Source organism: uncultured Nostoc sp. (assembly GCF_964247315.1).
Lineage (GTDB): Bacteria > Cyanobacteriota > Cyanobacteriia > Cyanobacteriales > Nostocaceae > Nostoc.
Genome location: NZ_CAXTTT010000041.1, coordinates 1 through 56,525 on the forward strand (window position 1 = coordinate 1; position 56,525 = coordinate 56,525).

21 protein-coding genes and 3 pseudogenes are annotated in these 56,525 nt (G+C 41.5%); 15 read left to right on the forward strand and 9 right to left on the reverse strand.

Annotated features, from left to right (window positions below; translation table 11 throughout):
* Nucleotides 1–533: 533 nt before the first annotated feature.
* From ACFE93_RS14205 to ACFE93_RS14220, 4 genes are all read left to right on the forward strand, one after another.
* Nucleotides 534–1,826, forward strand: a complete 1,293-nt coding sequence (locus ACFE93_RS14205) for an ATP-binding protein (RefSeq protein ID WP_375473899.1) — start codon at nucleotides 534–536, stop codon at nucleotides 1,824–1,826.
* Nucleotides 1,816–3,645 (forward strand): tetratricopeptide repeat protein, encoded by a 1,830-nt coding sequence (locus tag ACFE93_RS14210; protein ID WP_375473900.1) that lies wholly within the window; start codon nucleotides 1,816–1,818, stop codon nucleotides 3,643–3,645. The genes ACFE93_RS14205 and ACFE93_RS14210 overlap by 11 nt, the downstream gene beginning before the upstream one ends.
* 91 nt (nucleotides 3,646–3,736) lie before the next feature.
* On the forward strand, nucleotides 3,737–4,153 hold the full coding sequence (locus ACFE93_RS14215) for a XisH family protein (protein WP_375473901.1): 417 nt from the start codon (nucleotides 3,737–3,739) through the stop codon (nucleotides 4,151–4,153).
* On the forward strand, nucleotides 4,141–4,476 hold the full coding sequence (locus ACFE93_RS14220; protein ID WP_375473902.1) for a XisI protein: 336 nt from the start codon (nucleotides 4,141–4,143) through the stop codon (nucleotides 4,474–4,476). The genes ACFE93_RS14215 and ACFE93_RS14220 overlap by 13 nt, the downstream gene beginning before the upstream one ends.
* A gap of 225 nt (nucleotides 4,477–4,701) precedes the next feature.
* Here the strand turns inward: ACFE93_RS14220 and ACFE93_RS14225 are convergent, their stop codons facing one another.
* A complete protein-coding gene (locus tag ACFE93_RS14225) occupies nucleotides 4,702–5,808 on the reverse strand; it encodes a PstS family phosphate ABC transporter substrate-binding protein (RefSeq protein WP_375473903.1) in 1,107 nt (368 codons plus the stop codon).
* A gap of 149 nt (nucleotides 5,809–5,957) precedes the next feature.
* Nucleotides 5,958–7,217 (reverse strand): protein kinase, encoded by a 1,260-nt coding sequence (locus tag ACFE93_RS14230; protein WP_375473904.1) that lies wholly within the window; start codon nucleotides 7,215–7,217, stop codon nucleotides 5,958–5,960.
* A 5-nt stretch (nucleotides 7,218–7,222) separates the two neighbouring features.
* Between ACFE93_RS14230 and ACFE93_RS14235 the strand changes: the two genes are divergently transcribed.
* Nucleotides 7,223–7,357 carry a hypothetical protein gene (locus ACFE93_RS14235; RefSeq protein WP_375473905.1) on the forward strand — a complete coding sequence of 45 codons (135 nt, stop codon included), beginning with the start codon at nucleotides 7,223–7,225 and terminating at the stop codon, nucleotides 7,355–7,357.
* A gap of 1,107 nt (nucleotides 7,358–8,464) precedes the next feature.
* On the opposite strand, the gene ACFE93_RS14240 is transcribed toward ACFE93_RS14235, so the two are convergent.
* From ACFE93_RS14240 to ACFE93_RS14255, 4 genes and pseudogenes are all read right to left on the reverse strand, one after another.
* Nucleotides 8,465–9,091, reverse strand: coding sequence for a heme-copper oxidase subunit III (locus ACFE93_RS14240; RefSeq protein WP_375473918.1), 627 nt, complete (start codon nucleotides 9,089–9,091; stop codon nucleotides 8,465–8,467).
* A gap of 98 nt (nucleotides 9,092–9,189) precedes the next feature.
* On the reverse strand, nucleotides 9,190–10,923 hold the full coding sequence (ctaD, locus tag ACFE93_RS14245) for a cytochrome c oxidase subunit I (RefSeq protein ID WP_375473906.1): 1,734 nt from the start codon (nucleotides 10,921–10,923) through the stop codon (nucleotides 9,190–9,192).
* Nucleotides 10,924–11,025: 102 nt separating this feature from the next.
* Nucleotides 11,026–12,114 carry a cytochrome c oxidase subunit II gene (locus ACFE93_RS14250; RefSeq protein WP_375473907.1) on the reverse strand — a complete coding sequence of 363 codons (1,089 nt, stop codon included), beginning with the start codon at nucleotides 12,112–12,114 and terminating at the stop codon, nucleotides 11,026–11,028.
* Nucleotides 12,115–12,555: 441 nt separating this feature from the next.
* Nucleotides 12,556–13,050 (reverse strand): annotated as a pseudogene (locus ACFE93_RS14255) (TonB-dependent siderophore receptor); the annotation flags it as partial.
* Nucleotides 13,051–13,454: 404 nt separating this feature from the next.
* Here ACFE93_RS14255 and ACFE93_RS14260 point away from each other — a divergent pair.
* The 6 genes and pseudogenes from ACFE93_RS14260 to ACFE93_RS14285 all read left to right on the forward strand — a co-directional run.
* Complete coding sequence (locus ACFE93_RS14260; RefSeq protein WP_375473908.1) at nucleotides 13,455–14,390, forward strand: heme A synthase; 936 nt, start codon at nucleotides 13,455–13,457, stop codon at nucleotides 14,388–14,390.
* A gap of 238 nt (nucleotides 14,391–14,628) precedes the next feature.
* Complete coding sequence (locus ACFE93_RS14265) at nucleotides 14,629–15,582, forward strand: heme o synthase (RefSeq protein WP_375473909.1); 954 nt, start codon at nucleotides 14,629–14,631, stop codon at nucleotides 15,580–15,582.
* Between the two features lie 376 nt (nucleotides 15,583–15,958).
* Entirely contained in the window at nucleotides 15,959–16,618 is a 660-nt protein-coding gene (locus tag ACFE93_RS14270) for a hypothetical protein (protein WP_375473910.1), read from the forward strand.
* Between the two features lie 312 nt (nucleotides 16,619–16,930).
* A pseudogene (locus ACFE93_RS14275) lies at nucleotides 16,931–18,403 on the forward strand (IS66 family transposase).
* The gene (locus tag ACFE93_RS14280; RefSeq protein ID WP_375473911.1) at nucleotides 18,367–18,966 is read left to right on the forward strand and encodes a hypothetical protein; all 600 of its coding nucleotides are present in this window, start codon (nucleotides 18,367–18,369) and stop codon (nucleotides 18,964–18,966) included. The pseudogene ACFE93_RS14275 and the gene ACFE93_RS14280 overlap by 37 nt, the downstream one beginning before the upstream one ends.
* Before the next feature lie 270 nt (nucleotides 18,967–19,236).
* Nucleotides 19,237–20,491, forward strand: a pseudogene (locus ACFE93_RS14285) (IS701 family transposase); the annotation flags it as partial.
* Nucleotides 20,492–20,767: 276 nt separating this feature from the next.
* Here ACFE93_RS14285 and ACFE93_RS14290 read toward each other — a convergent pair.
* The 3 genes from ACFE93_RS14290 to ACFE93_RS14300 form a co-directional block, all read right to left on the reverse strand.
* Nucleotides 20,768–26,857, reverse strand: a complete 6,090-nt coding sequence (locus ACFE93_RS14290; protein WP_375473912.1) for a DUF4347 domain-containing protein — start codon at nucleotides 26,855–26,857, stop codon at nucleotides 20,768–20,770.
* A gap of 797 nt (nucleotides 26,858–27,654) precedes the next feature.
* Entirely contained in the window at nucleotides 27,655–50,550 is a 22,896-nt protein-coding gene (locus ACFE93_RS14295; protein ID WP_375473913.1) for a DUF4347 domain-containing protein, read from the reverse strand.
* Between the two features lie 433 nt (nucleotides 50,551–50,983).
* Nucleotides 50,984–51,256: a hypothetical protein gene (locus ACFE93_RS14300; protein WP_375473914.1), complete on the reverse strand. Its 273-nt coding sequence runs from the start codon at nucleotides 51,254–51,256 to the stop codon at nucleotides 50,984–50,986.
* 760 nt (nucleotides 51,257–52,016) lie between these two features.
* Between ACFE93_RS14300 and ACFE93_RS14305 the strand changes: the two genes are divergently transcribed.
* The 4 genes from ACFE93_RS14305 (at nucleotide 52,017) to ACFE93_RS14320 (ending at nucleotide 56,297) form a co-directional block, all read left to right on the forward strand.
* Complete coding sequence (locus ACFE93_RS14305) at nucleotides 52,017–53,162, forward strand: PepSY-associated TM helix domain-containing protein (RefSeq protein WP_375473915.1); 1,146 nt, start codon at nucleotides 52,017–52,019, stop codon at nucleotides 53,160–53,162.
* 207 nt (nucleotides 53,163–53,369) lie between these two features.
* The gene (locus ACFE93_RS14310) at nucleotides 53,370–54,029 is read left to right on the forward strand and encodes a hypothetical protein (protein WP_375473919.1); all 660 of its coding nucleotides are present in this window, start codon (nucleotides 53,370–53,372) and stop codon (nucleotides 54,027–54,029) included.
* Between the two features lie 501 nt (nucleotides 54,030–54,530).
* Nucleotides 54,531–54,995: a hypothetical protein gene (locus ACFE93_RS14315; protein ID WP_375473916.1), complete on the forward strand. Its 465-nt coding sequence runs from the start codon at nucleotides 54,531–54,533 to the stop codon at nucleotides 54,993–54,995.
* A 426-nt stretch (nucleotides 54,996–55,421) separates the two neighbouring features.
* On the forward strand, nucleotides 55,422–56,297 hold the full coding sequence (locus ACFE93_RS14320) for an MBL fold metallo-hydrolase (protein ID WP_375473917.1): 876 nt from the start codon (nucleotides 55,422–55,424) through the stop codon (nucleotides 56,295–56,297).
* Nucleotides 56,298–56,525: the final 228 nt, after the last annotated feature.

The following is a 56,525-nucleotide window of genomic DNA, read 5'->3' on the forward strand; positions in this document are numbered from 1 at the left end:
TAACCCTCCCCGTATGTATTGGGGAGGGAACAAGATTTCTTATTTCCCCCCTTTATAAGGGGGGATTAAGGGGGGTAATTTGACTCCCGCCTTGCGATACTAAGTATATTTGCAAAAATGAGATACCCGCCTAGTAAACCAATACTAACAACAGCTACCATCGCATCGGCTAGAGGGGAATGAGACAAAGCACACTAAAAATTTATTTTTATAACTGAAAATTTTATTTTATTTATGTGTTAAGTAGCTTTTAGGATGTTATCTGTATAATCTATCATTCAGTCTGAATTATCCAATGTATAATCTATCATTCAGTTTTATTGATTATTGACCTCTGTTACTTATTGATAGGTTGAAATTTGGGGATTAAGGCATCTCTTTTTAAGACATAACATACCACTCACTTAGTAGTTATTTATTAACGTAATTTTAGAAGTTATGTAGACATACTCTATCCTAGACATTACCTTAACTTGTGCTTCAAAAATCATGAGCCATTATATGAATAGTTAGCACGTTAACAGCACTATCCAATGTCTCAAGACTTATTAAACTCCTTTCAAGAAGCATACAGTAATCTCGAACTGTTTCCGTTGATGGAACGGAGCGAAATGGAAAGATTTCGAGTCGAATATGGTGATGATTTGATTGCAGACCTGAACCAATTAGTGGAAGATAGTCCTAATGGAGATGGCAAAATTGTCTTTACAGGACATCGGGGATGTGGTAAGTCTACTTTGTTAGCTGAATTTAGCCGACAAATTCAAGATAAATATTTTGTAGTTCTGTTTTCTATTGCCGACAAAATTGAAATGTCGGCTGTTAATCATATTAATATACTGTTTGCGATCGCAGTTAATTTAATGACCGAGGCAGAAGCACGCAAAGTTGATATTCCGCAATCCACTAAAGAAGCTCTTTATAAGTGGTTTGCTACCCGCACTCGCACTGAAGAATCAAATTTGCAAACAGAAGCTAGTATAGGTTTTGACCTGTTAAAATTGATTAGTTCTAAATTAAAAGCTGATGCTAGCGTTCGGGATGAAATTAAGCAAGAATTTGAACGTAAGTTATCAGATTTAGTTGCCAGAATTAATGAAATTGCTGCTCTCATTCAAGCTGCAACTAAACAAAACGTTTTAGTAATTATTGATGATTTAGATAAACTTGACTTAGGCAGAGTTAACGAAATTTATCGAGATAATATTAAAGCTCTTTGTCAACCTAATTTTCAAATTATTTACACCATCCCGATCGCAGTCCTTCGAGAAACATTTATTAGCACAATAATTGCCACTGAAACTAATGATCAAGTTGTGGCAATGCCTGTCTTAAAAATATTTGATAAAGGTAAAAATCGCTTCCCTAACGCTGAACCTCGCCCGGAAGCAACAAAGATTCTCGGTGAAGTGTTAGAAAAGCGGATTCCCAGTGAATTAATTACGGCAGAAACGGCTGAAAAGATTGTGATTTCTAGTGGTGGCGTATTGCGAGAGTTAATTCGGATTTCTAAAGAATGCTGCCGTATATGTTTGCGAACGATCCGGCGAAATCCTTCAGCCAAAGTGATCATTGATGATAAAATTCTTCTGCAAGCAATCAATAAAATTCGCAATGATTTTTCCATCCGTTTAGGAAAGGTTGATATCGATATTTTGCAGAGTGTGTATGAACAATTTATGCCCAATGACCCCAAACAAGCAGAGTTTTTAGATTTGTTACATGGGCTGTATGTTCTAGAATATCGCACTGAGGAAACTTGGTACGATGTTCATCCAATTATTATCGAAAGCTTGAAAAGACAGGGAGCCATTAATGTTAAATGAAAAACTATTAGATGACGAAGGAGAAAACCAAGATGCCTATGATGATTTAATTGTTTCTATTGAAGCTCAAAAGCGGGGATTAAATTTACTAATTGCAGTTTGCGATGATGCTAGCTTTCGCGATCAGATTATTGCTCAATATGAAGCTGAACTACAATCCGCCTTCGGTGCATATCGAGTAACTTTAGCACGTCAAGAACCAAGCCTGAAAGCTGCTCTTAACCAACTGATACAACAAGAAGAATATCTCCGCCAGCAAAATCCGGCGATAATCACTGTAACGGGTGCTGAACAATTGTATTTTCTCAGATTGGGAAATGAGCAATCAGAACAGGAGAAGTTTTTTGGTTACTTACAGTGGACAAGGGAAGGATTGCGCGAATTTCCATTTGCGATCGTACTTTGGGTAACTAACCAAATTTTAGTCAACTTAATTAAAAAAGCTCCTGATTTTTGGAGTTGGCGCAATGGTGTATTTCGGTTTGAATCTAAAAAGACAAATGCTATTCCTGGTAAGGAACTAGAACATATAAGCTTTGTTTTTAGAGACACAGAATTAGCCAGCACAGATACTAATGAAAATAACCCCTTTTTCTTACCCATTCAAGATTTACAAAGGTTAATCGAGAAAGTAGAACAAGAACGGGGAACTAAAGATCCTACCTTGGCTACTTTATATTCAAGGTTGGGCGATATATACCACAGCAGATTAAATCGGGGTGAATCTCAAAATTATCAAGAAGAACAAGAATTAGCAATTAAATATTGGTGTCAGGCGAGTGAGCTACAAAATGAATTAGGTTTGCAGATAGACTTAGCCACTAGCCTCAACAATTTAGCAGGAATATACCGTGCAACGGGACGCTACAGTGAAGCTGAACCTTTATATAAACAAGCTTTAGAATTAACGAAACGCTTGTTAGGAGAAAACCATCCGGCTTTTGCCACTAGCCTGAATAATTTGGCAGGACTCTACAAATCTACTGGACAATATAGTAAAGCAGAACTCTTATATCAAGAAGCTTTAGAACTGAGGAAGCGTTTGTGGGGAGAACACCATGCCGATGTCGCTGCCAGTCTGAACAATTTGGCATTACTATATGATGAACAAGGACGTTATGACGAAGCAGAACCTCTATATTTGCAATCATTAGAACTCGAAAAACGTCTGGTTGGTGAAAATCATCTTTCTTTCGCTCTGATACTGAATAATTTAGCGCTACTTTATTATCATCAAGGACGCTACAGTGAAGCTGAACCGTTATCGCAACAAGCAATAGAACTAGATAAGCAATTTTTGGGAGAAGAAAATCCTGATGTTGCAACAGATTTGCACAATTTAGGTTTAATATACCGCGCTCAAGGACGTTACAGTGAAGCGGAATCTTTGTTTTTGGAATCATTGGAACTCAAGCAGCGTGTATTACAAAAAGCGCATCCGCTTTTAGCAGATACTATCTATGCTTTGGGTTATATGTACAGAGAACAGGAGCGTTACAATGAAGCGGAACCCTTATGTATAAAAGCCTTAGAACTTGATAAGCACCTATTGGGAGAAAATCATCCCAATGTTGCCGAAAGTCTCAATAATCTGGCAGAAATTTATCGTGAAACTGGACGTTACAGTGAAGCAGAACCGCATTATTTGCAAGCTTTAGATATTTGCGAACGAGTCTGGGGTGTTGAGCATCTTCGTTGTGTGGCTGTGCGTCAAAATTTAGAGAAACTTGCCGCAGCAATGCAGAATAATGGAGAGTGCGATGTCTTGTCTACGACACGCTGCGCGAACGACAACCCCTTCGGGGAACGCAATGTATAAAGCAAAAATCTAATTTTAGGTTAAGCTAAACGCTAAAACATCATAAAAATGGCATATTTTCATTTTGAGACTCTAATGTAGAGATAGCAAAATGGCTAAAGATGTTTTCCATCAACAGGTAAAAAAAGCATTAATCAAAGATGGGTGGATAATTACTCATGACCCTTTTACAATTCGTGTTAGTGAAGCGATTAAGCTACAAATAGATTTAGCGGCTGAAAATGCCATTGCCGCAGAACGGAATACAGAAAAAATAGCTGTTGAAATCAAGAGTTTTATTGCAGATTCAGATATCAGGGAATTTCATACTGCACTCGGACAATATTTGAATTACTGCCAAGCTCTAGAAGAACAAGAAGCAGACAGAGTGCTTTATTTAGCCGTTCCGATCGAAACATATCAAGACTTTTTCCAACTTTCTTTTGTCCAGCGTACCCTTCATCGTTACCAAGTTAAGTTGATAATTTATGACCCAAAACGTGAGGAAATTCGGCTATGGATAAAATAGAACACTATCGACAATTTATCAAACAAATTTTGAGCGAACATCAACAAATCACGTCTAATACCGATACTGTCAAATCACAATCAATTTTAGACAACGAAAACGACCATTATCAACTAGCTTACGTTGGCTGGCAAGGAGATAAGCGGGTGTTTGGCCCGGTTATGCATTTTGATATTCAAGATGGAAAAATATGGATACAGTATAACGGTACAGAAGAGTCTGTTGCTGAACGATTGGTTGAGTTAGGTGTACCCCCTTCTGATATTGTTATTGGGTTCCATTCTCCTTTTAAGCGCCAGTTTACCTGTTATGCTGTCGAGTGAACTTCAACTCAAGCTAGGACTTACGCAAAAAACCTCTCTAATTGTTATTCCTCTGCGTTCTCTGTGGTTTGATTTTGCGTAACCTGTGCGTAAGTCCTATGAAGCGATCAATACATGGATATTGAACAAGTAGTAAATGGATAGAAAAGCGATCGCTCCAAATCCCCGACTTCTTAAACAAGTCGGGGATCGGTAGGAAGCTTGCTCAATTGTCCTTCAAATTTACTAGTGAACTCTAACAAAACCAGCTTGCTCAATTGCCTTTTGCCCTTGGTCAGTTAATAAAAGATTGGCATAAGCATTTCCAATCTGCTGTTCTGGACCTTTATTCTGCTTAATAATCACAGATAAATTAGCAATCATCGGATAGCTGCCATTTTTGATCGCCTGAGTATTTAGCTGGTTGCGCCGACCCGGACACTGTTCAGGCGAAACCATCGGCTCTCGATACGGGGGAATTAGCTGACCAGAAGTCTGACCCAATGGCAAAGCCTTCACGCTACATTGAAAAACTACCGAACGGGCAGAAGCGTAATACACACCACCAGGGGTTTTACTGAGTTGGCGCACTGCATCTGTAGCAGAGTAGACATACTGCACATTCGAGCCAAGTGCTTGTCTTTTTAAGTCGCTGTTATTAGAGAATATTACTGTATCTGCATCCTCTGGTCGTTGGGAAAAAGCCGTGATGGGTAGATTTGGCCCACCGACTTGATTCCAATTAGTAATTTTCCCCAAATAAATTTGCTGCAATTGGTCAACAGTTAAACCAGGCACATTCAGTGATGGATTGACTACCACTGCTATCCCATCTTTACCCACCTGACGTTCCTCAAGGGTGAAGCCTCGCTCTTTTGCCGTAGCTTTTTCTTCATCTGTAAGGGGACGGGAGGACTGAGCAAAGTCTATTTTCCCATCAAGCAACATCCGAATGCCGGAGCTAGAACCAGGACTACCATTAACAGGGTTTACATAGCGTAATTGTAGTTCCGGGCGATCGCTCTGGATCTGAGAATCTACCAATTGCCGGATTGATGCCCAAGCTGTACTACCTCCGTAATTGAATGAGGCAGGGGGAACATCAGCAACTGTCTGAAAAGTTGATCCATTATTATTAGAGACATTATTAGAGACATTATTAGAGACGCTCTTGACATTTTGAGCAGAAGAAGGGTTAACGCTGTTGCGGGACGACAATAAATTTGGCTTCAATAACCACCAAAGTAATCCGCCAATAACCATAAGTGTGAGAACTTTACCAATAATCAAACCTCTGAGAAACAGGGCGATTTCGCTGTTAATTAAAGCTTTTCTTTGATTTGTATTGTCCATATTTTTAAATATTGTTTCATTGTATTTATCTTACAGGAATATCTAAGTATTTATCCTACAGTAATCTTAAAATATTTAGATTAAAAATAAATCTGTAATAGCTAGTTAATAAGCAGTTTTATGATTGTTGCTAGATGATTAACTCTTTCTCATTGAGATGAAATTTGCTCTTTGGTAGTTTCTGCAATGGTGCAATTGCTTTGACAGATTCTTCTGTTTGGTGTTGATTTAGCTAGTAGACTATTTGTATTAATTAACGGTAACTCCACAAATTTTTCTAGAAAACTCTTTAATGGAGTGGGTTGGTTTGGAAGCGATGACCCTGTATTAATAAAGCTGTAGATTAAAACTATTACTATCAAGCTAGTGGTAGCACCAAGACCGATGCCTAGCAGCAAAATAAAGTTTTTATAAGTTAGCAAATCGGTATCATCAGCCTTGTGGTTGATGTCAGCACATTGTGAAGACTCTGACAACGCTACATCATTAAGGGCTTGCAAAGCTTCTGTGGCAGACTGATAACGCTGGCTGTAGCGATCGCGAACCATTGTATCTAAAATATTTGCCAGACTATCACTTACCTGTGCCTTATCGCGCCAGATAACTTCTCCAGTACTGGGATCTTCTGGTAGTTGCTCAGGTATTAAACCTGTTAAAGCTTGAATGCCAATCATCCCTACAGCATAAATATCGCTGCAAAGTTTTGGCTTTCCCTTAGCCTGTTCGCTTGGCATATAGCCAGGGGTTCCAACAGCAATTGTTAAGCCTGCTCCCAAAGCACCAATTTTCTTAATACTCCCAAAATCAATTAGCACAATCTTCCGATCTGAGGACCGTCGCATTAAGTTTTGAGGTTTTATATCTCGGTGAATAATATCGTGTTGGTGGACGAAAGCCAGTACTTCTAGGATGTCTTTTAATAAATTTAAAACTGTATTCTCGTTAAGAGGCTGACCTGGGACAATTTCTTGAGTCAAGGCATGACCGTCAATATATTCCTGAACTAAATAGAAATCCCCATCTTCATCAAAATGGGCAAACAGTCTCGGAATTTGATCGTGGTCGTTGCCTAGTTGGTATAAAACTTCCGCTTCCCGAGCGAATAGCTTTTTAGCAATGGGTAGAACAGCAGGGCTGGAATCTTTCGGATGGAAATGTTTGACGACACAATGGGGTTGTCCTGGTAAATCCAAGTCAATGGCCAAGTAGGTATCACCAGAACCTCCACTTCCTAAGTGTTTAATAATCTCAAAGCGATTCCGAAGTGTTTTTCTATTGAAAGGGTATTGATTTCTGTTACGTATAGCACCCCCTAATAAGTAAGTATTATCAGATTCTCCGCTTCCCATCACTTTGACAGTTTCAAAGCGACTTCGGAGTGTTTTTCTGACTAGAGGGTTCTGGCTCATGTGGCGTGTACTACTATATTAATTTACTGACCATTCAGAGCTTGGGTGATGTTATGAATAACTGCTTGCTGGTAGATTTACTGATATTTGCGGCAGTTAGCCATCGGGCGATCTATGCTTTAGATGAGTTGGATGCTTAGTTGCTTGATTGCTTTATTTAATACCTTTATAGGTATCTTAATACAAAATTAATTCATGAAATACTTTTGTAATTTTATCACTTAAGTAAATTTAACACTAGTCTACAGTATTTAAACTGTGGGCAGAAAAAAATATTCAGGAATCAGGATATTTACTTATTTATTTTAACCGTTAAGTCTGATTACTGACAAAACCTTGAACAGTAAAATTTAAAGGCAAAAGGCACAAATACCCTGACAGTATTCGCCACAATTTTTTTTACCAGATTTTAGTCATTACCAACTGCGATCGGGTTGTCAGCTCAATGTAAGTTCGACGAAAAAATAAAAAAAGAGCGGATAAGTTTTTGAGGTAGATACCGAGTGATGGTTTTTGAGGTAAATTAGGTGTAACTTTTCAATCACTCACACATTTCACGATCTCGATCTACTCATAATTCTGGTAAATCTGTAATGCGTATTCGCTTCTCTGAAATACCACAATTAATATCTGATACCAATTGTTAAAAAAGAATCCATCCCTACCCTTAGCAAAACGAGAGTGCAGGTTGGGTTATCTGTCGTAAACATTTTTTGAATTGGTACAAGCTACTTAAATGAGAAAGCAAAATGGCGAATTACAATGCTTGCAATCTCTCGAATAACTTTAAGTTTGCAGTTTTCTGAGTAGAAGAAATATTAGGACTGCATTTCCTTAAATTAAATCCGCATAAATTTGCGAACTTTCTTTATTTGTTGGTTTACTTAGTCCTTAAGATATCAATTTACAGTATATTAACTGCTTATTCAATACTTTCTCCAAAACATCCTACTTTTCCCACTTTTCCCACCTTTTACTTTACTTGCATATATATCATTTGCAACAACTCAGTTGCATCTAGCAAAAGTAATAGTGAGAATAGTTTAAACTTGCTTTTATATATTTTTTTATTTAACTTTTTTAGGCAAACGATAAATATACGTTATCCATGACCCTTGTAAAGAGGTAGCACTGCTACGTCTCTACAATCTTTTTCACTGATATTTTTATTCTGTTAATTAAAAAAGCCCCCACTAAGGGGGCTTATCAAGTTGTCCGCGTGGATTAAACAACTAGTTAATTAATACTCACAGTAGATACAGTAATCCGAACAAAATAATCCAAATCACGTCAACGAAGTGCCAGTAGATTTCGGCGGCTTCAATACCAAAGTGCTTTTCGTTACTATAGTGACCCGGAACGCGCGATCGCCACAATACGGCAACAATCGCCAAAACGCCGATGGTAACGTGCAATCCGTGGAAACCAGTCAAAACGTAAAATGCACTAGCAAATAAATTGGTAGTTAAACCAAATTCTAAATGGGTATATTCATATACTTGACCCACCAAGAAGATAGCACCCATTGCAGCCGTAATTGCTAACCAAATCTGGGCACCCCGCGCATCGTTCTTTTTGATCGCAGTATCGGCATTGTGCATGACAAAACTACTAGAAATTAGATTGATGGTGTTGACTCCAGGTAGCAATAGTTCTAACTCTGGGGTACCTGCTGGGGGCCATGCAGGTAAAGTAGCACGGAAAGCCAAATAGGCTCCGAACAACCCCATAAAAATCATCCCTTCAGCAATCAGGAAGACAATTAGCCCAAACAGGCGATGGTCTGGATGTTCTTCGTGATGACTAACGGACGCTTCTGCCGCGTGGTGATGATTCAGTTCGGTTTTAGCTGGGTCAATAGTTTGACTTTGCATGAATTTTAATAAGTGGGGAATTGGGCATTGGGCATTGGGCATGGGGCATGGGGCATTGGGAAGAGAATTAAACCAGTCCCTAGCCCCCAGTCCCCAGTTTATTTCCGGTCTTCAGGATTGGCAGCAACTGCTGGGTCGGGTTCTGCTCTTAACACCGAGTTCGGGCCGCCAGACAAGACGGGATTGGGGTCAGATAAGGGTACACCTTGATTAGCATTTTCCAAACCGTAGTCGTAGGGACCTGTAGCTAATACTGGGAGTTCATCAAAATTCTCGATCGCAGGTGGTGAAGTAGTCATCCACTCTAAGGTCAACGCTCTCCAGGGATTATTACCAGCTTTCTCGCCGTATAACCAACTCCAAATCGCATTGATAATGAAGGGGAATGTCGAAACTGCTAGTATATAAGCGCCATAAGTGCAGATTTCGTTGATAAAGGTAAATTTGGGGTCATATTGGGCGACGCGGCGGTTCATGCCCATTAATCCCAGTTTGTGCATGGGTAAGAAGGTCATGTTTAGACCCACTATTGTTAAGGCAAAGTGAACCTTACCCCAAAATTCGTTTAGCATCCGTCCCGTCATTTTCGGGAACCAATGGTAAATCGCCGCATAAATGCCGAGAACACTACCACCAAACAGGACGTAGTGCAAGTGTGCCACTACAAAATAAGTGTCGTGAACGTGAATATCAAAGGGCACTGCTGCCAACATCACACCACTGATCCCGCCAATCACAAAGGTGCCAACAAAACCCATTGCGAACAGCATGGCACTGTTAAGCCGGATTTTCCCACCCCACATGGTTGCTAACCAACTGAATATTTTAATTCCCGTGGGTACGGCAATGATCATGGTGGTGATCATAAAGAACATCCGCAACCAACCGGGGATACCGCTGGTAAACATGTGGTGTGCCCAAACAATTAGCCCCAGAAAGCTAATGGCAAGAGAAGAATAAGCGATCGCTTTATAGCCAAAAATCGGCTTGCGGGAATGCACCGGGATAATTTCTGAAATTGCCCCAAAGAAAGGCAAAATCATGATGTAAACCGCAGGGTGGGAGTAAAACCAGAACATGTGCTGATACACAACTGGGTCGCCACCCCCAGTTGGATTAAAAAATGTCGTTCCTGCCAATAAGTCAAAAGCCAGCAGAATCAGACCTGCTGCTAACACTGGTGTAGATACCAGAGTCAGTGCCGAGGTAGCAAACATCGCCCAGCAGAACAAGGGCATTTGATGAACTCCCATACCGGGGATACGCATCCTGAGCAATGTGACGAGAAAATTGATTGCTCCTAGAATCGATGACGTACCTAGTAGGAGAACGCTCATAATCCAAATTCCCTCACCTACTTGACCTGTTACCAAGCTCAGGGGAGGGTAGGAAGTCCAACCTGCATCCGGTGCATCGCCTACCAATAAACTAGCGATCAACAATAAACCCGCAGGGGGAATCATCCAAAAGGCAACAGCATTTAAGCGCGGAAATGCCATATCCTTTGCCCCAATCATCAAGGGGATCAAGAAGTTAGCAAAACCTGCTCCAGCTGGCACGATCCACAAGAAAATCATGATTGTGGCGTGCAGCGTAAATAAGCTGTTGTAGACTTCAGGGGTGACAAAATCGACTTCTGGGGTTCGCAGTTCTGTACGAACCAAGTCAGCCATCACGCCACCAATGCAGTAGAAAATGAACGTAGTGACTAGGTATTGAATCCCAATCACCTTATGGTCGGTGTTGAAGCCAAAGTAGTCTTGCCATTTTCTCCCTGGTTCCTCAAGAAGGGCAGGGATATTGGCAGTTTCTTGCAACTGAGCTTGGGTCATTTGTCATTTGTCCTTTGTCATTTGTCCTTTGTCACTTGTCCTTTGTCACTTGTCCTTTGTATGAGTACTAATGACCAGTGACTAATGACTAATGACCAATGACTATTTGTGAACTTGATGGAGGATTTCTGGCTGAATTCCCATATCCTTGGTGTAAGGGGCGAGAAATTCATTTGGGGATAAATCAGCAGGGTTGACAGCAACAGCTTGATTTAGCGTTTCTTTGCTGGCAACTAGCTGCTCTTGCTGCCATTTATCAAAGGCTTCTTCTGTCTCAACTACTACTGGCGCTCTCATTGCACCGTGGTAGGGGCCACAAAGTTCAGCACAGATTAGGGTATAATCGCCTGCTTTTTTGGGGGTGAAGCGAATCTCGCTTTGCCTACCGGGGATCGCATCTTGTTTCAGCCGGAACTCTGGCACCCAGAAGGCGTGAATGACATCGTTGGCTGTCATATTGATTTGTATTTCTCGCCCAATGGGTACGTGCATTTCACCTGTAGTTATACCAGTTTCAGGATAGGTGAAAATCCAGGCATATTGTAGACCAGTAACGTTGACCTGTAATTCTGCTGGTTTACCTGCTTTATCAGGAGTTCCCCCAATTGTTGGAGCAACACTACCAACACCAGGGGCATTCCGCAGTTGGGGAATTTGGTCAGCATTACGGACTTCTGCCGTAGCTGGGTCTTGCATTGCCTGATCAGATTTTTCTTGATTGAGGTTGGGTTCGGTGCTGGGAGGAGTATCGCTTAAAGTTGCGGCCATTGCACTTCCATGACCTGGCATTTTCATCGACTCCTGATTCATCGGTGCTTCATGGATAGCATGGGGATCGAAGCCACCGATTTCGTTGTAGACATCAAAGCTGTAAACAGAAATACCAATAACGATAATTGCTGGGATCGCCGTCCAGAGAATCTCTAAAGGTACATTGCCCTCAACTGGTGGGCCGTCTTCATTGTCACCTGCACGCTGACGATATTTAAATGCAGAGTAAATTAAAACACCTTCTACGAGCAAAAATATACCTGTAGAAACGATCATCATCGCGTTGAACAAACCATCCACCAAGACGGCTTCATCCGTGGCTGCTGCTGGCAACAGACCGTGATTTTGACCGTACCAAAAGCTGGCGAGCGTTAGCACGATGCCAATGAGTAATGTCCAGATGGAACTTGGAATCTTCACGGCTTACTTAATTGAATTTACTATGTTATCTCAGAGCTACTCACTTACTAAGGTAGTCTAGGCTGTTAGATATGGAGTACAGTGTTCTGAAATTTTTATTAATTTTTTTAGCTACTTTACTCATCCTGAGTGCAAGAAATTGACCATACAATAAGGTTTAGTTAAGCGTTGTCTTTTGAGAATTTCGGTAAAAACGCTAATTTCGATTTTTTATAGGGTTGATCAGATCCTGAGAGAAATAGACATAAATCAATGGGAAAATTTAAGATATAGCAATTCTATTTCATTTGTGAGAATTGAAAGCGACAGATTCCCGACATCTCAAAGATGTCAGGGATCTTGTTTCTCACGATCGCCTGTTGACTACTAAAATTTCTGTATCAGTGATTTATCAATCGAGCTGGGCATCATTTAAGTTTTTTCAGCATCAATATGAGAGCATCATAACTCCCAGGAAATCGATCCCACTACCGTCAATGGATCGCCTGGGAAAACAATGCAGCCTGCTCTGGGAACTCTCAAAATAGTCAATGTCAAACAGATTCCGAATATTGACTTCAACTCGAAAACTTCCCTGCTTGTAAAAGATAGCAGCATCCGTGCGTAAATAACTTGGCACAGTAAACGTGTTGTTTAAGTCTTCCTGGCGATCGCCGATGTAAAATAACCCCAAGCTCAAACTCCAACCCCTTCATTCCCTTACTACCCTATGGCAATAACTTTCCAACCAGGCAAAATTTCGCCTGCAACATCAAGTTCAACGCCTCGACTACGTTGCTCTCCGACTTGAATGGAAAAGCTGGGATTGTTAAGATCGGTGGTCAAGACGTTGGTTTTTGTAATCTGGTATGCTGCCAGCGTTGCAGACAGTCTATCACTCAAATCTGCTTTGATACTTACCTCATATTGAGTGCCGCGTTGAGGTTGAAAAACAGATTAATGAAAAATTTAGGATATTGAAATTAATAGGACTTACGCAAAAATCGCCCAGAAGCTTAATTTGTCGAACCGCCAACTCTTGGAGAGGCTGACGCCAACGCGTAGCGTCTCGTAGAGAAGACGCCAAAAACGCCAACTCTTGGAGAGGCTCCGCCAACGCGCAGCGTCTCCAAGAGTTGAATTCGTAGAGTGTGCGTAAGTCCTAATTAATTGCAACTAATTAATTTTTCACATCTTGAAAAATACCTAAAGCTTCAAGCAAAAAGTGGCTAATGTACTTCAAAGTATAAGTGAGTGCTGATCTATAAAGCTTTAGCGTATACGCTAGGGTGGAGATGGGACGCTAAAAGAAAATTGAAGATTTTAAGAGATCCACCAAGAGCGGGCAGAAGGTATCGTTCATGAGCGAATTTGTCCTACAACAACAAAATGAAGCGGCTCTTCAGCAGCAAAAGCCCAAGGAAATGATTCGGCGCTTGGTGTGGAAAATGTGCATAGCCACCTTAATTTTGATGGCGATAGGCAGTGCCACCCGCGTCATGAATGCTGGACTTGCTTGCCCAGACTGGCCCTTATGCTATGGCGAACTCGTGCCAGCCAAGCAAATGAATCTCCAGGTGTTCCTGGAGTGGTTTCACAGATTGGATGCAGCTTTAATTGGTTTAAGCGCGATCGCACTTTTTGGTTTGTCCTGGTGGCGTCGTCGTTTCTTACCCTCTTGGCTGCCTTGGGCATCTACATTCGCCCTATTTCTAATCGTCTTCCAAGGCATCTTAGGGGGACTCACCGTTACCGAACTGTTGCGGTTTGATATCGTTACCGCCCATTTAGGAACGGCGCTGTTGTTTTTTACTACTCTCCTGATTATTGGCACAGCACTCACACCCTATCAGGGGACTGGAACCGTTGGTAAGTTGCCTTGGGTCGGTTTAACTGCTGCTGTTCTAGTTTACCTGCAAAGTTTACTAGGTGCTTTGGTTGGCTCTCGCTGGGCGCTACACCAATGCCTCGACGGTTCTCAACTTTGTACTGTAATGTACAGCCATATTGCTGGTTTGGTGCCGCCAACAGTGGCAACCTTGGCAATGGTATTTATCTGTTGGTGGACACCAGCACTACATCCAGCCTTGCGGCGACTGGCAAATATGGCTGGTGCTTTGTTGATATTACAAATCTTGTTGGGATTCGCCACTTTCAAATTACACCTCCAAGTCGAGCCTCTCACCGTGTCTCATCAAGCTATAGGAGCTACTTTGCTAGGTACTTTGGTGGTTTTCACAGTTCTCGCACTGCGTGACTCAGTGAGTGCTAATTCACAAGTGCTAAGTACTGAATAGGAAATGGGGCATTGGGCACAAGAGGAAGAGGGGAAAAACTTACTGCAACTTCTCCTCTGCTCCCCTGCTCCTTTGCTTCCCTACCCCCTGCCCCCACTCCCCACTAAACGATAGAGCTGCAACGGCGAGTATCGCGACCCACGCAAGTGCAGAAAATCTGTGTTTTCATTTGCCTGAAAGAGCCAGCTTGAGCGGGGGCTGCATATAAGTTGTTGAAAAATAAGGAACCAGAGCCAAAATGATTGAGACTAATGTCTCTCGCCACCACGAAACATTTTTCCAGGTAGTTCAAAGTTATTACCAGCTAACGAAGCCTCGGATTATTCCGTTGCTTTTGATTACCACGGCTGGAAGTATGTGGATTGCTGCTAAGGGAGAAGTAGACCCATTGCTGTTGCTAGTAACTCTTACTGGTGGCACTTTGGCTGCTGCAAGCGCCCAGACGATTAACTGTGTCTATGACCGGGATATTGATTATGACATGGAGCGGACGCGCCATCGTCCGATGCCTTCCGGTAAGGTACAGCCGCGTGATGCTCTAATTTTTGCGATCGCATTGGCGACGATTTCCTTTACACTCCTGGCAGTATTTGCCAATCTTTTAGCCGCCCTCCTAGCCTTTTCTGGCATCGTCTTTTATATTTTGGTGTATACCCACTGGCTAAAACGCCACAGTACCCAAAATATTGTCATTGGTGGAGCAGCTGGGGCAATTCCGGCATTAGTGGGTTGGGCTGCTGTCACAGGTACTTTAAGCTGGTCAGCATGGTTAATTTTTGCTATCGTCTTTTTGTGGACACCACCTCATTTCTGGGCTTTAGCTCTAATGATTCGGGACGATTACGCAAAGGTGGGGATACCAATGCTACCTGTAGTTGAAGGTGACACAGTAACGGTGAAGCAGATTTGGTACTATACGCTGGTCACAGTATTTGCAACCGTGTTATTGGTTTATCCTTTAGGCGCAAGTGGAATTGTTTATGCTGCGATCGCCCTAAGTCTGGGAGGATTATTTATCCACAAATCTTGGCGTTTGTTGCAACATCCAGAGGATCGCACTGTAGCTAGAGATTTGTTTCTCTATTCCATCTCCTACATGATGCTGTTGTGTCTGGGGATGGTAGTGGATAGCCTTCCTGTCACCCATAATCTAATTAATGCGGCGATCGAGCAGTTGCATTTTATTGGATAGGGGATGCAAAATTTAGCGATCGCGTTGGTAAATTGGCGCGATCGCGTTTTTAATAAACTAAAAATTATACATAATTTAAAGTTTGGTGTATTTGCGATGTCTACGACGGGCTACACCTACGCAAGTAAAGTTTTAGTCATAACAATACCTTAGCCAAAAAAAGAGTATGAAGAGGTAGGGCTGCCGTAGTAGAATTATTGTCTCTCACAACGACAACTCAATAACTACTTTTCAGCCCAAGCACTGAATATAGTTATTTTTGTCAAAACAATCTTAAAACTAATACCCGCAGCCATAAGCTGACTTTAGTAACCAAATTATTCAATGCGACCATACTAAGCTGGATATTTGCATAGTTGATAGTGATGGTAATTTATTGTCTGACCGTCCTTGGCTAACCACTATTGTGGATACTTATTCAAGCTGTATTGTTGGTTTCCGCCTATGGATCAAACAACCAGGTTCTACAGAGGCGGCTTTAGCTTTAAGACACGCTATTTTGCCCAAAAACTATCCTGATGATTATAAGTTAAATAAAATTTGGGAAATACGCGGGACTCCTTTTCAATATTTTTTTACTGATGGTGGAAAAGATTTTCGCTCAAAACATTTTAAAGCCATTGGTAAGAAACTAGGATTTCAGTGTGAACTACGCGATCGTCCTCCCGAAGGCGGTATTGTAGAACGCATTTTTAAAACTATTAATACTCAAGTTCTCAAAGATTTACCTGGTTATACAGGGGCAAATGTTCAGGAACGCCCCAAAAATGCAGAGAAAGAAGCGTGTTTGACAATACAAGATATAGACAAGATCCTTGCTAGTTTCTTTTGTGATATTTATAACCACGAACCATATCCCAAAGATCCCCGCGAAACAAGATTTGAGCGCTGGTTTACAGGAATGGGAAGAAAACTACCTGAACCTTTGGATGAGCGAGAATTAGATATCTGTTTGATGAAAGAAGCGCAACGAGTTGTTCAAGCGCATGGATCTATACAGTTTGAGAACCTGATTTATCGAGGAGAATCACTGTAAGGATTCAGGTGGCAGGGCTGAAGGGGTGACAAGCGTCCGGCAAATCAGACATCGCAAGCAAGCCTTTTAGCTCAATTAGCTTCAAAAAGATTGTCTAGCTGTTGTGCCACAAAACTGGCATATTAGACCAGAGTCTGGGATGAATCCATAAAGCAATCGCTATTTCATTGCCAACAAGCCTGTCAATAAGACTCTATCTTTTCGGAGTCAAATAGATTAAAAGCTTGATGGGCAAAGCTTTTAGCGGTCTTGTCACCCCGTCAGGTGGCAGGGTATTGACAAAGTGATTCCTTGAGGGTGAATATCGCTTATATGAACCAAAGCCTGCTTCAAAATTTAGACCGAGAAAGCTTGAACCAGTTATCAAAAGAAGAACTGGTGGAGATAATTATTGAGCACAGCAAGGTAATAGGTGAGTTACAGAAAATAATATCAGAACTACAGCAAGAAATAGAACGGTTAAAAGTTAGCAGAGATTTAGACAGCAAAACCTCATCAAAACCCCCGTCTGGGGACATTCTCAAAAGGAGCGAGAACAAAAAAGCACCACCCCAAGAAGAATTGAATCAGCCCAAAAGAAAACCAGGTGGGCAACTAGGACATACTGGAAGAACCCGTAAAGGTTTTGGTAGAGTAGATCGTTATGAAATCTTACGTCCATTGAATTGTGTTTATTGTGGTCAAAAAGCGTTTGCTCCAGCAGCAGTAAAAGTAGAAAAACAGTCTGTAGCGCAACTAGTGGAACGTCCGATTGAAGTAGTTGAGTATCAACGCCATACCTGTGTGTGTGAGTGCTATGGAAACGTACAAACAGCAGCCTGGGCACAAAATATGATCCCAGGACAAGATTTAGGAGTTTCCTTACAGGCGTTTTTAGGGTGGGTAAATAACTATGGACACATGCCCTATGAAAAACAGCAAGAAATGCTATGGGAACTGGGTCAAATTGAAATTGGACTCGGAACGTTAGTTACCACCAATGAACGAATTCAAAAAGCAATTGAACCGAGCGTTAGTGAATTAAGTAGTTGGCTAAAACAGACACAACCTAACATTCATGTGGATGAAACACCTTAGTCAGTTAAAGGAGTCAAAGAATGGTTGTGGGTAGTTGCCAATTCTGAGTTCTGCCTGTTTACTGCGGCTGACACTCGTTCACGATCTGAATTAGAAGCAATTTTAGGCACTCAATATCAAGGTGTAATCTCTTCCGACGATTTTAGTGTTTACAATGGCTATCCAGTTTTTGCCCAACAGAAATGTTTGGCTCATCTACGCCGTCACTTTAAAAAATTAATTCAACTTCCAGGTCTTCACAACCAGGCTATTGGGGAAGCTTTTGTTGATTTAATTGATGAAGCCTTTAAAAATTACGCTCACTGGTTTGAAACTCTTGACTCCACCAGTTACAACGACTGGGTAAATCAATTCAAATCTAAGTTACAACAAACGCTCAATCAGTGGATTGACAAAGCAGGAGCAAAAGCCGGCCAGCTTTTACGTTCTTTACGGAATCAAGCTTCTCAATGGTGGTATTTTCTTGAAAATCCGGAAGTTCCCCCTGATAATAATCAAGCCGAACGATCGCTGCGTTTGGCTGTGACAAAACGTAAGGTGAGTGGTGGTTCCCGTTCAATGGAGCGGTTTCAACATACTGCCAATTTGTTGACGGGGGTACAGACTTGCCGCCGTCAAGGTAGGTCTGTAATTGATTTTTTTGCACAAGCTCTAATTGCTGACTCTAATAATTGTCTGTCTCGCTCTTCTTTGCTTACCCAATATTAGACCTGAATCCTTACGAATCACTCAAGGCATATAGAGGTGAATTTGTAACGCTTAGATATGATCCAGACCATATCCTGACTTTATATATCTACAGTTGCGAAACTAATGATAATTTAGAAGATTTCTTGGGCTATGCTCATGCCGTCAACATGGATACCCATGATTTGAGTGTAGAAGAATTGAAAGCTTTGAATAAAGAGCGAAGTCAAGCTCGCAAGGAGCATTTTAACTATGATGCCTTATTAGCATTAGGTAAACGGAAGGAACTTGTAGAGGAACGAAAAGAAGACAAAAAGGAAAAAAGACGCTCAGAACAAAAGCGTCTACGTTCAGCTTCCAAGAAAACCTCAAATGTTGTTGAACTGAGGAAAAGTAGAGCTGATGTTTCTTCAAAGAGAGATGACAAACTGGAACTCTTGCCAGAGAGAGTTTCAAAGGAAGAAATACAGCTTCCGAAAACAGAACTGCAACCAGAACTATCTGATCAAGCTGGCACTCAAGAGCAGGAGAGACACAAGCTGCTTGTCCCTAATCGTAAACAACATTTGAAGAAGATTTGGTAATTTATGGCGCGATCGCAACTTGCTATTCAGCCCTCCGTTGAAGCCTTAGCTCCTGAGCTAGATTTAAATGCTCAACTTGCTAAAGTCATTGAAGTTGAAGAGATATTCAATAATTGCTTCATACCAACGGATCATGCTTCAGAGTATTTTAGATGGTTAGATGAGTTGCGGATACTGAAACAATGCGGTCGAGTAACCCTCTTCTGTCACTTTCCGAGTATTCTTAATAAAAGGATTAAAAGAAAAAACTCTCTTCAGGTAAGCAGGGCAATGGATGTAGAATTACAAATCCTGAAACATTTAGCTAGAGACGCCCACTCAACAGTTGCGCTCGTAGATGAATATTGTGCAGAGTATAAAGACCTGTTCAAAGAAGTAAGGAATTATGAATGCTTCAAATATTTACATTTAGGGATAATTTCACCAATAAAAAGAAAATCATTACCAGAAATAGCCAAAGTAGTAAGTATAAACTCGGCACAGTCATTAGATCATTTCATAGCCTATTCAAATTGGTCAGTAAAAAAATTAAAGAGCCGAATATTAAAGAAATTAATATTGCATTAAATGGTCAGGCAATAACCGTAGTAATAGATGAAACTGGAGATAGGAAAAAAGGTAAAAAGACAGATTATGTTGCAAGACAATATCTAGGGAGCGTAGGAAAAATAGATAATGGAATAGTGTCAGTCAATGCTTATGGAGTTTATGAAAATATAACATTTCCATTAAGTTTCAAAGTGTTTAAACCGAAGGGGACGCTCAAATCAGGAGAAAAATATAAAACCAAAATATAATTAGCATCAGAAATTATTACAGAATTAAGAAATAAGGGGTTTAATATTGAATTAGTATTAGCGGATAGTTTGTATGGTGAATGTGGCGAATTCATCAAAAAGCTCAATGAATATAAATTAGCTTATGTTGTAGCAATTTCGTTGTAATCATGGAGTCTGGCTGCCAGCCAATCAGAGCGTTAGAGCTAACAAGTGGTGCAAATTTGAAAGAACATTTAGTAATCAAAAATCTGAAATCAGATATATCCGAGAAATAATTTATGGTAAAAAAAGAGCCATAAATTACTGGGAAATAACTACTGACCCAGAAACAATGCCGGAAAATTCTACTTCATTTGTCATGACGAATCTTCAAGGAAATCTCAAAAAAACTTTGGGCGTATATGGATTAAGAACCTGGGTAGAATATGGGTTTCGACAATGTAAACAGGAACTCGGCTGGACAGATTATCGCTTGACAAATTTTCAACATATAGAGAGGTGGTGGGAAATTATTTTTTGTGTTTACACTGCGGTTTAGTTTAAATTCCCCAGCCTTGTTAGCCTTAAATCAATCTCTTCAGATTGAAACCGAGGTGACATGTACTAGTTGTGCTAATTGTGTGGATTTTTCTCATCACCAACAATGGAATCATAATTCTGGATGGAAGAATACTCTTAATAATTTTCGTTTAATTGTCCAACCTCTTTTACTATTCTGGCTGATTTATCCACAGGTCTCGGCATTTGAACAACGAATTAACGCCTGTCCCAATACAGTGGCAGATAGTTTGTGGGTTATAACTCATCTCAAACTCAATGAGGAAAAACTACGGGTCTCAACCTAGACGAGGTTTAACTAGTGATTATTAACAAATTTTTCTATCTGATTTGTTCAGCAGTTTCGCACCGGGAACTAGTCTAAACTCCAGTTTTTCAGCAACCCCTAATTAACCAATAATTTGCACTTGCCGAATCGAAAAAATCATGTCATTATAATCGCGATCGCCACTACCAATGAAGTCCTAGAAACCAAATTTGTTATTACCCAAGCTGCGAATATGCTCTACGCCGTCGCTATTAATACCTAAATGTGATGTCAAGATCCGACTTAAATCTTTATTAATGCTAGAAAGGGTACCGTTAGAAACTAAGAATGGTAGGTAGTATCCACCACCGATTAAATTAACAGAAATTTCTTGGGTCTGAAGATTAGCCGCTTGTATCTCTGTGCCTTGGACTAGGCGGTCTGTTGTTATTAGTTCCAGATAACGCTGCTTTTGTTCAACGCTCAAACTAGATGTAGGGTCAAGTAACATACCAGTAAGTGGGTCTCGAATTGAGCCTTTAGCATCATCGACTCGGTATAAGTAAGCAGAGTTATTATTTGCAGCTTCTCTTTGAAGTGATAAGCTTAGTTTCACTTGCTTACCATCAAAAGCAGCTTTTTGGCTTAAATTCTTGAAATTACTAAAGATTATAATAGGTGCGTCATTGACAGCGCTAACTTTAATCTTGACTATATCTTGTTTTGTTAACGGTCCACCTGAGCCAGAATTACCTAAGTCATTAGTATTAATCGTAAGGGTATCTTCACCGTTGAAATCTTGATTACCTCGGTAAACTAAACCTTCAAGGGCACTATTAATATCTATGACTTTACCCTTAAAAGTCATGCTGGTGTTAATTGTTCCATCACCTTGCAAGAACGTTAACCCTGTAATTTGTTTTAAGGTTAAAGCACCTTTAGTGACACCAACTGTTACCTTTAAGTCTCCTGTCCCTTCATTAACATCAATATCGCTGACCGTGATAGCATTTTTATTAATAGTGCTAAAGGTCAAATCAGTATCTTCTTTGACAGTTTGCTCACCAGGAACAGTATTTATAGGAGCATCATTAATTGCAGTCAGTTGAATTTTTACAGTCTCTTCGTCTTTGAGGATATTACCTTTACCTCTGTTACCTAAATCACTAGTAGATATAGTTAGGTTATCTTCACCTTGGACATCACTGTTTAAATCTTTATTGCCCAAATAAGTTAAGCCATTGAGAACCTGATTTACTCTGTCAATGCTGCCTCTAAAGGTCATAGTCGCATTGCCAAGACCATCACCATTAATGAACTCTAAGCCTGTGGTACTACTCAAGGTCAACAAACCATGAGTAACAGATAAAGTTACCTCCAGTATTCCGGTTCCTTCTTTGACATCTACATCGCTGATGGTAATGGCATTTTTATTAAAGTCATTGAAAACTAATGTGAAATCTTCATTGACATTTTGCTCCATAGGAACGGCAATTAGTGGAGTATCGTTTACTGGGTCGATAGTAATTTGGAAACTATCAATATCAGTTAAAGCACCACCCCTACCAGTATTACCTAAATCGTTAGTAGTAACAGTTAAGGTATCGACACCATTTGCATTAAGATTTCCGCGATAAACAAGAGTATTTAAAGCAGCATTGATATCTGCTATTTGACCACGGAAAACTACGGTAGATTTACCATTAGTATTATTGCTGTTAAAGGTTAAGTTAGCGGTATTTTGCAGAGTTAAAATGCCTTTCCCGACCGACAATTTAACTTCAACTACACCAGTACCTTCGGCAGCATCGACATCTTTTATCTGGATAGCTTTGGCACCAGTTAAAGCTAAATCTGTGTCTTCATCTACACTCTGATTACCTGGAACTGTATTTACAGGTGCGTCATTGATAGCATTTCGTTTGATTGTAACAGTATCAGTATCTGTCTTGATACCACCATCGCCAGTATTTCCTAAGTCACTTGTGATAATAGTTAAAGTATCATCGCCTTTGGCATTACTATTAGAATCTTGGTTGCCAATATAAACAAGACCATTGAGAGCTTGGTTAATTTTATCAACACTACCAGTAAAGGTGAGATTAGAGTCGCTAACACCATCACCTTCAGTGAAAGTTAAGTCTGAAGTATTAGATAAAGTTAATAAACCTTTGGCGACAGATAATTTAACTTCAACTTTTCCAGTACCTTCTAAAGCATCTACATCGGTAATACTAATAGCATTACCATTGGCAGTATTGAAGATTAACTGGACATCTTCATCAACGATTTGCTGGATAGGAACGGTATTTATTGGACTATCATTGACTGGATTGATAGTAATTTGCACCCTTTTGGTGTCAGTTAAAATACCACCAATTCCAGTATTACCTAAATCGCTAGCAGTAACTGTTAATGTATCGTCGCCGTTAACGTTGAGATTTCCACGATAAAAAAGACTTTTAAGGGCGATGTTAACATCGGCAATTTTACCTCGGAAGATGACATCCGATTTACCATTACCACTGGTGGCATCAAAAGTTAGACCAGTTATAACTTTTAAATTTAAAGTGCCCTTTGCTACCGAAAGCTTAACTTGAACTTCACCACTACCTTCGGCTGCATCTACATCTTTAACTTGAATAGCGTTAATACCAGTTAATTCTAAATCTGTATCTTCGTTTATGACCTGACTAACAGGAACAGCAATTTCAGGGGCATCATTGATAGCTATAACTTTTATTTGGACTGTATCTTCTTTCTTCAGTTCACCAGGAATCCCAGTATTACCCAAGTCACTGGTGAGAATTTTTAGGGTATCGTCACCATTAAAATCTTGATTTCCTCGATAAGTTAAACCTTCGAGGGCACTATTAATATCTGTTTGTGTACCTTTTAAGGTAATTGAGTTACTCTCATTGCCTTGTAATAAAGTTAATCCTGTTGTTTGTTGTCCTAAAGTTAGTTTTCCTTTAATAACAGAAAGGATTACTTGGATATCGCCTTTATCTTTCGCTAAATCAACATCGCTAACGCTAATCGCATTTGAAGTACTACTCTTAAAAACTAAATTTTTGTCTTCCTCGATACTTTGCTGTCCAGGAAATGTATTGACTGGGGCATCATTAACAGCAGTAACATTAATTTGTACTGTTTTACTCGCATCTTCAAGAACACCACCTTCACCTTTGTTTCCTAAGTCGCTAGTAACAATACTTAAGATATCAGTACCGTTGTAGTTTAAATTTCCTCGATAAGTTAAACCGTCTAGTGCTTTATTAATTGCACTTAAGGTTCCTTTAAAGAAAATACTAGATTTACCATTACTACTACCTGATAGAAAACTTATACCTGTTGTGTCTGCTAAGATTAATGCACCGTTAGTTACAGATAATGTAACTTCTAACTCACCTGTACCTTCATTAACATCAACATCGCTAACAGTAATAGCCTTACCATTAGCCATGCTAAATATTAAATCTTTATCTTCTTCAACGCTTTGGGCACCAGGTACTGTATTAATAGGAGCATCATTAACAGCATCTATGTTAATACTGATTAATTTTTCATCTTTCTTACTACCACCAATACCAACATTACCTAAGTCATCTGTAATAATTTTGAGTGTATCAGTGCCGTTTAGATTTGTATTACCAAGATAAGTTAGGCCATTGAGAGCATTATTAACATCAGCCAGCTTTCCAGTAAAAGTTATATTAGCTTGAGCATTGCTATTACCAGAATCAAAATTAATCCCATTGATGGATGCTAGAGTTAAAATTCCTTTTGTTACAGAAAGCGTTACTTGTAAAACTCCCGTAGGATTCTCATTTACATCTACATCATCAACTCGAATTAGATTATTATTCGCGCTATTAAATACTAAAATATTTTCTTCTTTGACACTTTGCGCTGCTGGTACAGTATTTACAGGTGCATCATTGATGGCATTGATATTGATGGTAATAGTCTTATCACTGGTCAAGTTAGTACCAGCACCACTATTGCCTAAGTCATCTGTTAACACACGAACTAAAGCAGTACCGTTAGAGTTAGCAGTCGGCTTAAATTTCATGCCATTTAAGGCTTTATTGATATCTGTGATGATGCCTTTAAATTGAAGCGTAGCATTATCAGTGCCATCCCCTATACCACCAGTAAAATCTAACCCGCTAATACCATTGAGGCTAAGAGTACCTTTGTTAGTTTCAAGCCTGACTTTGATAGGATTATTACCAGCATCTGGGTCGCTTATCGATATCAGACTGTCGGCTGTAAATGTTAAAATCTGATCTTCATTGATAGTTTGCGTTGCTAGAACAGTGTTAACAGGCGCATCATTTTCGGCAATAACATTAATAACTTTAGATACAGCAGTGCTAGTTCCACCATCACCATCATTGACTGTAATCGAAATAGTGCGGCTAGGGTTAGGTGTATTAGAAGTGTTTTGATAGGTAAGATTTTGAATTAAAGCTTTTACAGCAGCTAAAGTAGCATTAACGTTAGTAAATCTAATAACTAAGCCTTTGCCACCCGCACCATTATTAATAGTGTCAATACTGCCAAAAACAGTTCCGTTATAGCTAACATTTCCGCTACTTAAAGTAATACCATTACTACCACTATTAACTGAAAGTTGGTCTTCTGCTCCACTACCACTGCTATAGTTAACTGTGAGATTACCTGCATTAAAGTCAGAGGAATCTATATCCGTAAGGGTAATGTTGCTATATATAATAGATGCAGCAATATTAAGCGCATTTTCATTAAAAGTAACAGAATAAATTATATCTTTTAGTTCAGGGTTATTGTTGATGTTAGTAAAGCTAATAGTCGGAGTTTTTTGACTAGAAGTGTTGTAGCCATCGCTAAGAATTATATTAAAAGATGGAGCATTTTCACTACTGTTGTGAACAAATTGAACTACTCCGCTGTTGATATCTTGCTGGGTAAATGTAGTTTTAGGGATACCATTTAGCCGAAATTCACCATTTTGAAGATTGCTAATGATATATGTAATTTTACTAAGGTCAATGCTATTATCAACATCTGTCGCATTAAAGTTACTAGAAGAGAGGGTGATTGTCTCCCCTTCCTTCACTGCTAGAGTATTGACTTTTAATTGAGGTTCAGTTACAAAACGGATAGAACTAACACCATTAAGGTTAGATGCATTGACTGAATATGCTACACCAACGGCTTTGCTATCTTCTAATGTACCCTTGTTTAAACCAATGCTGGCAGTACTTCCATCATTTTGTGTTGCCGTTGAATAAATAAAATCAATATTATTGCTGTCTTTGTATAATACAACTTGAAAGGTTATATTATTATTATTATTATTTTCAGCTTTGAAGTTAGTCCATTGTACAGTAAAACGATTAGATTCTGATTTTGTGTAAATTTTTCCTGTGCGGTCAGTAGCAGTTATTTGTGCATCTAAATCATCCCAAAAAGGGAAAATGCTATTTACTGGTACGCCAGAACTAGTAGATGGAATAATAGCGTTATTCCTAAATTGAGCGGTTCCATTAAACGAAATCCCTCCATTTTCACCAATAATTATTTGACTAAAATTATTGCCGTAAAAATTAAATTCAAAAGGCAGAGTAATCGAAGTTTGCTGGTCTCTACCTACTATACTCTGAAAGATGCCAGTAGAACTGATATCTATAAAAGGAACCGTTCCTTTAGTGCCCTCTTTTGAATCATAGTACGTGTAATATTTATCGCCACCCGTTCCAAATACTCCAGCATAAGTTACTAACACTTCAGGTTGAAATATTAAACCAGGAAAATGTGAAATATCTTTGCCGTAGCGAACATCTAAATCCCAGTTACTACCTAAGTTTGAGTTACCAACAGCAGTACTAGAAGCGTATATATTAGCTTGAGTAATATTATGCAGTTTCTCTAAAAACTCAGTTCCGCCATCCGCACCAACATTACAACTATAAAGAAGAAGCGCAGGAGTATAGTAGTCAGGAGTTGAATTTAACCAAGTTTGAAGTTCTTGGGTGTAATGTCCTAAAGTTTTTAGGCTTAGTTCCGCATTCCCTAAATAAAGTGTTCCTGGCGTCCCGTGTGAGATGATATGTATACTCTCAACATCCTGGTGCTGGGACAAAGTTTGTGTAATTTGCTCGACTCCATCAACTTCTGGATGCAAAATATAGATTTCTGCACCTGCTTTTATACCATTTTTCAGGTCTTGAAAATCTTGTACTTGTGAGTCAATGAATACTAGAATAGAGCTATTTTTTGGAAAAGATGCTTGGAAAAATAAGGGCTGGTTAGATTTCATACTTTTGCTCGTTATTTTTTGCTATTAATAAATAAAATCTAAAAGTTCAGTTAATTGGTGCTTGAATAGTTATCTTCAATTGCAAACTGTTGATATGGTAAGGAGTTATCAAACAACTGTAAGTTAATCACTCTCGCTCGTTATCCTTAGAGGATGTCTGAAAACTTTTTGGTGTTGTATTTAAGACTTGTAGATCCCCCTAAATCCCCCTTAAAAAGGGGGACTTTGAGATAAATTCCCCCCTTTTTAACGGTGGCTAGGGGGGATCAGGCGAAATGTTTAATACTTCTCAGACATCCTCTTACCAAGTGAACACTATATTGAAGAATTAATCTTTGCACCCTTTTGAACTTGTTGTATGTACCTTGTTATTCTAAGTACTTTACATAGTAACAACCTCAGTAATTACTCTTAAATGCAATTTAAATGTTAATTTAGTAAGTAGACATAATAAAAACAAACTATGTAAAGATAAGTAAATATGGAGAATGCATCTATATGAGGTGACTTATACATGGACGCTCCTTTGAGGATATTTCTAACTCGTAAGCAAGATCGAACTCTGTTAAATTTAAGAACACAGGAGCTACCACAGAAGGTTAACTAGCAATGATATTTATACGTAATTTACCTGCAATTAGGGCTGTTAAGATCGTATAATTACTGTTATAAAAAAACAGCAAATTCAAACAGTGCCTATAAAAATCCTGATTTTATTATGAATAAACAAAATAAATGTAGAGACATGAGATATCACGTCTCTACAAATCGAGAATTAGCAAATTTTCAATAAACTACTAGTTCTTCCTTTCTTCATCAACTATAAGTCGAGCAGAAAGTAAGCTGAGATCGTCGAGAGTGATAAAGTCTTCGCCAAGACCAGTATCTATATTGGTGTCTACTGAGATAGATTCGATGGTAACTAAATCGGCTCCCGAACCAAGTAGAATACTTAAGTTTTCAATGTCATTGTAGTTGATTTCACCGTTCATGCTGAAGCCAGTAACTAAGGTATCGTTGATAATCACTGTGTTGTCTTTTTTATCACCTGAGTCATCGATATTTAATGTATTGCTACCTGTACCACCTGATACAATCAGCGTTGCGGAGATATCATTAACAAGTTGGTTAAGATTGCCGACATTTACAGTGTCATTGCCAACACCAAGTTTAACGTTGGTTTCACCAGAGATATTTTCGACATTGACTGTATCGTCACCTGCACCTGTATCGATATATGTTAGTTGCTGGTGAGTACTTTCAATGCTGAGAATGTCGCTACCCGAACCCAAGTTGATATTTAGGTTCTCGAAGTTGCCGTAGTTGATTTCACCGTTCATGCCGAAGCCAGTAACTAAGGTATCGTTGAGAATCGCTGTGTTGTCTTTTGTATCACCTGAGTCATCGATATTTAATGTATTGTTACCTGTACCACCTGATACAATCAGCGTTGCTGAGATATCATCAACAAGTTGGTTAAGATTGCCGACATTTACAGTGTCATTGCCGATGCCGAGTTTAACGTTGGTTTCACCAGAGATATTTTCGACATTGACTGTATCGTCACCTGCACCTGTATCGATATATGTTAGTTGCTGGTGAGTACTTTCAATGCTGAGAATGTCGCTGCCAGAACCCATGATTATATCTAAACTCTCGAAGTTGCCGTAGTTGATTTCACCGTTCATGCCGAAGCCAGTAATCAACGTGTCATTCAGGATGGCTGTGTTGTTAGTAATATCGCCAGAGTCATCGATATTAAGGCTATCGATACCCATACCACCCGATACAATCAGTGCTGCTGAGATATTATCAACGAGTTGGTTAATATTGCCGACATTTACGGTGTCATTTCCAGCGCCGAGTTTAACACTGGTTTCTCCAGATATACTTTCGACATTCACTGTATCGCTACCAGCACCTGTAGAAATGTAGCTAATTCCTTGGTGAGTGCTTTCAACTATTACAGTATCGCTTCCCGAACCCATTAAGACATCGAGCATTTCCAGTTGGCTGTAGTTAATGCCAGCAGTTAAATCTAAACCCCTGATAGTACTGTTAGTTAACGTCAGGGTACTGTTGTCGCTATCACTAGAATCGTTGACTGTTAAGTAATCTTGACCCTCTCCACCGCTGACTGTTAGCAATGCAGCAATGCTATCGACAGTGTTGTTATTATTAGCAATCTCAATATAGTCATCACCAGCACCAGTATCAACCGAGGTAGCAGCGCTAATAGTTTTAATGAATACCATATCGGCGCCTTCTTGAGTAGCGATGTTAGTAATACCCAGAGTTTTTTCCAGAACTAAGGTGTCAGCGCCGATACCTGTATTAAAGTTGAGCTTGCCAGTAAAATCATTGACCAACTTAATGTTGTCGGCACCGGAACCTAATTGGACATCGATTTCCTTCATGCCTGAGTATTGGAAGCGGGTATCGAGACCGATACCGAAGACATTGCTCTGTGTAATCTTAATGCTTTCGTTGCGACTCTTGGTTTCATCTGCGACATCAACTATTAACTGGTTGTAACCCGCACCTGCGTCTACTGAAATTTTCTGGGTAAAGCTGGTGTCCTTGATAGTGAACTTGTCATTGCCTGTACCCAACCTGACATTGATCGCTTGGAAGTTTGTATATTCTAGATTACCTGCACCTGTGAAGCCTGCGATCTTACCGTTATCGAGAACTAGGTCGAATGCTTCTGTCTTGTTAGCGTAGTCCATCAAGATGGTGTTTTGTCCCTGACCGGAGTTGACATTTACCTCAGCAGTAATGTCGGAAGCAATGTTGAGCAAGTTATTACCCGAACCCAGGTTGATATTAATTTTTTCAACCTTGAGGTAACTAATATCACCTGTCATCCCTGCTAAACCGGAGATTCTATCTACCGTCACCTTGAGGTTATTGTTCAACGGGTTGCCGCTATTTTCTATATTTAAGGTATCAAAGTCATCGCTAGTATTGATATCTATCGAACCTGCGATGTTGTTGAGGGTTTTGTTCTTATTCCCCAAGTTGATAATATCGTTACCATTTTGCGACCTAATAATAGTCGTGAGGATACCAGTTGCTGAGTAGTTAATGATGCTTCCATCAATGTTGATAATATCGCTATCGTTGCCAGTGTTAATCTTAACACCGATGCTCTTGAGGGTACCGCTTAAGGTAATAGTACTACCGATACCAAAGTCTTTATTATTAAAGTCACCTTGGATGGTAATTTCACCTGCTGTTTCGATGACTGCCGTTGATGCAATCATCAGGTTATCACCAGAATTCAAGGTAATATTACCTTGTATAGTCCGAATGGCAGCGTTGATTGTCAAGTCATCGCCTGCAAATTGAGAGTCACCTGATTGCAGACGGATTTTATCGCCTGCATTGATATCACCTACAATATTCAGAGGACTGTGGGTTTCAAGTTGTACTCCACCACCTGCGGTTACGCCAGTGACAGTTAGTTCGCCATAGTTACTCAGGTTAACAGAAGTGCCTGCGGTCATATTTACTGTTTTGACCGAGGTTTCCAGCAGTTGAGTATCCGTGCCCACACCAGCGATCGCTTTAATTGTCAGTGATTGGGCTGTCAAATCTGCTACCTCATCGTTAGATAGACTGTTCACCTGACGAGCAGTAAGGTTGACCTGATTTGTGGCAATTACCTTACCTACCTGAACTGTGTCGCCTGCGGAGAGATTCAAGCTACCTTGCTGAACGGAGACATTGCTTAGTGTGACAGAATCTACTTCCTTGATAGTCACGTTACCAGTGGTGGCGATCGCTGTCAGTTGATCTGCGTTGGTGCTGACATTAATCTCTTTGAGTGCCATTAGTTCTAACTTGTCAGCAGTCAAAGTGACTCCAGCAGCAGTAGTGAGACGACCACCAATCAACTCACCTTGGGTGTTGAAGTAGCCAGTAGATGCCAAACTCAGGTTTTGTGCGGTGGGTGTGTCGATGAAAAGAATATCTGCACCACTAGAAATTCCGACATTGGTTCCCTTAATATCTTTGAAGCTAATGTTACCTAAGTCCCGTTGTGCTTTTAATGTTATGGAACCAGCAACTATGGGGAAGCCAGTGCGTTGCTCTTGAAGAATTCCCGATGGAGTTACTAACTGAATACCACCAGCTAACTCCTGCTGCATCTTGGCTTGCAGATTCAAATATTGATAGTTATTAACCGCAGTAAATTTAATTTGGACATCTTTATACTGCGGATTTTGTGCTGTGAATTTCTTGTAATCGGACTCAGTTGAGTAAACAACCTTGTAACCAACTACGATATCATTGCCATTTGCATCCTTCTGGGTTTCATTCGGGTCTACAACTGTGTAAGCGTACAGCCCTGCGTCATTTTGACGGGTGTAAACAGTAGTGCCATTGGGAATCTCGTTAAGATTTTTGCGATCGCCACCTTTACCTAATTCATAACCATCGATGTAGTATTCACGACTATTATTACCACTAAAGACGTACCGACCGCTCATTTCTTCGATGAGTTGATAACTGATGGTATTCAGTACCGGAGCCAGTCTTAAGCTATTAATTTCAGCAGCCGTTAGCGCTACTAAGTTATTACCAGATTGACGATAAACTTTTGTGCCTTGAACAAGTTCTGCTGTGTCTAAGTAGTAATTATTGTTGCTATTTACATCCCGGTAGCGGTAGTAGCCGACAAACTGACCTTCAGTGATTTGGTTCCCGCGTGCAATTAAGTTAACTTTTTCTAAAGGAATTGCCTTACCAGTAGAGTCAACAAAGGTTTCTGGTGAGACGATCATGCTACCGGAACCTAATTCTAATGTCAATTCGTTAGTCTTGATTTTAGGTAGTTGTACGGAACCCTGAACAATACCTGTTTTACCGTAAGCAAGTTCTAAGAGCGTCGTTCCTTCCAGGGTAATATCTTTATCGATAATGATTTGTTGCGTCGCCCGTAATTTTAGAGTATTACTCTTGAGTAATTTATCACTAAGATTAGTGGTAGAAGTAGTGACAATGACATTGGCAGTCTTACTGACAAGTTCGATGCTACCGTAGGTGGCAGATTCGATTCTCGTATTCGCAATTAGATTACCTGCGGTAACAACTTTCACATTACCTTGCAATGCAATCAGGTCGCCTAAAACTAGCGTCTTCGCATCATCGGCGCTGATTCTCTCAATTAAGATATCGCCAGTGTTAGCAGTTGCAGATAGTCCATTAGTTTCTGTGGCTGTTTCAAAATTAATCGTTTTTCCAGATGTAGCAGTTATTTTCTGCGCCACTACATCAGCTATCCCATCATTGGGGTTGAAGGCGAGAATTACACCATTCTTAGAAGTGAGATTAATTTGACTGCTGGCAATTAAGTTACCTTGGGCATCATAATCACCGTACAAACCAGCATTAATTTCTCCGAAGGTCATATCGCCACCGGAGGTAATGTTAAAGGTGCGTGCTTGACTATTATTAATCAACTTCACCAAGGTAGCGGCTAATGCACCGCTAGTATTCAGGGTAAAGTTACCGTCACTAATTTTCGCAGAGGTGAGATTTAAGGTAGTAGCAATGTTGTTAATGCTGACATTACCTCTACCACCTGCTTCTAGGCTCAGGTTATTGACTTGGGTGTAGAGATCGAGATTACCGTTAGCCGTGTTGACATCTAAGGTATTAGCACGAATCAGGTTGGTGTTATTGCTAATAATGCTATCTGCGGAGATGTTCATAGAAGTACCAGCAGATAAATCATCAGTCGCCTCGAGATCCAGGGTTAATACGCTATTGGTGTTGAGGGTAAGCTGATCGGCCGCTTTTAATTTATCAACGGTGACATTACCACCAGCAGTAATCTGAATATCGTTACCTGCACTTAAAGCTGTGACGTTGAGTAAACGAATACCACTAATGGAGTTGATATTAATATTGCCGTTATTATTGGCGATCGTGGCTTGAACATCGGTAGTAGCTTTTTTATCAACTGTGAGGTCAATATTACCACTACTGGTGTTATTCACATTCTCCAAAGTAGTAACGTCAACATTGGCACTAATACCAGATTTAGCGGTGAGCTTGATGGTGTCAGCCGTCATTAAACCATGTTGACGTTCACCATTGGTAATCAAGTAGTTGTTAATAGCACCCTGAGAGGCGGTGATGTTTTCCGTGCGGAATTTATTATCGGTTCTGATGCTGACATCTTTTACCTGAATATTACGGGTTTCGTAACGTGGGCGACCATCATAAATATCTTGTTCTTGGCTTACCCACTGATAAGAAAGTTGCACACGCCCATCGTAGATGGGTTTATATCGAGAAATCCAGTGGTACTGGTAATCGTTCCAATCTTGGTAAATATTATCAGTTAATTCGTTACGCCCTCGAACAAAGCCACCAATATCGTCACCACCCGTACCTTGCAAGTCTTCGACGTACTCACTTTTTGTCTGTATTTGATTGTACTGGGATTTCCAAATATCAAAGTTAGCGTTGCTCAATCCAAGCGTAGTGGAGTAATGCCCTGAAACTTCATCATCTAAATCATTCGGATGTCCATTATCGTTGTATATGTCATCCATGTTACTTTGATCGCCAGGGTTAAGGTCTCTCCAACCCCATGTCGGCATCTCATCTTCATCATCATAAGGCGTACCGGAACCATCATCATTGTCCATCCAGTAGCCACCAAGGTTAATCCAGTCTCCCCAATAATCGAATCTAAAGCCAAATTGATTACTTCTAATACTAGAAGATTTTTGAGTGAAAGATGATGTGTTATCGCTCAAGGTAGTTACATATTGATTGTAAGCTTTAATATGGTTGGTGTAACGACCCATTGTATAAAGAGCTTCTACTGGGTTTGATGTTGTGTTACCACTATTCCACTCAGGAGTTATGCCTAGATTAACCGTGCTACGCTCATTCACATTAAAGAATCTTGTACCAGTATTGTTCACGTAGGTTACATCCCAATAAGCCTCTCCATCTTCTTGGGGGTTATGAGGGGTATTATAGCCACCAGGATAGCCATCATTTTGATAGTAGTAATTTGATGCTTTTTGAGTATAGTTAACATCTGCGACATCCCAATAATACCCAACATATTCACCCGTAGGAGAGGAAACACTACCTTGAGTTATCCATTGATGTAATGAATTATAAGTGTTAGGCGAAAGCTCATTAAATTTATTTTTATTATTGTCATTTAAAAGTTTCGCCTCACCTTGAGACACGGTTCTAAGTATTGCTGCTAAATCAGCCGCAATTCCTACTGGCACACGGATATATTTATCATTCCAGCCATCAACATCAATCTTGATAATTGTGGTTGCAATATTATTAGGATTGGTAGCCACATCGTAGGAGTTGTATAAGCCACCATTTGCCAAAGTATTTAAATAAGCTTGATAGTTAGAATAACCTTTGTAAATGGCTACCTTATCTTTTTGTGCGGCGGTCAAATCAGCAAAAACATGATCGCTTAGTGGTTTACCAGCACTACCCCAGTTAACCTGGTTAACATCATAGTCAATAGTATTAATGAAACCAGCTTGTTTGTAGTCCTCTCCACCAATGAATTCTTTGCGATAAGTTTGTCCATTAACAGAATCATCTTTATAAGATTCTGTAGTTTCAGTTAGATTCCAATAAACATCAGTGCGAGTAGGATTACCATTAACTGTGCGATCGACTTTAGCATTGCTATAACCAAAATCATAGAGTTTGTAGTAACCCAAATATTCTAGAACAACATTTTTCTGGTTATCATTTAATTCATTGAAACTGTGATTGGGATTTGCAATATCAGTTTCAACTTTCTTTCCTTGAGCGTCAGTATAAGCCCACTTATTACTTGTGCTATATTTTGTGGCTGACCAACTTGTAATCGCAGAAGTATTATAGTCAACCTTATTAACAAACCATTCACGTTCAGTATTTGTCTTGGGATTCCAGTAACTATCTTGACTGAGGTTGACATCCATTGTGAAGAATTCATTACCCACGCGAACTTGATCTACTCCTACTTGTTCGGTAACGGTAGTGGGTATCCAGTTAACTACTTCAACCTGAATTGTGCCATCAGAAACTTGCTTAGTTCCGGTGACAACTGGAACAGTAATGGCTTTTTGGGTAATAAAGGGAATGGGTACAGGTTTAGTTCCTGCACCAAGGGCAGAATCTGCACTAATGGTAACTGTTCCACCAGCGAGGAGAGTGGCAATATTATTGGCTTTTAAAGTGCCTGTACCATTGATCAGAATATTACCGCCACTGAGTTGAGAACGAGTAACTGTACCTCGGAGTGTGCTTAAATCCCAGTTGGGGTTAATACCAGCCCGAACATTGATGTTTTGCGCTGCGGTAACTAAACCATTAATCTCGGCTGAAGTGACTACATTCAAGGTGACATCTGTATTGCTGTCTAAATAACCTTGCACCCAGAGAGAATCAGCAATGACTTCAATATCTTTATAAGAATCCACTAAAGCTGAAGGAGGGATAAGAGGTGCTTGACTCTTGGCAATAATGACTTTGCCAGTACCATGAATTTGAATGCTGGGATCAGTGGTTATAGCACCGCCATAGGTTTTAATTAAAGCATTATTGGGACGTACAGACTTGAGAAGATCAGTTTCTTGGTAGTCCAGCAGATAGAGATTTTTACCTTTAACGATTATCTGGCTACGCGCTCCGATCGCTTTGTCAATGAAGACATCACCTGCATTATTTTCACTGATAATGCTGATTTTTTCAGGGTTAACAGTAGTGCCATTAGAGGGTGCAACTTGTCCACTTAAGACAATACCAGCTTCAGCCGAGATATTAATATTGCCACCGAATGCAGTTTCTAACGTACCACCACTGATGCGGGTGAGTTTAGCTGGTAGTTCAGAACTGGAGACTGGAGCAGCATTTACAGCTAATTTGACACCATTAGCATCGACATATTCACCGTTGCTGTTAATGTATAAACTAAAACTATCAATTAAACGTCCTTGAGGATCGCGGTAAATTAACGGTGTCAACATTAACCCGTAACCTTGAGCGTTTGTACCACCGTCAACGGTAAGGGTATCTTCTGCTTTCAGGTAGCCGTTAATTAACAGTAAACCTGCACTATCAATCGTAATATCGGCATTATCGTCATAAGCCTGAATTAAACCATCAATTTCAACTTGTCCTTGAGCCGTAATATTAATCTTGCTATCAGTGATATCTGCAAAGATTGATGTACCTGTTTCCGCAAAGCGTGCAGTTGCGTCACTCTTAATGGAACTGAGATCGTTCATAGTGAAGTCTAGCAGATTAGCACCACCAGCAATATTAATGTTGACGTTACCAGTCGCCCAAGCGGAACCACCACGAGTTACCATTTTACCGTTCTCTACACCAGCACCACCGAAGGTGACAACATCTGTCGCGCTAAGGTTAACTGTAGCGGTTTTACCTGTCCAAGTTACGGTGTTGTTGTTAAGTGCAGCACCAGCCAACAGTGAACCAGTTACATTAATTACATCACCAGTAACGTTAACCGTGCTGTTATCGGCACTGCTCATGACGCGGACACCGGAGCCAATATTAACAGTACCCGTACCGTTAATGGTGACGTTGCTAACACTCGCTAAATCTAAGCCTTGTTGCTGATATTGCCCATCAACTAAGATAGTGCGACCGAACTTAATGTTACCGTTGGCATTAGTTTGGCTAATATTGAGGACTTCTCCTGTACCTTGTACCAGAATTTGACCGTTATAAGCCTCAATGTTATTACCCGCTGCAATCTTGACTGTACCTTGGCTGATGATGTCAGTCATTAAGGTAGCGTTGTTGGTAGCTGCAATTAAGATTTCAGTGGTATTCGCATTAGCATCACCTGCGGTATTGCGAAGTACGCCCTCAATGCTGACGTTCTTACCTGTCATCGTCACATCTGCATCGGTAATAATTCGTCCAGAGGTGCGTGCAAGGGTTAAATTTCCGTAGGTAGCAGCAATATTAAGGTTGGTCATACCAACGCTACCTTCGCCAATGGTGCTGTCTATGATGACATCATTTAAACCAGCAATATTAACTAAACGTCCATTAATTTTACTGGTGCCGAAGGTGTGAATACTGGTTTTACCTGCTACTATATTTGCACCAGCACTTAAGCGCACTTCATCATTAGCAGTGAGGCTACCGTGTAACTCAAGGGTATTTTCGGCAGTGAGGATAATGTCAGAACCTGCACCGCCAGCGATAATATCCCCTTTGACTATGCCGTAGGTTCCCACATTCATTTGAATCGAACCATCACGAGTTTCTAGTAACCCAGTCCCATCGAGGTCAATATCAATACCATCGGGAGATTTACCACTGTTAAGGTTGATTGCTTTGTAACCCAGTATCTTACCAGCAATATATAACTTGCCATTTGGCCCATTTGGAGAACCAATAGTGACAACTGAGCCGACTTTATCAGCCTTGATAGTGTAAGGCAAGGTTGAGGTTAAGTCAGTGGTCAGGTTGGTGAAACCTAACTTATTAGCGTTAGTTGAGCCATTTTTCAGGAAAGTAATTTCGTAGGAACTGGTCAACATTAAGCGACCTTCCCGAATTTCCACGCTCATGTCAAATTCGTCAAAACCATTGTAGGTGCTACCAATTGGACGGGTGGTAGTATCTTGGGAGCTTACAACCTTCCAAGTTGCGTTTTTAATGGCATCATTTAAGTCTGCAACTAAGTTACCTACTTGAGTGTTATTAGCAGTAGCACTAGCAGGGAGGGTAACAGTGGCTTCAATTTTATAGCCAACTTTATCAAGGCGTAATTTTAAGGTGACATCTTGACTGAGTACACCAGTTGCGAATTCGTAGAAACCTGCGGCTTCAATTTCATTGGTGTGTGCAGGTGCAAGGATGTCAATTCTTCCGGGGGCGTTGAGGTTGATTTGGCTATCTTTGCCCCAAGTTGAAATCTGCGTTGAGCCATAAAGCACCATCCCTTTACCGGAGTGGTTTACTCCTGGCTCTACAGGATCAATACCACCAATCAAATCAATTCGTTTACCTGCACGCAAGGTTTGACCAATTCTGACTTGATTTTCTGCGGTAATTTTGATAGTTGATTCGCCACCAAAGTCGCTGACATAGCGACCCATGTAAGAGCCTTTGCTATCTCGAACTGTGGTAACTTCGCCACCTGGTACTAATAAACCTTGAACATCTGCATCTTGGGCGGCGTTAATTTCAATGGAACTATTAGCAGCATGGGTAACTAATTCACTGGCTGCTTGAATGTATGCACCTGTACCAGAACTGTGTGCGCCGCCTGTGACTTTAATGAGGTCATTGGCGAATAAGTAACCACCAGTTTCAATCGGTTCACCTTGTTTATTAACGGTATGACCACCAATAAAGGCTTGACCAGCAGATTGAATGTTAATTTCACCGTAGTTACCAGACCAGTCAATGGTTTGTGAGAGCAGATTACCGTTATTATCAAAGACTTGGACTAACTTACCACCGGATACTAAAGTACCCATCATTTCCATGTTTCCGGCATTTTTCATGGCGATTAAAGCACCAGAACCATCGGAAGTTAAGCCCATCGCGGTTGCACCACCCGCAGTTGTCACCAGTAAGCCAATACCATTATCATCAGCGCCAGCAATACCACCATTCATGGTTACAGACTTTGACGCAAGTAGACCAGTATCTAAGAAGATTTGTTGACCTGCGGTAACAGTCACTGTAGAGTCGTTACCAGCCCAAGTTACGCCAGTTGCGCCAATCGTACCACCGGCAACTACTGCACCTAAGATGTCAACATCTTGCGCTCCGCGAATATTGATGCTGCTACCCGCTTGCTTGGTGTTAATTCTGGCTGTACCGTGAACATAAACACTAGAACCTTCGGTGTTTGCGCCATTAGTACTCTTACCATCGGCATCAAAACCACCTTCGATGGTGATGTTATCTTGAACATTGAGGAAAGTTTCTAAGTAAACCCAAGTTGGTGTACTAATCTTCAGGTCAGAATTATGACCGAGAACGTCGATGTTACCCCGGATAATGATGTCATCACTAGCAACTAATTTCAAGGTGGTGTCATCAGCCAGACTGGTTAATGTACCAGTGATCAGCATACCGAATTGATCTTCACCAATGGCAGTTAGATAGTGATCTTTACCCTTACCATCTTTAGGTAACTTACTGAAGTAGTCATTTTTGTAGTGATTTAAGGGACTACCAGCACTGAGTTTCATCTGGTCGCTGGTGGTGACAGTGCCTTTAATTACTAATTCATGCGGCGAGATAATCGTTGCGTCTGCACCTTCGCCCGTCTTCACGGCAGTGGGTTTACCGTTAATATCATCAAAACGAGCGCCTGCGGTGACTGCACCTCCACTCTCAATAATCACCACTTCACCAGCAGAAACCTTGATATTACCGTAATCTTCACGAGCGGCTATCACACCACCTTCCATGACCTGGGTCATGGTATCAGCCCAGATATCAATACCAGAATTAACCCCTTTGGCTTCGACTAAACCAGCTATTTTGATGCTACCACTAGTTTTAATTTTGGCTAAACTACCGCTTTGGAGGACTGTAATATCACTACCGATATCTGTTTTTAGGCTATTAATACCGTCTTCGTAGGTGACTAGGGTATTAGTACCTGTACTACCCTGAATGTTGATGGTGACATTTTGAGTACCGCGTAACCAACCACTGACTACCATTTGCTCAGTCAGGTTCATTACCAAATTACCAGCGGTGATACCAGAATCAGGTTTACCATTGGGGTTGTGGATATTTTGCTTATTAATTTGGGCTGTGCGAGCTTCAATGGTCAGAATTTCACCTGGTGCACGGACATCGCCTCTAACATCAAGATGATCTGTTTTGAGAATAGTGGTGTTGCGGAATTCTGGCTGATAGGCTTGTGGATTGCGAGGTGTGGCTACCATCTTGCCTGTAGTACCATACATTACATCCCCGATGGTCATCTTGTTCCCAGTATTGGTACGACCGATGGTTACGGTGTCAAAGTCGCCAGCGATCGCCGCCAAGTCTAAACTAGATAACTCCATAACATTGGGATTATTAATACCAACATCATTGAGATCAGCACCAGCGGAATTTTCGGCGGCTGCACCGAGGCTGTATGTCCAAGCCAGTTGATTGGCTTGTAAGGTGAGATTACCAATACCGTTGACTTGATTGGCTCCGGTGCGGAAGTTGATATCATCGGCACTCAGGACAATATTTGCCCCAGCTTTGCGTCCGGTAATGCTGCCACTGAGTAATGTCAGGAGAGAATCTTGAGCTAGGAGGGTGATATATGCGTTACCGCTACCATTGGCGATCGCATACTGTTCATTACCATCTGTAATCAAACTGCGCCAGTCGTTACTTAGCTGTGTTACCCATTGGTTGTTCTGCATCCAAGTAGGTGTAACGCTAACTTGAGGAATTGTTAATCCGGCGTTAACAACCGTTGCTGTCTTCTCTAAATTGGTTAGTTTCAGGCTATCGGCTTCTTCAATTACAATGTTGCCTGTTCCGTGGAGTGATGTTGCAGCAGTTAATGTTCCGACCTCTGTTAATAGAGCGGCTTTGTCGCTGCCAATGCCATTTTTCGCTTTCAATATTAAGTGACTATCGCTACCAATAATGCTGGAGGCATTGGAATTAATAATCGCACCATCGGCAGCTATCAACCGTACCCAACCGCTGCCTTTACCGTCTTCGCTATCGCCTGTGGAAACCTTGATATTAGACTCAAGAAGAATATTTGACTTATCACCGTAGGTGCGTAAATCTACGTAACCATTTTGTACTGCATTGAGGGTCTTGCTGACAGTGATATTGTTGAGGGTTTCAACGATAATCGCATCGGCGTTAATCTGACTTTGGAAGCTAGCTTGAGAAGCAACGACTCTAACATCGGTGGTGCCGTTGCGAGAGACACCATTGTTGTCGGTGTTGTTCAAGGTGACATTGCTACCAAAATCGAGAATATTGATGCCTTCTACCTTACCTGCTCGACCGATGAGGGTGAGGCGGTCTAAGCCACTGGTATAGTTGAGAATTTCACGACCGTTGCGAAGCTGGTTCTGGTTGAGAGCGATCGCATCTTTCATCATTTGTTCGGCGATTACTTCATCAAAATCTCCTACGGTGTCGTTGAGATTAATGATGCCATCAGCACCGGAACCAGTGGCCCGACCCAAGCGCACGAAGTAGGTATCGTTACCGCCTTTGTCGTCAATGAAGATAGTGCGATCGCCAAAGTCTGTAATGTTTACTAGGTCATTACCACCGCCCATAACCAGGCGATTGAAGGTCAAATTACCCTTAATTTCGTTTCCTTCACCTTGAGTGACAGCAAAGCCACGGGCATTGACAGTGGCATTGAGTTGTTTAGTTGCAAGCGAGAAGTCTAAGGTATTATTACCTTCACTGTCGTTGATCCTATCAAGTCCAAAGTCATCCTCAAATAGGTAAATATCATTGCCTCCGCCTCCGGAGAGATTATCAATGCCAATGCCACCACGCAGCACATCGTTAGCAATACTGCCGATTAATTTATCCCTGCCGGCGCCACCTATCAACGTTGCACCCTTGAAGGTGTTGCGGTAGTTTGTATAACGAGTATCTTTAGTGTCAAGAAGCCATGAAACCGATGCATCAAGCACATCATCACCATCGCCACCGTCGGCGATACCACCGCCTGTACCGAGTATCAGTTTGTCTTTGCCTGCACCACCAGTAAACTCAACGCCAATGTCAAACAAGCGAGATGCATCGAAGGTATCATCACCTGCGCCACCATCAGCAACAACTTTAGTAACACCTTCAAAGGTTTGATAGTAATCCTCGAATTCAACACTAACTTTATTGCCTTGACCGTATAGGGTAAAAGTTTCACTTCTATCTGTAATGTCGCCATATTTACGGAAGCTGGAGCGGCTACCACTATTGAGGTACAACACACCATTTTCGACTTTTCCTAAGTAAGGCTGTACATTAGGTGCCTTATACTCTAGGGTGAGCAAATTAGCGTCAATCAAGTTAATGTCTAATATCCGGGTCTTGCTGACAAATAGATTTAGGTCTACAAAGGCATTGATCAACAAGTTTACCTCGGTCTTGACATTTGCCAAGTTCTTAATACCCCCAGCTTGACCATCATTATTGGGGTCATAGCTGAACATTGTGGCAATTTCCGAAGGATGAATCTTGCCATCGCTCTGCCAGGTTTGATTTGTCACAAACCCTAACTCATCCTTAGTTAGGGTGGGTTTGGAGATGTCCTGTAAATCAACACCCATCTTCACCTTAATACCGCCACCGACACCTGCCTCAATAATGCCTAGTGCCAGAGCCGCTTCTAAACCTAAGTAAGCCTCAACAGTGAACTCATCCTTTTCTTGTGGCTTCACACCCTTCTGCGTGGGGATAGTAAAGTCTGTGAGGAAGAAGCCATCAAAAGCATCGAGCGGGTTTTTGGATTTAATTGCTTTTTGAATACCGGAGGTATCGTAACCAAAGCCTAAATCAGCCTTGGCACTAAAGCTGCCTTTTGCAGAAATATTAACTGTAGCTGGAGTGGGTGCTAAGGGAATCACTGCTAAAAGTGCATCAAAGTCGGCGCTAAACTCTAATAAAGGTAGCTCGTAGGTAAATAGTGTTGCGCTTTCCCCGGTTAAAATATTCTTCCAATTGGAGATATCCTTGATATACTCCATAATTCGGAAGCCAGAGCGTGGTGTCTTGCTGGTACCAGAACTAGAGTTTACAGAGCCAGCCTGACGGGTATTTGCTGCGAGAAATTTGTCAACTTCGGTGGATTGGGGAACATTCGTCGCGGCTACAGTTTCCACTTTGTTGGTACCCAGTCCCATGATGCTACCCAAGGGCAGCCATTCACCTGTTTTTAAACTAGCTATTTGATCTACCAACCCAAGCATTTGCTTGGCTTCGGTGATGAAGCTCCAATCAATAGGCTTGCGACCCTTCAGCACCATAATTTTGTTGACTAATCCTTTCAGGGTGGGGTCATCAGGAATAATCTTATCTAAACCATCTATTTTCTTATCAAGGACATCAATGAGTGGCTTCATTGGCTGGAGGGCATCGCGGACTTTCTCAGCGATAGGTGTCAAGAAGTCACTAACGAAACTGCCCATGTCAATCCGCATATCGCGCAGACCGAAACTGGGAGCCATCATCTTTTGGCCCAGTTGCCAACTCCAATTAAATACTAGGTCAGCACCTATTTTGGGCAGTCCCTTCGCACCATCTATTTCTAGGGTCATGCCGATATCTAACTTGGTATCGACTCCAAAACTTACACCAAATAGGTCTTTGGTGCGACCGGAGAGAATACGTCCTAGCGCCATGCGACCGCGACTGTCACCTTTGAGGTCGAGCGATAGTCCACCATATATACCGCTAGCTTTACCACCTGGGTTGTTGTCCTTCATTTTCGCTTTGAAGAACAACAAGTTACCTTCTCCGCTGAAAGGAGTTATCACCTTGGGATCGTTAGGGCTACCGTCTAAGTAAGCTTTGATACCAACTTCAAGTTCAGGCTTACTACCATCTTTGTTGGTGGCAAGATAAAAACTGTCTTGGAGGCTAAAGCCAAAGCCAAAGTCAAATTTCCAGCCAATATCGAGCGCAAAACCACCATTTATATCAAGACTAAAGCCAGGAATACTGAAATCGAGCGGTAAGTTCATACCTGTACCGACTAGATTTCCACCCAAATCCATATCAAATTGGATTGCATCTGCCCCAGTTGGTAGGGCGCCGCCGACCATCCAGTTTTGCATCAAGTTGCCGAGCTTGTCATACCAACCCACCATGACATCATCGACAGAAATGCGGTTGTCCTTGTTGGTGTCGAGTAGGATATTGAGTTTATCAGGGCCAAGGATGTTGTACAGGGTTTCACGGATAAATTCGATCGCCTTACCATTGCCGCTCAATTTTCTACGTAAATCGCCCAAAATACCCAGGCGCATATCCCGTAGGAACGAAGCTGCGTCACCTAATTTATCGCCAATCAACGGGATATCCTGAGCGAGGTTTGAACTGAGGACATCCTCTAGGGTTCCCACGGCTGTATCGACGCTATCGAGAATAAACGATGGGTCGTTAATTAAACCAAGGAGTGAGAATTTACCGCCCAGTTTTTCAAACTCGCCACGAATGTCTGGGAAGCTCATGATGAGGGGATCTTGCTGTCCCTTATCAGCAGACTTCGCCAGATGTTTGAAAAGTTGTGTCAAACCTTGGTCGCCGTAGACGGGGTTGGTTTTAACTTGGATTGGGCTGAGTTTGGAATCAAGTCCAGCTATTTCTATCCGTACTGGTAAGTTGATATCAAAGCCGCCCTGAAGTTTGACTTGTAAGTTGTCCTTAAAGGATTCCTGACCGATGTAGAATAATCCGTCGTCAGTTAAGGTACCTGCTTTTTGGTCAATTGCAACTAAAAGACCTGCGTAATCCTTGGTATCAGCTTTCCCATCAGCATCAAGTACAACAGTACCGTTATTAATGCCAATGTTGATTGGGCCTGCCTTGAAGTCTAAATCAAGTCCAGTACCAACAAGACGGGCACCAATTTGGGCATAAGTGCCTTTGCCTGTTTGGGCGTTATAATCCCGTAGGAAAATCTTGGGTTTGAGTTTGAGGATACTGTCAAGGTCAACGCCAATATCAAAGTTGAGTTTAGCGGTCGCTTCTAGGGTTAGCTTACCACCACCCTTGAGGTCTGCAAGGGCATCAATCGCATCGAGTGCCGCCGCACCAGCACTACCTGATAGCTGCTTAAAGGTGTCTAAATCAAGGTTGAAGTCGAATTTATCAGAGAATAGTGCTTCCCAATTGAAGTGGATATTTAAAGCACCATTGCTGAGGGAGAGGGAGAATTTTTGCTGGTCAGCAGCTAAGGTGTTGTCATCGCTAATACCGAGGGCAGACTCGATAGTATTTTCAACTTCCTGAACCAAACCAGCAGAATTTTTCGCTGCGATTTCTAGTTTGGCAGCTAGACTATCGAGGAAAGTAAAGGTTTCGCTTAACGAGCGATTAATAACTGGAATTGGTGTACTGTAGAATGACTCATTCGCAAGAGAATCGCTCATAAAGTCGATACCAGCCCGCACACCTTTGATAACCGTCTCAAAATTTAGGTTCTTGAGGCTGAGTAGATCAGATACATCGGGCATTACTACAATAATGCCTTCGTTTTTGACCTTACCACTGGCGATCGCAGCGTTGAGATCGAATGCTTGAGTAACTGGCTGGTTTACAGTTTGGACACCACTCTTGAACTTAGTAAGTGTCGGTACGTAAAGCGACAGTTCCGCGTTTGGCGCGATGGAGATATCACCAAAACCACCATTTACCTTGAGACCCTTGAGTTTCGCTTGGGCATCACCGTCCAACTTGAAGTAGAAGGATTTGAGGAGGTCGCCACTCATCAGGTCACTAAAGCTAAAACGGCGATCGCCTGGAGTAACTGTATTCGGGTCACGGTCTAGCCCGGTTGAGACAGTAGCTGCCATCCTTACCCCAGAATCTGTACCAATTCCGCCTGCTTTTAAGCCCACAAAACCTAATTTCGCCGCTACTTCCAAATCTTTGACTTCTAGGCTGGCTCTACCATTAAGTTCAACATTGTCGATATATAAATTGACACCTTTACTTCCAGGAGTATTGCCAAAGTTGATGACAAAATCCATGCGTCCATCAACACCAGCGTTAATTGAGGTCTTGGCATTGGTGGAAAGCGATGCAACACCACCTAAATCAAGTCCCAAGTTTAGCTGCTGGTCGTTCAGCACTGGTAAGTCTTTGCGGAAGCTAAAGGGTATTACAAGCTCATTCTTGATCGGGTCATAGCTTAAGGGCACACTCAACGGCAGGATACCAGAATTATTAATCGCTACTATCAATTCCTGGTATGTACGTAGAAGTTGACGTTTCTCATGGACAACAAAATCTTTGCTGGCAATACTAATATCGCTAGCAGCATCAATAACAAGAGTCGTGTTATTTTCTACTGACTTAACTTGGTAAGAGGCGTCATTAATCGTTACAAACTTCCCTGCTAAATTGCTACCAAAGTTCGCACCTGATGCCGTCAGCTTACCGCCAGTTATGCTAGCGCCTATACCGGACATCAAATCAACCCGTGGGCGATAAAAATCAATCTTTGAAAGAACTTTATCGTTGATAGCAGTTGCAAAGTCAAGAACACTGCCAAGCGAGAGATCCACAAACGGAATTTCCGTTTGCATGATGTCATATTCACGGTACTGCTGCGCCCAGCCCACCAAATCCTTGAACATCACCAGCACATCGCCAATGCCGAAGTTACGGAAATTCAGCAGTTTATCAAAGTTCTCGTGACGGAATTTAACGCCCGTACCGCCAAATAATTGACCTTCTAGATATGCCTTGGCTGGTGCTGCTCCACCTGATAAATCGTTACCTGCTAAAGTTGCGTATACGGGGAGGACAACATCAATGCGGTTGTCGTTGGTGGTGACTTTAAACTCGCTATTTACATAGGAGATGCCACCACCAAGGCTTAAGGTTGCCGTACCTTTCTCTTTACCAATTTCATTGGAACCGATGCTTAAACCAACCGGCCCAAAGTAACCACCCAGAACTATATCTTTTGCTTCAGCAGTCGCCTTAAAGGAAAGCTTATTGAGGTCAAATTTAGAAGTAAATGTCTTCCAGTCGAAGCTCAGGTCAAAATCGATACCTAATTTAACGCCAAACTCAATATTTGCTTGACCTTCCAATTCCAGACCAAATAGATTCGCTTCTTGGTCGAGTGATAAACCGATATTACGTTTGAATTCGCTATCGCTTGCATAAGACAACGAGAAGCCACTTTGACCGATAACAAAATCAAGCCCTTTAGCGATTGGTAGAGTCGGTAACCAAACATTTCGTAGTTGTTTGATTAACCCTTGTAGGGTTTGTGGAGTGGTTTGGTTAACAGTGGTAGGCGAAATATAACCCTTTATCGAATCTCCAAGAGAGAGATAAGTGCTAATACCCAAAATACTATCAATGGTGGCATTAGTACCTGGCAGTGATTTAGATAACAAGCTTTCAGAAATGAGTGTGCCATCTTTTTCGTATTTAGGTACTAAGCTAGCTTTCAGGTCGATTAACTTATCGGCACCGCTAATCAGAGCATCTTTAATACTCTGAGTTAGTATCATATCTAAGTTCGAGGCATTGAAGCGCGTGATATTGCTGGCGCTAACAAAGTTAACTGCTACAGTTTGGTTGCCGATTTGAATCTTTTCATCAACGACTTTACCAGTGCGGTTAACTTCTATACCTAAATCGCCAGTAAATTGTAAATCAGCTCCTAGTGCCAAGTTAGCTTTACCGCTTCCCTGGAGGGCATAGAGTCCGCCACCGTACATGACCAGTCCCAAAGTACCATCACTCAAACTACCCGACAGTCCATCCGCAAGATTTACAGTCGCAGACAAGTTCTTACCAGCCGCTAGCATTGCTCCATCCGACTCGCGGATGTTAAAGGTAAGATCACCTGTGAGGGTGGTGAGGTCGGCAATACTGAGGTTTAAGCCTGTACCACTAACTTGGTTAACTCCTGTAGCGATCATGACGCCACCCAAGATGACGTTAACACCAGTCTTGTTCATCTGAGCAGAGACATGACCGCCAAGGCTCAAACCGTTGATGCCATCTAAAGCCACATCCCCAGACATCGAGTAAGCATAGGCACTTTGACCTTGAGGTGACTTTCTAATTTGTACTGTGCTGTTGACATTACTCAGTTTTAAACGGACATCATCGGCTTCAGTTGGGGTGCTAGCACCGATGCCAACAAAGGCAGACGCGTTGACACTACCCAACTCAATGATTTGAGTACCATCTGTAGAGCTAACTTTAAAGCTGAAGTTACCAGTGAGGCTTGCATAATCGGAAATCGACAGATTCAGTTCATTTAATTGGAGGCTAAAATTATTGCGATCGCCTTTTCCACTTGCTGTCCCAGAGAACTTAAATAGATCAATGCCGATTAAGGCAACCTGGGCGTTGTCGATGGTGTAGTTGTAAGTATTGTCCGTGTTGACAGTCAAGCTAAAGTTGGCGTTGCTCAGTTTCACGCCGATGTCGTCTTTTCCGTTATCAGGAGTATCTGCACCGTTGCCGACTAGGGCGCTAATATTGCTACCACTGAAGCTGATGTTAGTGGCATCTTTCTTAAAGGTGAGGGCGCTACCACTAAGACTGGCTGCACTACCCGCCACAAAGTCAAACTGTCCAATGGTAACTGACGTGCTGGTTTCATCCCCAGTGGCGGAAATGTTCTTAGCTGATAACGTCAGTCCAGTCACACCCACCAAGCCGGCGCTAGCGTTATCGAGCTTATAGCTGTAAGTCTTGTCAGATTTTAAAAGTAAGTCGAAATCAGTATCACTAACTGCGACTCCAACATCATCAGCAGTATCATTTGTGGCAGCACCATAACCGATAAAGCCATTTACATTTTCACCTGCAAGTGTCAGGCTTAGTCCATTAGCACCTTTGCTGACCTGAAGTTTGAAGTCACCACTCAGACGGGCATTGTCTGCCAGGGTTAGATTGACATCATCGAAGGTAAAGGTTTGTTCGTCGTTACCACCACTGGCTGCCCATAATAATGCGCCAGCGCCGCCAGCAATTGCCATGACTGCTGGTGGTAAATTACGGAATTCCAGGTTGCTGGTAGTAGTGCGATTGAGTTTGTAACTAAAGGTTTTGTCAGAATTGAGTGTGAGTGAAAAGCCGACATCACTAACTGCGACTCCAACATCATCAGCAGTATCATTGGTGGCAGCACCATAACCGATAAAGCCATTTACATTTTCACCTGCAAGTGTCAGGCTTAGTCCATTAGCACCTTTGCTGACCTGAAGTTTGAAGTCACCACTCAGACGGGCATTGTCTGCCAGGGTTAGATTGACATCATCGAAGGTAAAGGTTTGTTCGTCGTTACCACCACTGGCTGCCCATAATAATGCGCCAGCGCCGCCAGCAATTGCCATGACTGCTGGTGGTAAATTACGGAATTCCAGGTTGCTGGTAGTAGTGCGATTGAGTTTGTAACTAAAGGTTTTGTCAGAATTGAGTGTGAGTGAAAAGCCGACATCACTAACTGCGACTCCAACATCATCAGCAGTATCATTGGTGGCAGCACCATAACCGATAAAGCCATTTACATTTTCACCTGCAAGTGTCAGGCTTAGTCCATTAGCGCCTTGTTTAGCACTAAACTCTAGTGTTGTGCCACTCACACTAGCAACATCATCTACCTTTAAAGCATAGTTATTTAGCGTCACTGTGGTGTTAGAAGCGTTACCTGTTGCAGTGACATCGGTCGCAGAGAAGGAAAGTGTTGAACTCCCGGTTAGGGATACAAGACCACTGCTGACTTCATAGGTATAGCCTTGACCAGAAGTAGCAGAGAGATTGAAGGTCGCATTAGAAATAGTTAGTCCTGTGTTGTCATTGGTGTCAAGTGTGTTTGCACCGTGACCAATGAAAGCTGATGTATTAGTTGCAGCGAAGTTTAACTGTTCATTCTGTGCATTATAAGCAAGAGTGCTACCGCTCAAGCGAGTAACATTGCCAACGTCAAGTTGGAAGTTGGTTAGGTTAACTGTTGTACCGTCTTGCGTACCAGTAGCTGTAATATTATCCGCAGATAAGGTCAGTTCGGCAAAGTTATTTAGTGCAGCTTGCCCTGATAAAGAATATGTGTAGGTAGAATCTGCGTTGAGACTTAAATTTAGTGTGGCATTGGTAAAGTTGAAACCCTTGTCATCACTGCTATTCGCTGTGCTAAGTCCTGTACCAATAGATGAACTGAGATTAGTTCCAGTTAACTTCAGTAAATTAGAGTCGTTGGAAGCAATTGTAACAGTGCCATTGAGTACGGAATTGCTATCTAGTTTTAGTTGAATTGAACTTAAATCAGGAAGTGTATTGGAACGCCAAGCATTGTAGAGTTCCTGAATCGTTGTAGGAGTGAATAGCACCTGGTGATAGTCACTTGTTAAGGTGGTAGCTTCAATAGAACCAGTCGTATATTCTAGTTCCCAATCCCCACCAAGATTTGATGCTCCAGTCAAATTATCTGAAGCAGCAACATCGGCTCCTGTTAACCGACTTAGTTGGGTGACAAACTTTTTCCCATCATTCCCAGCAGCAACATCACATCCGTAGACTAAAATATCAGCTGTATCAGTCAGAGCATCTCCCCATCCCCGAATTTGCTTGGCGTACTGCTTTAAATTCTGGCTACTTAACGATGTTGTACCAAGTTGTAACTTTGCTTCATCACCATGAGAAACGATATGAATAGTAGCAATATTCTGCCGTTCTCTCAGTACCCGACTAATCTGCTCTACTCCATTCTCATTGCTCTTAAGATAAATCACCTCTGCCAAAGGATTTACCCCGGACAAAATTTGCTGAGAGTTCTCTACTCCTGCATCAATAAAGACAATTTCACGGGCGGATGTCGGTGTAGTTCTCCCTAAATTTGTCAGGGCATCTCCAATATCGAGTTCGCATCTAAAGTATAAGAATCCTTTAATAGCAAGGGTTTCGGTGTTTTGTAATTTGCCTAATTTTTCGTCAATATTCTTATCCAGCAAGGGTTTCAGGAATCTGGTGCGTTCGCCCTGCCCCGACAAAACAAGAAAATTTGGTAGCTCCCATTTAGGAGGGGTTTGAATCCAAGGCAAACATATCTAAATTACTCTTGATCGCAACCAACATTAAGAACCAACGAAAAAATAAGCATTTCTCTTTTGGTTTAGCTTTCAAGGCTCAAGGCGATGTATACGATGGGCTACACCTATGCTGAAATCTTTATCAATAGACAAACCTTAATGACATTGGTTAAGAGTTTATTGAGATATACTAATATTATCGACATGATAACTTCGCTCTCGGTTTGAATCCCCTTGCAAATCGAATCTCTTGCCTTCTCCAATGAGAGATTTTTGTAGTACTAACTTTGATGGACACCCAGGTTAATTTTTTTAGCACTGCGTGTCCTCTAGTTAGTCTAATTAACGGTTAATATCAGGTATGACTAAACAGAGCTAATTCTTCTGTGTAAGAGGGAACTGTTTCAACTTTAAGTTCCTGTTCCCTATCTGTTTTATATGGCTGTTCAACAGATAGACTTGTCGATTCTTCCTCAGGAACGTCCACGTTGACAACAGTAGTCGGTGCATTTGTCAAAAACTGAACTCCAGATGCAACTTCACGGTATGGACGATTGAGAAGGTAGTTCAACAATGCGTCACGTTGTTGCTCAGTGATGAGATATACCTTTTGTTTAACCTTTGTCATAAATTTCTACCTGTTGATCCTAATCAATTGAACTGGGTGGAGAAGTATAATCAAAATACCGTCTCTTCTGTGCAAAGTATTTCACAAATAAAAAGATGTTGTAATCAGTAAAATAACGTAGATTTTAAGAGGTTGTTTTAAAAGTTTCCAGTTAAGTAAAAAAGCTCTCAGGGCATAAGCTGTAGATACGTATATACAGCACCATTGAGAGCGATGAGTAAAGCATACTCTAGTAACCTGACCCAAAGTCAGTAGCTCGAAAACTTTTTTAAAACCCTTACCAATCGTTCATTCGAGTTGATAAACACAATTTGCCGCAATCCTTTTAGAGTCTGGTTTTTGAGGAACGAGCGTTGTTAGTGGGTTAAGAGTGGAGTGTAAGCGATCGCGATCTTCAGCCCCAAAACGTCGGCCCAAACCCTGATTATTTCGTGAACTTACAAAAGTTTTCGATCTACTGAATTTATTAAACTATCTTCTGTTGTTGCCAGAAAAACTGGAAAGCATAACTAAACTTCCAGAATTTGTTTGCACATCCCCACATCTGTGTCAATGTGTAAGTTCTGAAAGAATTAATTCTTAATTTAGCTTTAAAATATCGCCATCTGTTTTGCTGCTCCGTCACAAGGGCACAGGATTGAGTTGTTGACAATGCGTAAGTTCTGATAGAATTAATTCTCATTTAGCTTTAAAATATCGTAATCTGGTTTGCTAGCTCTGTGACAAGGGCACAGGATTAAGTTTTTGAGAAAGGTCTATCATGAATGCAAGAACGATTCGCAATACTGCATTTCACCTGCATCGCTGGCTCGGTTTAATCGGTGGCACTCTACTCTGCATCGCTGGATTGACGGGCAGTGTGCTGGTTTTCTGGCATGAAATTGATCGCATTGTTCTAGCACAACGGTTTGGTCGCATCATCCCCGCTAAAGAGCGAGTTTCAATTCACGCGATCGCAGATACCGTGAAAACCGCCTACGCCTCCAAAAACTTGACTCTCGGCGGCGTCAGCTTGCCAGAACACGCCGATCAGCCTTACCAGGTGTGGTTGAATGATGTGGCCGATCGCGTTTGGTATGTGTTTGTGAACCCATACACGGGGCAGGTAATGGGCGCTCGCCAGTGGGAAACCAGTTGGATCGGCAGCATTTATAGCCTGCATTACAACCTCTTAGCAGGCGATATAGGCGAATGGATCATGGGTATTGTTGCCCTTCTAACTCTGATCCTTAGCATCACGGGTATCATTCTCTGGCCTGGTTGGCGCAAATTGATTGCTGGATTCAAAATCAAATGGCAGAAGGCTCATATCAAACGCACGAATTTTGATATTCACAAAGTAGCAGGTATCATCACCGCCGTCTTTCTTGCCTTCATTGGCTTCACCGGTTTTGCCTGGAATATTCCTCAAGCAAAGGTGACTGATATCATTTATGCCGCCACCCTGACACCAAAACCCGCAGAGCCAGTTTCTAAACAGATTTCTCTTCAGCAACCCTTGGCGATCAAAGACCTGCTACAACGAGCCGATGCCGCTGTTCCCAATGCTACTACTACCTACGTTTCTTTTGCTAATAAACAGGAAGAACCATTTCAGGTGGGCAAAAAGCAGGCTCAGGAAACAGGTCAATATGGGAGAACGCAAGTCTATCTCGATCAATTCACAGGCAAGGTGATTCAGATTAATGATGGTGTTAAACCCTCCCGTGCCGAAGCCATTTTGAATCAGTTTGGCTCTGTGCATTTTGGCACCTTCGGTGGACGGCTGACGCAGGTTTTGTATGTGTTTGTGGGCCTGGCTCCTACCGTGCTGATGGTGACAGGTGTTGTAATGTGGTGGTATCGCCGTCGGGTGAAAGTGCCCACTCAACCAGAGGTCAACGTGGCAACTGAGGTGAAGTGGTAGGGAATTAGGCGATGCCTGCGGCAACCCGTACTACTTCGTAGAGGAAGCAAGCTACGCGTAGCCTCTCCTACAGGAGAAGCAGGAACGCACTTGTGCTTCGCACCTCGGTCAGGCGATTATGTAGAGATGCAAATTTTCTCATCTAAGCTAATCGTTTAGCAGGTAGGATTAGGAATTTACCTGATAAGACCCATCATCATCATGACTATGACTATTTCGCCAGAAGCCATGAATGACCTGTTCAATGAGGTTGAACCGACGAAACATCCAGACCCAGGTGATGCTTTAGATGTCATAACACAGTGTCCGCCGTTCTTTGCCCAAGGCTACTGGCGTAATATTCAGCTGCGGGATGGGTTGAAAATATCGCTCGGCAATATCCGAATGTGCGATCGCTTTCAAACGGATTACCCTGAAGGAAAAGCAGGCGGAGTAGAGTATCATTTTCACTTCTCTAGAGACTATCAGGATCGCGATCATTTCTGCGGAGACTATCAGGATCGCTACTATACCAATGGGGCAGGACAATACGGCATCTATGGCAGTGGGTTGTCTCCCAAAAACCTAGTGGATTTTTTGGAGTGCCAGCCTTATTTGGAGGTAGTGGTTTGGATGCGGGCAGATGTTTTGCGATCGTTTGTGGGTGATGCAGACGGACAACTGCCTGTAGCACTGCAACACCTGATTCGCTCAGTAGAGCAGGAGCTTTATAGCCGTGTTGGCACGGCAACCCCCGCCGTGCAGACGGCAGCGCTTAATTTCAAGAATTTGTTTGACGTTGACTATTTTGAATCTGCTGATCGCAGGGTAAATGTTTTTTATGGCGATCCGTTCACGGTGCAAGGAACGATTTCGTGGAAGTTTTAGGGTTTGTGCAGGAATGGAAGGGTGATAAAGTGATGGGTGAAGAGGGGATGAATCAGATAGAATGAGCAAACAAGTTGGAAGGATAAACTGATGATAATCACTGTAACTGAGCAAGAAGTGCTAATTCCCAAGCAACTTTTAAAAGTCGTTCAAGAAGTGGAAATTCGCAGCTAACAGGGAATCCTTTTTATTTTGCCAATTGTTGAGGGCGATCCGATCCTGCAATTAGGCAAAGAGCCGATTACCGATTTAATTGAAGACGCTTCAATCCATCACGATCGCTATCTCTATGCCAACCTGTAAGATTTTTCTCGATACCAGCTATCTTCTAATACTCGAACTGGCAAACGATCAAAATCATCAGGCAGCACAAGCCCATTGGCAGCAGGTAATTACTATTTCACCAGCACGGTTTTCAAAAGGAGCCAAAATAGTCTATTTTTCTTTTGTTACCATGATAAATGAGGGCAAGAAGCCTGACAATTGCATGGGTCAATTAACATGACACCTGAACGTGAACTAAGAGTCGAAATCGCAAGAAACATCATTGATGAATGTGAAGTTCTGTTTAGCGCCCAGGCGTGGAAGTTCTATCAGCACTCTGGTCGGGGTTATCTGTATCTTCACAAAGTCGTGAATATCCAGCATTCCGATGGCAACGACTTTTCAATCACAGAAAGTCCATCTGCGATCGGGAGTAAGGTTCATTATGTGGCGCAAAGAAGTGAACCCTGGAAGATGATGATGCTCTCGCAAGCGGCGAAACAACAGCCGATCGAATATGCACAGTTGTTTAATGTGATTGATACCTATAAGCCCAAGGAAGAGTATGTGGTAATAGTGGGGTTTAATTACGGCTCTGATGCCTCAGAAAACTGGTTTTTAAGACGACCAGAATTGCCGCCAATGAAAGCTTATACGGCGGTTCGCCATCGTCCGCAGGAATTTGGAGTAGATTCGCTCTAAGCGCGAAACAACTATTCAATATTCCCAAAACTAAATATCAACTTTCTTACTTCTCCACCTCAAAAAATAGGAAATCCTCTTTCTGGTGGATGATATTAAAAGTAATTGATCGTTTGGGATGCTCTCTAAGGGACTTGCAAAAAATAAATTATCCCAAATTATTTCTAGATTTGTAGGGGCGCAAGGTCTTGCGCCCCTACGTTCGCAAAGCGTTCCGCATGGATGGGATATTTTTTTAACTGGAAGTCCCTAAGCTGATGGTGTCTATGTTAAGTTTTCCATTTTCTGCTTACTGGGTTTCACGAGTCTTTATATTTTTGCGCAGATTTACTTCTAATGGTGTCTCCAGTCTTAGTCCGCTTTTGCTAGCTTAGTGATATAGAGTTTATCGCTCCCCAGTAAGCGGCTGGAAGCAAAAGGATTAATATGGCTCATTTAAATCAACGTCGCTCTCAAAATGTTAACGGCGATTTTTATGTAGATACTACCTGTATTGATTGTGATACCTGTCGCTGGATGACTCCTGAAGTGTTTTCTCGTGTCGATCAACAGTCGGTGGTTTATCATCAACCTACGAATAATACAGAAAGATTAGCAGCCCTTGAAGCACTTTTAGCTTGTCCTACTAGTTCTATTGGTACAGTTGAGAAACCAAAAGATATCAAAGTTGCTCAAGAAAAGTTTCCAATATTAGTAGCAGAAAATGTTTACCATTGCGGCTATCATTCTGAAAAATCTTATGGTGCTGCTAGCTATTTAATTCAGCTTCCAGAAGGTAATATTTTAGTGGATTCTCCCCGCTTTACGCCGCCTTTAGTCAAGCGTTTAGAGCAACTGGGTCCAATTCGTTATATGTACCTGACTCATAAGGATGATGTCGCAGATCATCAAAAGTTTGCTGAACATTTTCAGTGCGATCGCATCCTTCATACTGATGATATTACTGCCGATACTCGCAATGTAGAAATACAGCTAACTGGTTCTGAACCATTTACTTTGACTCCAGATTTATTAATTATCCCAGTTCCCGGTCACACTAAAGGACAAACTGTCCTACTTTATAAAAATAAGTTCCTCTTCACTGGCGATCATCTCGCTTGGTCAGAAAGCTTGCACCAACTGACTGCATTCCATGGTGCCTGCTGGTATTCTTGGTCAGAACAGACTAAATCAATGCGTAACTTGGCTAATTACTCTTTTGAGTGGGTACTACCAGGTCATGGGCGAAGGTTTCATGCTGATAGGGAAACCATGCGCCAGCAGATGCATAAGTGTATTGAGTTGATGGAATCTTTAAATTGACATTAAATAACTGACTTTTCTCACGCGATATGGAAAAACTTAACGCCCTTTCCGACGCAGAAAGGGGGAAAATTGAAAGTCTCTCTCCTTTTAGGCTACGGTGTACACATAAGTATGACCAGTGTAGGTTTCAATTCTAGTAGTTTCGTAGGGTGCGTTATGGACACGCCAAAATAACAAATGAGTCCGCCAAAATAACAAATGAGTTCGCCTAAATAACAAATGAGT

Excerpts from the sequence above, each read along its gene's own strand:
- ACFE93_RS14205 (WP_375473899.1), top strand. The coding sequence starts at position 534 with ATGTCTCAAGACTTATTAAACTCCTTTCAAGAAGCATACAGTAATCTC.
- ACFE93_RS14210 (WP_375473900.1), top strand. The coding sequence starts at position 1,816 with ATGTTAAATGAAAAACTATTAGATGACGAAGGAGAAAACCAAGATGCC.
- ACFE93_RS14215 (WP_375473901.1), top strand. The coding sequence starts at position 3,737 with ATGGCTAAAGATGTTTTCCATCAACAGGTAAAAAAAGCATTAATCAAA.
- ACFE93_RS14220 (WP_375473902.1), top strand. The coding sequence starts at position 4,141 with ATGGATAAAATAGAACACTATCGACAATTTATCAAACAAATTTTGAGC.
- ACFE93_RS14225 (WP_375473903.1), bottom strand. The coding sequence starts at position 5,808 with ATGGACAATACAAATCAAAGAAAAGCTTTAATTAACAGCGAAATCGCC.
- ACFE93_RS14230 (WP_375473904.1), bottom strand. The coding sequence starts at position 7,217 with ATGAGCCAGAACCCTCTAGTCAGAAAAACACTCCGAAGTCGCTTTGAA.
- ACFE93_RS14240 (WP_375473918.1), bottom strand. The coding sequence starts at position 9,091 with ATGCAAAGTCAAACTATTGACCCAGCTAAAACCGAACTGAATCATCAC.
- ctaD (WP_375473906.1), bottom strand. The coding sequence starts at position 10,923 with ATGACCCAAGCTCAGTTGCAAGAAACTGCCAATATCCCTGCCCTTCTT.
- ACFE93_RS14260 (WP_375473908.1), top strand. The coding sequence starts at position 13,455 with ATGAGCGAATTTGTCCTACAACAACAAAATGAAGCGGCTCTTCAGCAG.
- ACFE93_RS14265 (WP_375473909.1), top strand. The coding sequence starts at position 14,629 with ATGATTGAGACTAATGTCTCTCGCCACCACGAAACATTTTTCCAGGTA.
- ACFE93_RS14290 (WP_375473912.1), bottom strand. The coding sequence starts at position 26,857 with ATGAAATCTAACCAGCCCTTATTTTTCCAAGCATCTTTTCCAAAAAAT.
- ACFE93_RS14300 (WP_375473914.1), bottom strand. The coding sequence starts at position 51,256 with ATGACAAAGGTTAAACAAAAGGTATATCTCATCACTGAGCAACAACGT.
- ACFE93_RS14305 (WP_375473915.1), top strand. The coding sequence starts at position 52,017 with ATGAATGCAAGAACGATTCGCAATACTGCATTTCACCTGCATCGCTGG.
- ACFE93_RS14310 (WP_375473919.1), top strand. The coding sequence starts at position 53,370 with ATGACTATTTCGCCAGAAGCCATGAATGACCTGTTCAATGAGGTTGAA.
- ACFE93_RS14315 (WP_375473916.1), top strand. The coding sequence starts at position 54,531 with ATGACACCTGAACGTGAACTAAGAGTCGAAATCGCAAGAAACATCATT.
- ACFE93_RS14320 (WP_375473917.1), top strand. The coding sequence starts at position 55,422 with ATGGCTCATTTAAATCAACGTCGCTCTCAAAATGTTAACGGCGATTTT.